This window comes from Cognatundibacterium rugosum (assembly GCF_014284365.1).
Classification (GTDB): Bacteria; Pseudomonadota; Gammaproteobacteria; order Burkholderiales; family Burkholderiaceae_D; genus Undibacterium; species Undibacterium rugosum.
Genome location: NZ_JACOGG010000004.1, coordinates 57,672 through 115,342 on the forward strand (window position 1 = coordinate 57,672; position 57,671 = coordinate 115,342).

The following is a 57,671-nucleotide window of genomic DNA, read 5'->3' on the forward strand; positions in this document are numbered from 1 at the left end:
TTAGACAGGCCATACACATAGTGATAAAAAAACAGAAAGATTACGCTGATGATACGTCCACGCAAAATCACCTCTGGACGGCCATGGAAATTAAAAACTGCCCCGGCATACACCGTATTCTGGTCAAAATACTTGAGCCGCCTGACCTTGGCCCAGGCCGAATACACACCGAGTGTGAGCAAGGTCAGGCACAGGTTAACGATCCAGATACGGAAGTATTCCTTACCGCTGCCAGTAAACCGGATGCGATCATCGGTAGCTAGGGCTAGTGCTGTGTCCGTCAAGCTGACGGTTGGATTGGATGATATGAAATCCTGACTTTCAGTGGCCGGTGCGCTTAGCGGGTCCACGGGTAATGCATGACTGCTCAACATAATACTTCCCAAATCAATTAAGACTTCAAGGCGGACAACACGATGATTGCAACATATAAAGGCGTCAGCATCGTAATGCTCACGATACCATGCGGGCTTAAGTGTCCACGCCCCCAAAAGCCAAGACCTGTGCTGCCATGCACCAGTTTGATTGCCATTTTTACATACAATTTACACAAATGCTACTGATGACGCAGTTCTGACCCAGTCAGCACGAACACGCACTAAGAAAAACTGCGCTAAGATGGCTGCCAGTCAACAACTCGGCAATACAGCCATACAGAGAGCAAGCGATCATGATCAATAAAAAATTCCTGTCCTTTGCCGTCCTGATCGGTGCCGCCTGTGCCGGACTCGGCATTTATGCGGGCAATGTCCACTCCACGCCAGACACACCGCAATCCGGCGCAGTCAGGCAATTGATGAGCAAATCCTTGCCGGACACCAGTGGCAAACCGCACGCATTGGCGCAATACAGCAATCAACTGCTGATCGTGAATTTTTGGGCGACCTGGTGTAAACCTTGCGTTCAAGAAATGCCAGAATTATCTGAATTGCAAAATGAACTCAAATCTAAAAAGGTGCAGATACTGGGTCTGGGCATAGACAGTCCATCCAATATCACCGAATTCACGCAGAAGTACCCTGTCAGCTACCCCATATTTGTCGCGGGTCTGGACGGTAGTGAGTTATCACGTCAACTCGGCAATCAGGCAGGCGGACTACCGTTTACAGTCATGCTGGATGCGCAGGGTAAGCTGGTCAAAACCTATCTGGGACGCTTGAAAATGCAGGAATTAAAAGCGGATATCGCCAAATATTCTGCGGAAAAATCAAAGTAAGTCGTTTTTTTCTTGCCAATCTGCAGTTATTGACGGCAAAATGCGGCCATCTTCGTCAAACTGAATGCGACTATGGCAAGCAAACTGCTGCTGCTGAATGGCCCCAATCTGAATTTGCTCGGCACCCGTGAACCTGCAACCTATGGTTCCACTACTCTCGCTGAAGTGGAAGCTGCCGCTATCGCGCAAGCGCAGGCGGCAGGTGCAGAACTGGTCTGCTTCCAAAGTAATCATGAAGGCGCACTGATAGATCGTATTCATGCTGCACGCGCGGAACAAATTGATGCCATTGTGGTCAATCCAGGTGGGCTCACACATACCAGCGTGGCCTTACGCGATGCATTGGCAGGCGTGGCGATTCCTTTCATAGAGCTGCATATTTCCAATGTGCATCAACGCGAAAGTTTCCGACATCACTCATTTTTATCCGCCATCGCTCAAGGTGTGATTTGCGGCCTGGGCACAGACGGGTACCGGTTAGCGATTGATTTTTTCCTCAAAAAGCGCTAACTTCCACCATCTCCGCGCTAACTTAGCTTAATTTTAAATAAAATATATTACAATTCACTGCGCGGAAGCATTGCAGAAACCGAGTAAACACTCTATATTGCGCGCTTACTTTTTTCAGAACTACTTTTTTCAAGGGGATTCCACATGGATTTAAGAAAACTCAAGACCCTGATCGACCTCGTAGCAGAATCGGATATCGCAGAACTCGAAGTAACGGAAGGTGAAGGCAAAGTCCGTATCGTTAAGTCCTCCGCCATGCCCCAGAATCAAGTTGTGATGATGCAGCCTCAGGCGCAACAAGCAGCGCCGCTTGCAGCCGCACCGGCAGCCAGTGCAGCACCTGTTGCAGCAGCACCTGCCATACCGGAAGGCCTGATCGTGAAATCGCCTATGGTCGGCACTTTCTACCGCTCTTCTGCTCCGGGCGCAGCGCCATTTGCGGATATTGGCAAGAGCGTAGCGAAAGGCGATACCCTGTGTATCATCGAAGCGATGAAGCTGCTGAATGAGATTGAAAGCGATTACGAAGGCACGATTAAGCAAATTCTGGTAGAGAATGGTCAGCCAGTCGAGTTCGGTCAGCCACTGTTTGTGATTGGCTAATCCTGGCCGGGATGCCCTGACAGGCACCGCAGCTGCAACCATAGCTACAGCAAAGTTAAATCATGTTTGAAAAAATTCTTATCGCCAATCGTGGTGAAATCGCATTGCGCATTCAGCGTGCGTGCCGCGAAATGGGCATTAAAACCGTGGTGGTGCATTCTGAAGCTGACCGCGAGGCCAAGTATGTGAAACTGGCGGATGAATCCGTCTGTATCGGCCCGGCGCCTTCCAATCTGAGCTATCTGAGCATGCCAGCCATCATCAGCGCTGCTGAAGTGACTGATGCCCAGGCTATCCATCCGGGCTATGGCTTTCTGTCTGAAAACGCGGACTTCGCAGAACGCGTAGAACAATCCGGTTTTGTTTTCATCGGCCCACGTGCCGAATCCATCCGTATGATGGGTGATAAAGTCTCTGCCAAGCATGCCATGATAGAAGCTGGCGTACCTTGCGTCCCTGGATCGGATGGTGCGTTACCGGATGATCCTAAGGTGATCGTCCAGACTGCACGTAAAGTCGGTTATCCGGTCATTATCAAAGCTGCCGGTGGTGGTGGTGGACGCGGTATGCGCGTGGTTCACACCGAAGCTGCACTGCTCAATGCCGTGACCATGACCAAGACCGAAGCCGGTGCCGCCTTCGGCAATCCTGAAGTCTATATGGAAAAATTCCTGGAAAATCCACGTCACGTGGAAATCCAGATTCTGGCCGACCAGCATGGCAATGCAGTCTGGCTCGGCGAACGCGACTGCTCTATGCAGCGCCGCCATCAAAAAGTCATTGAAGAAGCACCTGCACCCGGCATTCCGCGCGAGCTGATCGCTACAGTCGGTGAACGTTGTGCGGCTGCCTGCCGCAAGATAGGCTATCGCGGTGCAGGTACGTTTGAATTCTTATACGAAAACGGCGAATTCTATTTCATCGAAATGAATACCCGCGTTCAGGTTGAGCATCCGGTTACAGAAATGATTACCGGTATCGATATTGTTCAGGAACAAATCCGTATCGCGTTCAATGAGAAGCTGCGCTTCACGCAGGACCAGGTGCAGTTCCGCGGCCATGCGATCGAATGCCGTATCAATGCCGAAGATCCGTTTAAGTTCATCCCCTCGCCAGGCCGTATCACTTCCTGGCATACACCGGGCGGCCCTGGCATTCGTGTTGACTCGCATGCCTACGCAGGGTATTTTGTACCGCCTAACTATGATTCTATGATAGGCAAGGTAATTGCTTATGGTGAAACCCGTGATCAGGCGATCCGTCGCATGCAGATCGCTTTGTCAGAGATGGTGGTAGAAGGCATACAAACCAACATCCCTTTACATCGTGAGCTGATGATCGATGCACGCTTCATTGAAGGCGGTACCAACATTCACTATCTGGAACATAAGCTGGCGGGCATGCCAGTGCTGGATAAGAAGGTCAAATAATCCATCAACCAGTCTGCGCACCAGGCGATTTTGCGCAGATGGATGTTGACAGAAGTACACAGAGGCTGGCAACAGCCTCTGTGCGTTAGCAACAAGCAAAAATTGACAGAACAGCGCTTAGGCAAAACCGCGACGCTTACAATCTGCGCGCCAGTCAGGCGAAGCGTAGACTACACTCCGGAGCAATTTTGCGTAAGTTCTGAGAAAGAAACAAATTATGGGTTGGATAGAAATCGTCATCGAAGTGGCGCGTGAGCATGCAGAGTCCTTATCGGATGCATTGATGGAAACCGGTGCTTTATCAGTTTCCGTGGAAGATGCAGATGAAGGTACCGAAGCGGAAAAACCGTTGTTCGGTGAGCCTGGCATGGAGCCGGATGAAGCGGCCTGGGATCGCAGCCGCGTGGTTGCACTCGCCGATGTCGATATCGATCACGTCACACTGGTGGCAGAAGCTGCAGCCAGTATCGGTTTGCCAGCCACACCATCTTACACGACGCGTAGCGTTGAAGAGCAGGACTGGGTACGTCTGACCCAATCCCAGTTTGCACCTATCCATATTGGCAAAAACATCTGGGTCGTACCTAGCTGGCATGATGCGCCGGATGCAAATGCACTGGTACTCGAACTCGATCCTGGTCTCGCATTTGGTACCGGCAGTCATCCAACCACCCGTCTCTGCATGGAGTGGCTGGAAGCGCATGCACCGCAAGACTTATCGGTACTCGATTACGGTTGCGGCTCCGGCATTCTGGCTATGGTTGCTAAAAAGCTGGGCGCAGCGAAAGTCATCGGCGTCGATATTGATCCGCAAGCGATAGAATCTGCCGGCTTTAATGCTGAGCGCAATCATTGCGACATCGAATACGCGCTGCCAGAGCCTTTTTCTGTCGCCTATCCTGAATCTGAAAAATTCAATGTGGTCGTCGCTAATATCCTGTCCAGCCCCTTAAAGCTGATGGCACCGATGCTGGCCGGACGCGTCGCACCGGGTGGCGCACTGATACTGTCCGGGGTACTGGCACGTCAGGCAGAGGAAGTGGCGGCTGCTTATGCCCCGTTCATCCAGCTCAGCGTCTGGGCAGAACATGAAGGCTGGGTTGCCCTGGCCGGTCATTTACCCTCTTAAGCTATGGCATTAGCCACCCGTTGCCCCCATTGCCAGACGACCTTCCGGGTCGCGAATGACCAGTTAAAGCTACATGCCGGACTGGTGCGTTGTGGTGCCTGTCATCAGGCCTTCAATGGGGTGGAACACCTGGTGGCGCCAGATGCGGTCAAAGCGACACCAGGCGATCCGGCCGCGCAAAGTGGTAGCAATGCAGTAATGCCAATGTCGCTTGATGCACGACCCGCAACCCAAAGTACAGACCAGGCTGCAGCCGCTACTGAAATGCAGCATGGCAGCGATGAGGATGTGGCGGAAAAGCATATTTCCTCCTCAACAGTCGGCACGGTGACGCAAGCTGACAGCCCGCAGGTATGGAGCCACGCCAGCCGCGCGGAAACCAATGCGCCAGCTGACGAGGAAACGCTCGACGAATTCGCACTGGCACTGCGTGAACAACAAGAACTGGAACGACTGCAGCTTCAGACTGAATCCGCAACCCAGACAACCGAACTGCCAGTCGGCCAGGCTGCAACAGTGAATACAGACGCGCCGGCCGTCAGTGCGGCAGCGATAGATTTCGATCTGGGTGACGGCATGGAAAGTATGTTGCCGGACAGCCTGAGTTCAGAAGCCAGCATTGCCAGCGGCATAGAAGTGGAAACACGTGCGGCACTGGCCAGTGAGCCAGAGATTGACTGGTCGGTCGCAGAACATGGCAGTGAGGCCGGCTTACTGTCAGCACCCGTGCAACAGGATGGGCTGCTGACTGCCCCTTTACTGGCAGATCAGCCTGTTTCTGACTTCCCCTTGTCGGATGCGGAAATGCACGCGCTATCGGAAACAAACTTACCGATATCACTGACAGAAGCTGACGAACTGAATATCGACAATGCGGCGGTATCGCAAGCTGAGCTGACGGCAGACGACAAACCAGAATTTGTATTACAGGCAGAGCGCGCCCAAAAGCGCAAAAAAATCCTGACCATTGTGTATGCACTGCTATCGATCATCCTGCTGCCTGCACTGCTGGCGCAAGTGATCTACCTGAATCGCAACAGCATCGCAGCACAGTATCCTGAAACCAAGCCAGGTTTACAAAAAGCCTGCGCCGTATTGGCTTGCCAAATCAGCCTGCCTGCAAAAATTGATCAGATCACGATAGAAGCGAATGAATTGATTTCTCAGGATAGTGACAAGAACCTGTTTCAACTGACCGTACAATTACAAAATCACAGCACGATGCCTATGAGCTGGCCACACATAGAATTGATTTTGAATGATGCCAAGGATAAAACCGTCATTCAGAAAAGCTTTAGTCCAAAAGAGTATTTAAGCGAGGTGGACGAGCTTGGCAAAGGTATTGCTGCCGGTTCAGACAAGAATATCAAAATTTATTTTGAACTGCCTAAGCTCAAAGCATCTGGCTATCACGTTGGTGCGTTTTACCCCTGACCTGCCGTCCTCAACCGATACCACTGACAACGCTCCTTGTCACTATTCCGTCCCATACGGTAACAGGCTAGGGTCATATCACTGCAGTATGACCACGCTGATCAACGACGATGCCCTGTTGGGCTCCATATCGCAGCCTGGATATCTCCGCTATCGTGCCTCCACGATCGTGGCGGCCAGAATTAGTTTCAGACGTGATTTGCTGCAATATTTCACATACTGTTAAATATAGAAAAATCAGCAATTAATTAGTAAAAATATACTTATGCTGCGCTTGCGTTCGTTTTGACGCCTATTTTTCAGGGACTCAATATGAAATTAAGACATCTATACTCAGTTATATTTGCAGCATTCGGCGCATACCTCTTTACTACATCAGACGTGCTTGCGTCAGAGAACAGTACAGGTCTGTACGTCAATGGTTCTATCGGAAAATCGTTCTGGAATGTGGACTGCCCGGCTTCCTCCAACTGCAAATCCAATGATACCGGTTACAGATTACTCGCAGGCTATAGCTTCAATCCACATTGGGGCAGCGAACTGGCCTATTATTCCCTTGGCACCGTCCACGCCAATGCCTATGATCCAGTGTACGGCATGGTTCCTGCTGCGTCCCTGAAAGCGTCTGGGATCGAATTTGCGGGTGTGTATCGGGAAGATTTAGGCAGCCGGATCGCCCTGTTTGCGCGTCTTGGTGTTGGGCAAACAAAGACCGAAAGTAGCTATACGCCAGTCTCAAAATCATTGCCGCTCAGTTATTCGGCGAACCGGACGCAATTGGTGTACGGCTTAGGCATCACTTACGGATTGAGCGCGAATCTTGCTATTCGCGCTGACCTGGATGCGCGCCGCGTCAATGCGGGCAATGGCAACTCAGGTAATGTGACCAGTGCCACCATCGGCTTACAAGCCAACTTCTGAAACAGTACGGGATGCTGCCGTACCTATCACTGCCAGAAGCAGCGCACTGACGCAGGCCCCGGTACTTGCTACGGGGGCCTGTGCTGACGACATTAACTCAAACGACTGTAAGCCAATGCAAGCTGCGCCCCGCACAATGCATTATTTTTCACTAAGGCAATATTAGTGTGCAGACTGCGTCCAGCAGTCAGTTCTTTAATGCGTGCCAGCAAAAAGGGGGTGACCGCTTTACCGCCAATTCCCTGCTGCTGCGCTTCATCCAGTGCCTGGCGGGTAATCGCTTCAATCTCTGTGCCTGGCATTGCATCCGCCTCAGGAACGGGGTTCGCAATCACAACACCACCTTGCAGTCCTAGTGTCCATTTGGTACTCAGAAAAAGTGCCTGTTGTTGCGCCGTGTCTAAACGAAAATCGGCGCGGAAACCACTGTCGCGGGTAAAGAAGGCTGGAAATGCCTCTTGCCCGACACTGACCACAGGGACGCCATGGGTTTCCAGATATTCCAATGTGAGTCCCAGATCGAGGATGGATTTGGCACCCGCACATACAACCGCCACTGAAGTCTGCGCCAGCTCCTGCAAATCAGCGGAAATATCAAAACTGGTTTCAGCACCACGATGTACGCCGCCGATACCGCCGGTGACAAATACCTTGATATCTGCGAGTCCGGCACAGATCATGGTTGCAGCTACCGTGGTTGCACCCAGCTTACCGGTCGACAGTACGTAGGGCAAATCACGGCGACTGACCTTGATCGCATCACGCGACTGGCCCAGCAATTCCAGCTCTGCATCGGACAGGCCAATATGGATTTTGCCATTCATGATCGCGATCGTAGCCGGTACCGCGCCCTGATCACGAATGATTTGCTCCACTTCTTTGGCGGTCTGCACATTTTGCGGATAAGGCATACCGTGAGAAATAATGGTCGATTCCAGCGCGACCACTGGCTTGCCAGCCTCACGTGCAGCCTGAACTTCTGCTGAAAATACCAGGTAATTATGCATAGCTATCCTCTTGAAAAATGTTAGGGTGCAGTTGTCCGGATACGGTCCGGCCACTTTGCAAAGTCAGTGCTGCCAATTGCTGTCCGCGCTGGCAAGCGAGTTCTAATTGTGTAGCTTGCTGCAATAAGGAATAACACACACCGGCACTGAAGGCGTCGCCAGCTCCGGTCACATCCACGACCTCACACTGTGGCGCAGGTATCGCCGTCAGCAAATTGGTGTCAGGGCGGGTGCATAGGACACCGGCACTGCCCATGGTCACGATCACATCCTGCACGCCTTGTGTACGCAGCTTAGCAACTGCTTGCTGTATCGCCGCCTGATCAGGCAGTGCCTGTCCGGCACGTTGTTCCAGTTCGCCATGATTCAAAATCAACAGCCGCAAACCTTGCAATTGCGCCGGCAGGCGCTGCATTTTCGGTTGTGAGACCGCTATCAGAACCAGCGGAATATGTTGCTGCTGCGCATCCTGCAATAATAAACTCAAGCTGTCGGCCGGCAAATTCAGGTCAGCAATCACCATGGCGGCTGCGTTGCGCTGACGCTGGCGTGAGCGCAGAAAATGCGGATCCAGCCGCTCACATACATCCATCTGCGACAGAGCCAGTACCATCTCACCCTGCGGGTTAAGCACCGCCGTGTAACTGCCGCTGCTGAAGCCAGCCAGCGTCAGGCAAGCACTGACATCGATGCCCTGCTCTGCGCTATAGCTGAGTATCGCCTGACCGGCGGTATCGTCACCGACGATGCTGAGTAGCTGTACACGCTGACCACAACGGGCGAGATTTTCGGCCACATTGCGCGCCACACCACCAAAGCTTTCAAACTGGCTCACGGGATTCGAGGTAGCCATTTGCACATCGTTCAGAGTGCGTAGTTTGCGATCCAGATTCGCACCACCTATGCACACCACAGGCCGGTGATCCGGCAAGACATAGGCACGGCCCAATATCTTTCCCTCACGCATCAGCGCCGCCACATAGCCGGCAACGGCCGACCGCGACAATTGCAACTGATCAGCCAGCTCCTGCTGAGTGACCGCTGGATGCGCCTGTATCAGCCGCAACACATTTTCTTTTCGGGACATACTGTTCATTTCAGGAATCTCAGGTATTTGGCGGGCAAATAATATGGATGGCGGCCATAGATCAAGTAGTCAGTAGCATACTCACCACGCGCCCCACGCTCCGTCACGGGGACAGCAGCAATCAAACAATTGTTTGCAACTCTAAACAATTGTTTAGACACCGTCAATCGAAGTTCGGCACCCGAATCGGGCAAACCGTCATTTCATTCACCTGGCATGCATACGTACAGCGCATAGTACCGCCTGGCGGCTGACAGCCGGAGTACGTACAAATGGCTCATATAGCTCGTATCGCTCAAATAGCCTGGTCATTTTTCATTTTTTCTTCGCTATTCCTGAGCTGTTTTTTAAACGCTATTTGACAGCAAGAGCCAAGCCCTCCACAATCTCGCTCGCTGTCAGAAAAATGCCGATTAGAGCATCTATTCCAAGTGTGGCGGACTGAAAGCTGAACTACCGAAAATTCCGATCAGAAAACCGCTGACCTGAGCGCCTACTGAACACACTGAGGACACTGTCCGTCTGGAATGGCGACCTCTGGCAATTGCACAAAAAATCACCAGAAAACGCGAATCCGCTTGACTAGGCGTTTCGCCCATAGTTAAATACGAAATCGTTTGCGCAAACGATTGCGCAACCCTATTTATTTGAGAAAAACAGCATCATGAAGCCACAGATATGCGTTGTCGGCAGCGTTAATATGGATCTGGTCTTCCGCACACCGCGTATGCCTGCGGTGGGCGAGACTTTGCATGGACACGAATTCCGTCAGATTCCCGGCGGCAAAGGTGCGAATCAGGCGGTTGCTGCAGCCCGTCAGGGCGCGGATGTACGCTTTATCGGCGCAGTCGGCGATGATGGCTTCGGCGATTTTTCTCAGCAATCGCTGTCATCTGACGGCATCACCCTGACCCATCTGAGCCGCATTCCCGGTGTCGCCACAGGCGTGGCCGGTATTTTGGTCGAAGACAACGGCAGTAACAGCATCGTGCTGGCAGCTGGGGCCAATGCTTCACTGACCCCGGCACATATAGACGCAGCAGCCTCGGATATCCGCAACGCACAAATTCTGTTGTGCCAGTTAGAAACGCCGCTGGATACGGTGACCCATGCAATCGCAACCGCGCATGCCGCTGGGGTGAAGGTCATCCTCAATCCGGCACCAGCACAGGATCTGAGCCCGGCATTGCTGGCTCAGGTGGATTACCTGATCCTAAACGAAACTGAAGCTGCTCAGCTGAGCGGTGTCCTAGTGACTGACACTGTCAGTGCCCAGGCAGCCTCTGAAAAGCTGCTGGCTATGGGTGTCGGCCAGGTATTGCTGACCATGGGCGGTCATGGCGCGCAAATCACGCAAGCAGGTCAGAGCCAGTTTATTCCTGCAATACGGGTGGATGTAGTCGACACAACAGCGGCTGGTGATACCTTCGTCGGCGCGTTTGCAGTCGGCATCGCCAATGGCTTATCGCTGCTGGAAGCCAGTCAGGAAGCACAATATACGGCAGCACTGACTGTGACTAAGCTGGGTGCTCAGACTTCCATACCAAAACGGGCAGAAGTCGTGGCTTTCATGGCTGCCCGCACAGCATAAGTGACCGTCTCCATCCCGAAGAATGCGCGGGATTTGATAAAATTTTTATTCCATGGTGAGCCAGAGGTGTTCGCCATGTTAGGCTGGTAGAGATCTGACTATGGTTAAGCGTCTGCATCCCTCACACTACGACATCTGAATAAGGAAGCTCTCATGAAACTCAAACCTTTCTGCCTGACTCTGGCTAGTCTGTTCACTGCGGCCAGTGCCTATGCTGCAGATCCTAAGTTTGCAGTGATTTACGATGCAGGCGGCAAATTTGATAAGTCCTTCAACCAATCTGCTTCCGAAGGCGCAGAACGCTTCAAAAAAGAAACCAAAATCGGTTTCATGGAAGTACAGGTCGCAAGCGATACCCAGACTGAACAGGTGCTGCGCAATCTGGCGCGCAAAAAAGTGGATCTGATCGCAGCGATTGGTTTTGCGCAGGCGCAGGCAGTACAAAATATCGCCAAAGAATTCCCGGCGACTAAATTCGTATTAATCGATGGTGTCGCCAAAGGTGACAACGTGAGTTCTGTCCTGTTCAAAGAGCAGGAAGGCTCCTATCTGGTTGGCGTAGCGGCAGCACTCGCGAGCAAATCGAAAAAAGTCGGTTTTATCGGTGGCATGGACATCCCGCTGATCCGCAATTTCTCTTGCGGCTATGCGCAGGGTGCGAAAGCGACTGACGGCAAAATTGAAATTCTGCAAAACATGGTGGGCACCACCACTGCGGCCTGGAATGATCCGGCCAAAGGTGGCGAACTGGCGCGTGCTCAGTTTGAACGCGGTGTCGACGTGATTTTTGCCGCAGCCGGTGGCAGTGGCATGGGCACGCTGCAAGCAGTCAAAGAAAAAGGCAAGCTCGGCATCGGGGTAGACTCCAATCAAAACTACATGCATCCGGGCAATATGCTGACCTCCATGGTCAAACGCGTTGATCAGGTCATTTATGACAGCTTCATGCAAATGAAGAATGGCGACTGGAAAGGCGGCACCGTCTACAAAGGCCTGAAAGAAGGTGGCGTGGACTGGGCACTCGATAAAGATAACCGCAGTGTCGTCAGCGCCGACATGGAAAAACGCATCAACGCCGCTAAACAAGACATCATCAACGGCAAAGTGAAAGTCGTCGACTTCCGCGATGCCAATAAGTGCCCGGTCTGACCCATACAGCAATTCAGCGGGGCGCAGTAAAATGCGCCCTGCTTCATTGGTAAGATAATGAGCTCTGATCCATTTCACCACTTCCGCCGAACCTAACATCCTGAACGTATGCAGCCAGCTGTCGAATTTCAACACATCTCCAAACGCTTTGGCGCAGTACAAGCCAATCGCGATGTGAGCTTCTCCATTGCGCAAGGATCGATCCACGGCATCATCGGTGAAAATGGCGCAGGTAAGTCCACCCTCATGAGCATCCTGTATGGTTACTACCGTGCGGATGGTGGCAAATTGCTCATCAACGGTCAGCAACAGGATATCCGTAACAGTCATGAAGCAATCGGTTTGGGCATAGGCATGGTGCATCAGCACTTTATGCTGGTCGATAACATGACCGTGCTGGATAACGTGATGTTGGGCGGCGAAGGTGGCTTCCGTCTGCAAAAAAACCGTAAGCAGGTTGAGCAGCAATTGCGTGACATCTGTCAGCGCTATTCACTCGACGTCGATCCACTCGATAAGATAGAAGATTTATCCGTCGGCGTGCAGCAAAGGGTGGAAATCCTGAAGCAGATCTATCGCAGCGCGAACATCCTGATTCTGGATGAGCCGACCGCGGTATTGACGGTACAGGAAACCGCTTCCCTGTTCGAAGTATTACGCCTGTTCAAAGAGCAAGGCAAAACCATTATCCTGATTACCCACAAGCTGCAGGAAATTCTGGATATCACGGATGAAGTCACCGTGATGCGTGCCGGTACGGTGGTGGGTGCGGTACAGACAGCAGCAACCAATAAAGAACAACTGGCAGAGCTGATGGTGGGCCGCCCTATCGAGACTCAGCTGCCGCGTGCGCCGTATGCGCCGGGCGCAACGGTCCTCGATGTCAAAGGTCTCAACCTGATCAATGCCCAGCAAGTCAGTCTGCTCAAAGACATCAATTTCCAGATCCGCGCCGGTGAAATCGTCGCCATCGCCGGTGTTTCAGGCAATGGTCAGAGCGAATTACTCGAAATTCTGAGCGGTATGCGTCTGCCTACGACAGGCGACATCAGTATGCAAGGTAAGACTTTGCCCTATGCCGGACGCAAGGATGCGGATGGCTTGCCCGCCACTTTCCGTGAACTTGGTATCGCCCATGTACCGGAAGACAGGCTGCGCGACGCGGTAGTCAAAAACTTCTCGGTCATGATGAACAGCTTCCTCGGTTACCAGAAAAAACTGGGCAAAAGCTTGGGCTGGCTGGATTACAAATCGATTTTAAAAAATTGCCAGAATTTGCTGGCACAGTTTGATGTGCGTCCATCCGATCCGCACTTGCGTATCGCATTGCTATCCGGCGGTAATCAGCAAAAAGTCGTGATGGCACGTGAAATGGCTGCCAATCCACAACTGATTTTAGTCGGTCAGCCTACCCGTGGCGTCGATATCGGCACCATAGAAAGCCTGCATGCGCGCCTGCTCGCCATGCGCGATGCCGGGGTTGCGATTTTGCTGGTCTCGGTAGAGCTGGAAGAAGTACGCGCGCTGGCTGACCGCATTCTGGTGATGTCAGGCGGTTGCATTACCGGCGAGCTGAAAGTAGAAGAATTTGATGCTACCCGCATCGGCCTGTTAATGGGTGGCTTGCACAAACACTGATGCGGCTGTCCTACCCGGACAGTCAAGCGTCACCAGAGTAATTCTTTAAGACGATACGTATGAACCAAACCGATCTGCCTCGCTGGGCCACTGCCTTTGCCCTGCCCCTGTTGAATCTGCTGTCAGCCTTGCTGGTGGCCGCAGGTGTGATCTATCTGCTGGGTGAAAGCCCGCTGGAATCGCTGGGCATCCTGCTCAATGCGGCGGTGTTTAACCCAGAGGGTCTGGGCTACACCTTATTTTATGCGGCGACCTTTATCTTCACCGGTTTATCGGTATCGATAGCGATGCAGGCCGGTTTGTTTAACATCGGCAGTGAAGGCCAGATGTATATCGGTGGTCTGGGCCTGACACTGGTGGTGCTGGCACTGGATGCGAGTCTGCCGGGCTGGGCGCTGATCCCGCTGGCCATGCTGGGCAGCGCGGTATTCGGTGCGGCCTGGGCTTTTCTGCCGGGTTATCTGCAAGCCAAACGCGGCAGTCATGTGGTAGTGACCACCATCATGTTTAACTTTATCGCTGCCAGCCTGATGAACTATGTGATCGTGAGCTTCCTGATCCCGGCTGGCGAACAAAACACCGCCAGCCGCGTGTTTGCTGAAAGCGCCTGGCTGCCTAAACTCAATGGCATTTTACCGATCTTGGGTGAAACGCCGCTCAATATCAGCTTTATTCTGGCGCTGCTGGCACTGGTGATTTACGGTCTGGCTGTGTGGCGCACCACCTGGGGCTATCAGTTGCGCGCCACCGGACTAAATCAGCACGCGGCCCACTATGCCGGTATCTCAATTAGCAAAACCATCATCGTCACTATGATGATTTCCGGTGCACTGGCCGGTCTGGGCGCGGTTAACTCGGTGATGGGTTCCACCCACTATCTGAATCTGAATTTCCCGGCTGGTGCCGGTTTTATCGGCATTGCGATTGCCCTCATGGGGCGTCAGCATCCGGTCGGCATCCTGTTGTCCGCCATCCTGTTTGGCGCGCTGATCCAGGGTGGTTTCGATCTGTCGCTGGAAAAACCGACTATTCCGCCTGAAACCTTTATCTTTATCCAGGGCCTGATTATCCTGTTCTGTGGCGCCATGGAAAACCTGTATGCACCGGCTTTATCTGCCCTGCTCAAACGTAAGCCATCCTGAGGAAAAATGATGTTTGATGATTTTCAATTTTCCAGCATTCTGGTGTCTACCATCCGCAATGCCCCGGTCCTGATTTTCGCTGCCATGGCAGGTCTGTTTGCAGAGCGCAGCGGCGTGGTGGATCTGGCGCTGGAAGGCAAGATGCTGGCCTCGGCCTTTGTCTCAGCCGCAGTCGCCTACGTGACGCAAAACCCATGGCTGGGCATCCTGGCTGGGGTCGGCGTATCGGTCGCCATCGCGCTGTTGCAAGGCTTTGTCAGCATCACACAGAAAGGTAATCAACTGGTGGCCGGGATCGCGATCAATATCGCACTCAGCGGCCTGACTTTTGTGCTGGCTCAGTTCTTTTTTATGCAAGGTGGCCGTACCCCGGATCTGGGTGCAGCGCGCCTGTTTGACATCGTGCTGCCCGGTTCGGAAGCGCTGGCTTCAATACCGCTGCTGGGCTGGATCTATACCCGTCTGATCGGTGGTCACAGTGCGCTGGTGTATCTGGCATTTGCACTAATACCGCTGGTGCACTGGGTGCTGTACCACACCCGCTTTGGCCTGCGCCTGCGCGCGGTGGGTGAAAACCCTCATGCAGCAGACGCAGCAGGTGTCAATGTTGAACGCACCCGCTTTATGGCGATGCTGTGTGCCGGTTTGCTGTGCTCATTCTCGGGCGCGTATCTGTCCATCGTACAAAGCGGTTTTTTCCTGCGCGATATGTCGGCCGGTAATGGCTATCTGGCGCTGACGGCGCTGGTATTCGGTAACTGGCGTCCGCTGCAAACGGCGCTGGGCTGCCTGATGTTTGGTTTTTTCACTGCTCTGCAAGTCCAGATCGAAGGCGTGGTCTTCCCTGGCTTAGGAAAAGTGCCGGGATCATTGATACAGATGATCCCTTATGTAGTAACCGTCGTCGTTCTTGCAGGCCTGATGGCGAAATCCGTCGCGCCTAAGGCGATAGGCGTGCCGTTTGTAAAGTCAAGATAAAAGACTATAAAACCTGCTGGCAAACTGCATGGGGCTGCCCCATGCCGGCTGCCGGTGATTTATTTTTTAAATCGACAACGTTACGGCCTCCTTGAACCAGGTCAAACACAACAAATTGCTTCAAACTGGGTTCTGTTCAATGGCCAGTTGAAGCTATTTCCTGGAGTAAATCCATGCAAGCAAAACATAAAGTCATTTTCGATACGGATCCTGGTGTAGATGACGCAATGGCGCTGTATTTCGCGCTGGCCCATCCTGATATCGATGTAGTCGGTATCACCACTACCTTCGGCAATGTCTATGTCGAACAGGCGACCATCAACGCACTGTACCTGACCCGTATCGCGGGCCGTGCTATCCCGGTTGCGCAAGGCGTCAATGTACCGTTCGCCAAAGCAGCCGGTACGCCGCCAGACTTCATCCACGGCGCAGATGGCCTCGGCAATCTGCCATCCCGTATCGAAGTCGGTGGTCAGGCTGAAGTAGAAAGCGCAGCGGAATTCATCGTCAAGATGGCACGTCAGCATCCGGGCGAAATCACGTTGGTCGCAGTCGGCCCGCTGGGCAATCTGGGGCTGGCACTGAAAATGGAACCACAACTGCCTAAGCTGCTGAAAAAAGTCGTACTGATGGCGGGTGCGGTTGATGAGCCGGGCAATGTCTCACCGGTTGCTGAAGCCAACGTCTGGAATGATCCGGATGCAGCCGATCTGGTCTTCACAGCAGGCTGGGATCTGACCATGGTTGGTCTGGACGTTACGCACCGTGTGGTCTTGCCATCGAGCTTCTTTGCACGCCTCGCAGAACAACATCAACACATAGCGATGGATACCCTGTCGCACGCTGTGAATTTCTACGCCAACTTCTACCAAAGCATACGCCCTGACCTCGGACACGCTTGCTATGGTCATGACGTACTGGCCTTTGTCTGGCTGGTGGCACCGGAAATCTTTGAGACCCAGAGCGGTCGTGTGCGCGTTGCCAAAGAAGGCATAGGCAATGGTCAGACTATGATGGCGAAACTCGCTATCCCTTACCCGCAAGCAGGCTGGGAAGCCAGCAAACCGGAAACCCGCGTCTGCATGAAAGTGGATGCAGATGCCTGCGCTAAGCTGATCGACCAGACCCTGTCCGGCGACTGGCTGCAACCAGCGCTGGCGTAATCGGGAGAGAACAATGTTGATACAACCTGTTGACTACCGTGATCCGGATGCAGCGAAAAAATTCACCGAAAGCCTGCACAACACCGGCTTTGGCGTATTGACCAATCATCCCTTATCGCAAACCCTGCTTAACACCATTTATCAGGAATGGTACGAGTTCTTCCAGACTGATGCGAAGCACAAGTACAACTACGATACTGAAAAAATGGATGGCTATTTTTCGCCTAAAGTCTCTGAGACCGCCAAAGGCTTTGCCAAACGCGATCTGAAAGAGTTCTACCATGTGTACCCTTGGGGCCGTGTGCCATCGGAAGTATCGAACGCGGCACGCGAATACTACGAACAAGGCAATCAGCTGGCGACAGAATTGCTGCAATGGGTGGAAGACCATACCCCGGCAGACATCAAAGCCAAGTACTCCATGCCTTTGTCGGACATGATCACCGACAGTGACATGACCCTGCTGCGCGTATTGCACTATCCACCGCTGAATGGCGATGAAGAACCGGATGCAGTCCGTGCTGCGGCCCATGGCGACATCAACCTGCTGACCGTTTTGCCAGCAGCGACCCAGGCTGGCCTGCAGGTTTTGGGCAAGGACGACGCCTGGCATGATGTGCCATGCGACTTCGGTATGCTGATCGTCAACATCGGCGACATGCTCGATGAGGCCTCACAAGGCTATTACCCGTCGACCATTCACCGCGTGCTGAATCCGACTGGTGAAGAAGCGAAGAAGTCCCGTATTTCGCTGCCACTGTTCCTGCATCCACGTCCTGACGTCGTGCTGTCTGAACGTCACACGTCCGGCAGCTATCTGCAGGAACGTTTGCGTGAACTGGGCGTGAAAAAATAAGCAGAGACCCAGACAGAATGCGGCTGTTGGCAGCTTTTCGGGCTGACAGCCATATTCTGTGCCGACTTCTGTTTGCAGCAATTCAGCATTAAATACGCAGTAAGTAAGCAGTAAATAAGCAGTAAATAAGCAGCAAAGAATTCTGAAGGCATGCGAGGCATGCCTTTTTTTTCCTCAAGACGAAACACTGACAGACGAGTCAAAGACCGCTACGGAGAACTTCGACATGCAAGACCAGGAATTAATCGCCCTGGCCAATCAGGCCAGAGAAAAAGCTTATGCGCCGTATTCGCGTTTTTTAGTGGGCGCTGCCTTGCTGACCAAAGATGGCAAAGTTTTTCAGGGCTGTAATGTAGAAAACGCGTCTTATGGTCTGTGCAATTGCGCCGAACGCACTGCCTTGTTTTCAGCCATCGCCGCGGGCTACCGCCCACGTGAATTCGCAAAAATCGCCGTCACCGGCAATACCGAAGCCCCGATCGCCCCTTGCGGCGCCTGCCGCCAGGTGCTGCTGGAACTCGGCGGCCCTGAGCTGGACATCATCCTGACCAATCTCAAAGGCGACATCAAAACCACCACCGCCGGTGCGCAACTACCGGACGCCTTTTATCTGCAACGGGAATAAGCTGGGTGGTAGAGCGCTGCCACTGTTGAAAAAATCCAATGGAATATCAGAATGAGTATTAAAACTAAATTTTGAAAGCTTAGTATAAAATTATATTTTTTACACTTTCAATTTACGCATATGACACGTATTTATGCATTGCTTATTGTCTTTTTAAGCGCATTATTTTGCTTGCCTGAATGTCACGCTGCTCAACCTTTACCTGATAGTGAAACTACAGTAGTTCGAATTGTTGACGCTAGCACCCTATCGAAAGAAAAAATTTTTACTGGCACAAAAATCTGGATTGCAGAAAATTTCCGATCAGCTAAAGCTGTTCTCGAGTACGAAAGCAAAGATGACGGCATACTAATTGGTAATGGAAGTATGAACTTTCCGACTTCTGGTGCTATGGAACTTGCAATCAAAGGAGATTGGCTCGTTCAATTTACAATGAGGGTTGATATTAAAGAAGAGAAATTTCGACTATCTTTCATCAATATCACCATCTCTACTCCAGCAAAAGCCACTTCCGGCGGCGGAGTCTTACCTGCATATAGTGGACCTGTTTGGAATCAAGCCGATATGCAAAAGATCAAAGTAAAGCTCGAAGGATTTGGTGATTCAATTTTGAATTCCGTCACATCAAGTAAAGCTAAGATAGATTTTTAAGCTCAGGTAGAGAAAAGCTCACTTTTCACCGTATAAGCTATCAAACCCATCGCGCCACTAAATACCAATTCACCTTTAAGTGCAGGCGCATGAACAACAAGTGTGGGTAATTTTTGGAGCACTTAATCGATGAGTCACATATCGTTAATACCGAGCGGCGATGAATTTTAAACAGACTTGATATTGCTTTCAGTCCGCTCAGCATCAAATGGCGCAATAACTCTATCGCGCCATTCAATCTACACAGACAAAAATAAACCACATTCGGTCTTTGCTTCAATTCAAGTTATACACGAAATCATCCAAAGATTTAGCGACGCAGTTTTAATTTAGTAGTTTAGATTGAAGCTCTTTAATCGAAGGATGCTCGGGTGCAAGCTTGATTGCATTTTCTAAACTACGAATGGCTCGCTCTCGGTTTCCGCTTGTGTAATATTGTTTTGAACTTTTCACAAACCAATCAGCAGCGAGCAAATAAGAAGCATTCGTGCCAATACCATCTCGGTACATCTCTCCAAGTAAGCTCATAGCTGCAGGGAATTCTAGTAACCCGACATTTTTCTGATTTTCAGCAACGACTTTTAAATCGGCCAATGCCTGTGAGCAAATTGCAGCATCCCTGGTAACTCCCGATTGTTTTTTCATCATTTTACATATCTCATTGCGGTACCAAGCAAAGTAGTACATTGCTGGTGCCTGCTGCGCGTTCGACCTATTCATTAACTCTTGCAAATAACTTCCAAAGAGAGGGGTCTTTTCTACAGCTGCACCAAGCTCAACTATTTTCCCCATCAATTGATATGAACTCAGCTCCTCATATTGCGGTTGAGCTGCTATATAGGGAGCTGAGGTTAGCAAAAGAAGCCCGCTTAATTTAACTGCATTTTTTAAGCACGCTAAAGCTCGTGGAAACATCAATAGTTCACGCATTTTTTAAATGTAATTAATTTACGTATTGCGAATATATCCTCACCTCACCCTATTTGCAATTTTTATCATTAAGAGTAACTCTTGAACATTCTGCCAGCCGGTACAAAAACCGCTAATATGCAGCCTGATACTGCCCGGCCTGAATCACAGAGGGCGGTATCGCTGTAAGCACGCCTCTATTTCCGCCCCTAACCAGGAGACCCGCATGCATAATCAGAATGACAGAGCAGAATTTAACAGCCTGACTGGCGCCAGCGTAGACAGCACGGGTACGCAAAGCAAAGCGAGCAGCCAGCAGGAAAACAATCGACGTCAGTTTTTGCAAAGCGCGCTGGGCGTGGGCTTTGCGGCCGCGGCCTTACCGGTCTGTGCCCAGACCATGCTGCTTACACCAGCAACTGGCCTGAGTGAGCAAAGACTGCAGATAGATGTCGATGGCCAGGCAGTATCGGTGTATAGCGTACGGCCTGAGGGTAAGCAAAGTCTGCCTGTGATTTTGGTGGTGTCGGAAATTTTTGGAGTCCATGAGCACATCGCGGACGTGGCGCGCCGTTTTGCCCAACTCGGCTATCTGGCGCTGGCACCAGACCTGTTCGTGCGTCAGGGTGACGCGAGCAAATATGCGAGCGTGGCAGAGCTGATCAAAGAAGTCATCGCCAAAGTCCCCGATGCGCAAGTGATGCGCGACCTGGATGCGGTGCTGGCCTGGGCCGATAAACATGGCGGCGATCTGAAGCGGGTCGGCATCACTGGTTTTTGCTGGGGTGGCCGCATCACCTGGATGTATGCCGCACATAATCCTGCTATCAAAGCCGGGGTGGCCTGGTATGGTCGTCTGGTGGGTGAAGCGAATGCGCTGACGCCGCTGCATCCGGTCGACATTGCGGCCGCGCTCAAGGTGCCGGTGCTGGGTTTGTATGGTGCCAAAGATACCGGCATCAGCCTGGACTCCATCGTCAAAATGGAAGCAGCGCTGGCGAAAGGCAGCAGCCATTCTATATTCAAAGTGTATGAACATTCCGGCCATGCCTTCCATGCCGATTACCGTCCCAGCTATGTGGAAGCCGATGCCAAAGATGGCTGGAAAGCTTGCGTGGCGTGGCTAAAGGCGAATGGCGCGGGCTAAGCCAGACTCAGTCCATCCGTGAATGTACAAGTGCAGCGGCTTGCGGGCTGCTGCGGATTTGCTTAATTCGGCGGTCTGTGCTTTAATTTGCAACCTGGTTGCAAATTCCTCTGAGGTTTAAAATTCACTCCACCCTGTTATCCATTCTCTTCACCACAGCCTTAGCAGGGGTGCTGAGCATATCCGCCGCTGCGATTTTCTCATTCTCTCTGTTATCGAAAATGGTGGAAAGATTGGTCAGCCTGTCGGTCGGTATTATGCTGTCCACCTCTTTGCTGCATGCGCTACCGGAAGCCTTTGAATCCAAGGCCGATCCACGTACGCTGTTCGCTTGTCTGCTGGCCGGTTTGCTGGCGTTTTTCCTGCTGGAGAAAGCCGCGATACTGCGCCACTCGCACCATCATGAAGGCGATGGCCACCATCACGAACATGGGCATGATGCACATGAGGCAGGCAAATCCGGCTGGATGATTTTGGTCGGCAATGGCATGCATAACTTCACCGATGGCATCCTGATTGCAGCGGCTTTTCTGGCGAATCCTGAACTCGGTATCGTGACAGCGTTCGCGATTATCGCGCATGAAATTCCACAGGAAATCGGTGACTTTATCGTCTTGCTCAATGCCGGTTTCAGCCGCACCCGCGCCTATCTGTACAATCTGATGACCAGCATGATGGGCGTGGTCGGTGGTGTATCAGGCTATTTTTTACTGGAGCAGGCGGCCGACTTGCTGCCCTATGTGTTGGTGCTGGCTTCTTCAGGATTTATTTATATTGCCGTCAGCGATCTGATGCCTCAAATGCAGCGCCGCGCCACACTCAAAGAAACCGTGCCCCAGGTCTTGCTGGTCACGCTGGGCATCGTGCTGGTGTTGCTGGTGACGGGTCATCACTGAGACCAGACTGTGACTCAGCTCCCCACAAAAAAAGCACTGTGTATCAACAGTGCTTTTTTTGTACACGGACCAATGCCGTCTTAACGCTCAACCGGACGCGCAGGATCGGCGCACCATTCGCTCCAGGAGCCCGGATACAAAGCCGCACCGCGCAGGCCGGCGACTTCCAGTGCCAGCAGATTGTGGCAGGCAGTCACGCCTGAGCCGCATTGCATGATGGCGCGCGCCGGATCGCAGATCAGTTGCGCCCACTCCTGGCTTAATTGTGCGGCGGGTTTAAAGCTGCCGTCAGCTTGCAGATTATCTTTGAAGAAGCGGTTTTTGGCGCCAGGAATATGGCCACCGACCGGGTCCATGGTTTCATTTTCACCGCGGAAGCGATCCGGCGCACGCGCATCAATCACGATGCGTTCTGCACTCTCCAGATTGGCTAGCACCTGCGCCACGCTGACCTGGGTAACCAGGCTGGACTGTACCTGAATATTACCTGGAGCACGGCTCACTTGCTCTGTGCTGAGTGCATAACCAGCGGACTGCCAGGCCGGTATACCACCATCCAGCACGGCAACCCCAGCATGACCTATCCAGCGCAGCATCCACCACAGGCGCGCAGCAAACATGCCGCCATGGGCATCCACCGCCACCACTTGGGTATCTGCATTGACGCCCAGCTGACGCAGGCTGGCGGCAAAGTCTTCTGCATCCGGTAAAGGATGGCGGCCGCGGAATACGCCATCAGCGCCAGTTTTAGCAGCCGACAACACCTGATCCAGGTGCACAAACTGCGCACCAGGCAAATGTCCGGCAGCAAATGCGCGGGTGCCGGCATCAGCATCAGTCAAATCATGGCGGCAATCCAGAATGATGGTATTGCTCTGTGCTGCAGAGTCAATCAAAGCGGCCAGTTGGCCAGCACGGATTAAGCTGGTGTACATCGTTTCCCCTTAGATGAAGAATGAAGACATGATGCAGACGAGCGGCTTGCTGGCCTACTCAGTCGCAATCGGATCAGGTGCTACTCAGGTAGCACTTTAGCAGGACTATTGCGTGCATTGTAAAAACTGGCCAGACAACCACTGCACAGTATCACGACGATGCCGGCCCAACTGAGCCAGGACAAACTGTCATGCCAGATCAGCACATCCCAGATACTGGAAAAGACAATGCCCAGATATTGCAGATTTGCAGTCAGCAAGGTGTTACCCAAGCGGTAGGCACGTGTCATCGCCATTTGGGCGAGTGCCGCCGTAATGCCGATGGCCAGCAACAGCAAAGCACCCTGCCCTGTATGTGCATGCCAGCCCACACCGCCAGCCAATGCGCTCAGGCTCACCCCAAGAAACCCGGCGACCGCACAGGTCAGTGAAAAATAGAACACCACGCGGTATTCCGGCTCGCCAGCCACGCCCATTTGCCTGACCTGCAGATAGGCCAGAGCCGCCAGCATGCCGGACACCAGCGCAATCACGCCACCCAGCCACTGATCTGCATGGATCGTTGGTCTGAGCAGCAAAATGACACCGCCAAAACCCAGCAATATCGCCGCCACCAAACGCCAGTCCAGCTGTTGTTCACGCAGTCGCCAGGCACGTAAGAACAAGAAGGCGGCAATCCAGACTGCGGACATATAGTTCAGCGTAACCGCCATCGCCAGTGGCAAGCGACCTATCGCGTAAAACCACATCCACAGCGCAGCCACGCCGACCAGACCACGCCATAAATGACTGCCCGGCATGGTCGTACGCAGAGTGCCGCGCTGAACCCGTATCAGTGCTAACAGCAGCAGACTGCCGATCAGGCCTCGGTAAGACACAATTTCTGCAGTTGCATAGTGAGCAGAAGCGAGTTTGACGCAGACGCCCATCAGTGAAAACAACAGACTGGCGACCAGCATCCATAAAGATTGCATTTCTATTTCTCCGCTCACCTCGGGCGAGCTGCGCTTCACCGAGGCATTCAACAAATTCAGGCAACATGATTGCGGCACTCGGTCGCCACAAACGTTTGCTTCAGGATGAAAAAGAGGCGCATAGCAAATGCCAGCGCCTCTTCATTTTTGACCGCATACGACAACACGATGCGAAATCAGAATGTCATGTTACGACGATACCATTCGTGGAAATGCTGCATGCCATCTTCCATCGGTGACTGATAGGGTCCGACTTCATTTTCTCCGCGTTCCAGCAGGATCTTACGACCTGCATCCATGCGCATCCCGATTTCATCGTCTTCTATGCAGGTTTCCATATATGCTGCGCGCTCTGCTGCGATGAAATCACGTTCGAACAAAACGATTTCTTCAGGATAGTAAAACTCCACCACATTGCGGGTTTTACCCGTTGTAGTTGGCCACAGCGTGGACACCACCAGCACATGCGGATACCATTCGACCATGATATTCGGATACAGCGTGAGCCAGATCGCGCCGTATTTCGGCGCTTCACCATTGCGGAACTTCAGCAATTGCTCCTGCCACTGACGATAAACGGGTGAGCCGGATTTGAGCAGACCACTGTTCACGCCCACGGTTTGTACACTGTAGTCTTCACCGAATTCCCAGCGTAAATCATCGCAAGAGACGAAACTGCCCAGGCCAGGATGGAAAGGCTCAACGTGATAATCTTCCAGATACACCTCAATGAAGGTTTTCCAGTTGTATTCACATTCATGCACCTCCACATGATCCAGCATATAGCCGCTGAAATCGAGGTCCTTGGTCACACTCAGTTGCGCCATGCGCTCCATCACGTTATAACCATTTTGCTCGAACAGCAAACCATTCCAGTTCTGTAATGGAGTGCGTTTCAGATTCATACAAGGCGTATCTGAAAAGTGCGGCGCACCGATCAGCTCACCTTTGAGATCATAGGTCCAGCGATGTAAAGGACAGACGATATTATTCGTATTGCCGCGCCCATTGAACATCAATGCCTGGCGGTGACGGCAGACATTCGACATCAGCTCTATGCCCTGTGCATGACGCACCAGCATGCGGCCTTCATTTTCAGACTGTAAAGTAGCAAAGTCACCTACGTTAGGAACCATCAGTTCGTGGCCCACGTAGCGAGGACCTGCCTGGAACAAATCCTTGATTTCACGCTGCAAAAGCGTCTCATCAAAATAGACGTGTACCGGAAGTTGCGCGTCAGAACGCGCTAATGTAGACAAAGAAGCCAGATCGGACATCCCCACCCCCCAAATTAATTTGCACCAACCTAAGAGAGAAAGAATCCACAAAAACCTGTTTCCGACTGGTTTGCTGCCAGAGCGGAAATTCAAACGATCAAACGACTTGAAGAGGAAATTTTGGACAGAACCCGAGATTATACCTGAATCTTGCAACTTTGCCCCGCGCTGATGAAATTTCCTGAGCAAAATCAACTTCTTAGCATGCAGCCCCCAAGGCCGCTCTGCGTCATAAACAACATCGCAGATGTTTTAGGTAAAAACATCTAAATCATTCCCGGCAGAAAAACCAGCAGTCCGTTTTTCCTACCCGAGCAACCAGCCAGATCATAGGGAAATACCACGCCGGCAAAACCATGTCATGGTCTGTGCTTACAAGAAATACCACACCATAACATCGCACATGATGCTGGTTTCCCGCCGATTTATGCTGCATCGCAGCTTGTCGCTGACGAGCAGCAAACTTAGTCTGCAATCACGTTGTTCATACCGCCACAGGTCCGAATGCCCGCAGAGGCATGCGGTACAACGTTGCCTGGTTTCATTGGAGTCTGCTTTTGAATTCAATCTGGACCGACACAACATAGCTGGCACGAATCAGCCTGATGCATGACCCACAGTAAGGCCAGCAACAGCGCAAAGTCAGCTTGTTTGTCACAGTCCGCCAACTTTTGAAAGAGTCAAGATGAACAACACTATGATGAAGAAAATGCTCGCTTTCTTTCTCGCGTTGTCTGTATTACCGCAACAGACATGGGCAGCAGGTTATACGGAGACAAAATTTCCTATCGTGCTGGTGCACGGCCTGTTCGGATTTGACCAGATCGGTCCGGTCGATTACTGGTATGGCATTCCTGGCGCGTTACGCGCAGATGGTGCCAAAGTATATGTCACTCAGGTCGCTGCGGCGAACAGCACCGAAGTCCGCGGCGAACAATTACTCACGCAGGTCAAACAAATCCTGGCTGTCACCGGCGCCAGCAAAGTGAACCTGATCGGGCATAGCCACGGCGGCCCGACCATACGCTACGTCGCGTCGGTGCGCCCTGATCTGGTCGCTTCCGTCACCTCCGTCGGCGGTGTCAACCGTGGCTCTAAAGTGGCAGACGTGCTGCTCGGTGTTGCGCCTGATGGCAGTCTGCCCAATGCAGTGCTGGTGTCGGTGGCGAATGGATTGGGAACCCTGATCAGCTTCATCTCCGGCAAACCTGGCTTGCCACAAGATGCGCTGGCAGCGGCGAAATCCCTGAGCACAGCTGGCTCACTGCAATTCAACAGCCGGCATCCGGCTGGGGTGCCGACCAGCGCTTGCGGTGAAGGCGCATACGCTGTGAATGGAGTCGCCTATTACTCCTGGAGCGGTGCAAAAACCTTGACTAATCTGCTTGATGTGTCAGATCCGGCACTGGCACTGACTTCGCTCGCGTTCGCGGGAGCCAAGAACGACGGCCTGGTCGCCAGCTGCTCTACCCATCTGGGAAAGGTGATCCGTGACGACTATGCCATGAACCATCTGGACGAAGTCAATCAGGCGATCGGACTGGTCAACATTTTCGAAACCAATCCAGTCACGATTTACCGTCAACATGCGAACCGTCTGAAAAACAGCGGCCTGTAATTGACAGCGACACTCTGACGGAGCCGGCAGCATGAAAACACTGAGCAGGACACTTGGTTTAGCGGCGTTAGGCAGCGCCGCTTTTTTCGCTTTCTGGAACACTAAACTCACTGACCAACAGGACAGAGCTCAGCTAACGGCACCAGATACCCACTTGTCTTTCGTGCGCTCTATGGACGGAACACAAACCGATGGCAAGCTCGAAGAAGCGCGAGGCGAGCTGGTGGTCAATGCCGAATTACGATTGATGTTCGATTACTATCTGGCCGCTACCGGAGAAAAATCACTGGCTGAGATTCGTCAGGAAATCGAAAAAGTGCTGGATCAGCGCTTACCTCCGCATGCGGCTTCACAAGCTAAACAATTACTGAGCCGCTATCTGCAATATAAAACGGCCTTATTTGATAGTGAAAAACAGCTGGGACAGAACGTTCAATCAGCCACCATGATGGCGACAGCCATGCGCACACGCTGGCAGGCGATGCAAAATCTGCGACTGCAGTATTTCAGCGCCAAAGAAAGTCAGGCGATGTTTGGCTTCGATGACGCGTATGATCTGGATGCCATTGCGCGGCTAGAGATAGCGAATAACCGCGCACTGACGGAAGCTGAAAAGCAAATGCGTTTGCGCACGCTGGATGACAACTTACCAGCGGACCTGAAAGAAGCGAAAAACGCACCATTGCAAGTGATACGCCTGGAAGAACAGGCAAACGCGATGCGTCAACAAGGTGCCAGCGAAGATGATGTGTATCGTATGCGCGCCGCTACCATCAGCCCGGACGCGGCAAACCGCCTAGCACAAGTGGACCGCGAGGAAGCCGATTGGAAATCACGGATACAGCGTTATCTGAATGAACGCCGCAGCCTGATCAACATGGGAATGAACGAAGTACAGCTATCCCTATCCATACAAGAACTCAGAAATCGTTATTTCAGCAGCCAAGAACAATTACGCTTGCCGGCCTATGAAGAACAATAAAATGGATGCACAGATGCCTGGGGCGATCTCATTCCACTTTTGTGATCGCTGTGATCCACTTGTCTGCTGAAGTGTTTCTGAAGTGGCTGATATGGCAGAAAACAGCTCAGTTTGGCGTGAGAGTTGCACGGCAATCCGGCTCAGCGTCTGGCTCAGTGCCTGGCAAATCAGGTGCTGCAGCAGGAGTGGTTTCGTCGGGCTGCAAACTGCCAAGCGCCTCCATCAGAGCGCGGTCCACCACTTTGTCGAGTTCCAGCAAACGGGCTTTCTGTTCGCGGAAAGCTTGTTGTAACTGCTTGACCGGCAATGAAAAGTTTTGCTCTTTTTGACTGGAAGTGAAAATAAATAAGCTGCGCATGGGACTGACCCAGGCCAGTCTGACCTTGACCGGCGCTGCAGCTGGCTGCTGTAACTCAATCCAGACACCGCGCTCCAGACTATCGACCAACATCACCGCCGGATCTTCCTCCGCTACGGCTTGTTGCTCAGCCTGTTGCTGTGCTTTTTTCTCTGCCTCAGCCCGTTTCTCCAGCCTGCGCTCTGCCGCATGCTGTGCCGCCTCGACTGCAATTTCTAATTGCTTATCCGGCGACAGTTCCAACGGTGCCCGCACAATCGAGGCATGGCATTCGGCCAACTCTGCGAAAAAGCGTACGCGGTCAGCATCTTCCCATTTGATCAGACTGAGCCATTTATTCAGACGTGCCAAAATCGCTGGCAAACGGTTGAGTAACTCTTGTCTGTCCTGCAGGGTAATCTTAGGCTTCACACTCCAGATCAAATCATCCATGGTGCGAATTGCATCTTCCACCGCCTGCGGTTTTTCTTCTTTGACGCTGTAAGCCAGGGTCAACACCTTGGTCCAGCGGTTTTCCAGGAAGGTTTCGACAAAAGCGACCACTTCGCCACTACCGACGCGCACCGCCACAGTCTGGGTCGCAGTCATACTGGCTTGCTTGATTTTTTCTTTACGCAATGCAGTCTGTATCGGTGCCTGCAACGCCTGCTCACTGGCCTGCTCTTCCTTCGCAATGAAGGCTTCCAGATCATTCACGACTTCTTCAAACAGCGCAACTTCCTGATCGAACTCATCACTGACACGCTGCACATTACGCTGCATGGTCTGGAATAAGGGATCTTGTTGCGCCTGTTGTGCATTGACGGCCGGGCTATAGCGCGACAACAAATCGATCAGACGACGGGCCGGATGATGCTCGTTAAAGAAGAATTCCTTATCGAGCATCGCCGCTTTCAGCACAGGAATCTGCAAGACAGAAATCAGCTCTTTTACCTGTGCCGGAATAGTTTGATTGCGGAATACATTGTCAAACACCTGCGACAATAAATCCAGCGTCTGCTTTTCGACACCGGTAGCAAACATGTCCGGTACCTGCTCGCGCATTTGTGACAGACGCAGCACATCTTTGGCTTCCGACATCAGTTGGCGGAATTGCAGACTTTTTTGAAATTCGGATAGCTGCTGTAAAGTCGCACCGGAGACGCCCGCAGCCCCCCCCGTCATGCCGCTGTACGCGTTCCCGCTCTGCACCGCGTTCTGCGCTGCGCCTTGCGCAAAGTACTGGCGTAATTTTCCTTCGGTTGCAGTGGCTGCAACGGCCTCGTCCTGATCATCCAGCTTTTTCTGACGCTGGCGACGAATGCGATACGACTCCTGCAGATCTGGCAACACACCTTTAGCGACCAGTGCCTGATTTAATTCCGCCAGAATAGGTTCGAGGTCAAACAGGATATCGGGGCGCAATAAAGACAGCACCAGTTCATGGGTTCCGGTCTCAGGATCGAACTGACACCAGGCCTGATGCAGCGTGGTGAGCAATAATTCGGGACGAAACGGGTTTTGCGCAATACTTAAGGCTTCTTTTTGCATCAAGTGTGCAATACGCATATTGAGCGCCGCATACTGCTCCGCATTATCGAGCTCTATGCTGCGACTGACACGGCTCAGTGCCAGTTTTTTATCCATCTCTTCATAAGATACCAGGCTCAGGTCCGGCTCCATCATGAGCTTCTTTTCCGGTTGCGCCACACGCTGCGGCAACAATAGCTGATCAATATCTGCACGCAAGGCTTTTTCTATGTCAGCCGCAACCAGATAATAAAAAGCATAGGCATTTTTTTTCAGCAGTTGCCCGGCATGAAAACTCAGATTCGCTTCGCGCGAATCCTGACTAGTCTCGGACAAGGCCAGAAAGGCTGCCGATAAGCGCACCGACATTGTCTCAATTTGCGCTCCCACCAGATGTGCCACGATAGGCACCAATGCACGCAGCAGCTCACCAGCGGGCGGATTAACGCCAGCTAAAGATCCGGTATGCTGATGCTGAGTAGGCATGATTAGGAATGCAAATTGAACTGGTGATGTTGTCTGCCCTACCCGGCGGGCATGAAAAACCTTGCCTGGATAAGAAATAATTGAAACTCAGAGGTGAAAATCCATGTTTTTTTGATAAAATCCACTGGATACCATGCTGTATGACACCTGCATCTGACCGAACTATATACACTTAATTTCCACATGGAAATGTTTGAAACGCAATTCCACTTCTTTTTTCAGTGTAATTCGGTTTTCCCCAACATTAGCATTTCCGATTTGAAACTGTGGTTTCAAATTGTAAGCAAATGCACTTTGAATTTGCATGGTTTTCGTACTGACAGCAGCAGCTTTGCTCTAAAATAGACGGTTAATTAAATTTTGTGTCATAAGACGCCGTTTTCAACATCTTCATCATTCTATGCCCAAGAAAAATCCAGACTCTCACGCCTCTGCGGCCAGCCAGCCAGCCAGCTTTGAAGCTGCGATGGCGGAACTGAGTCAGCTGGTACAGCAGATGGAAAACGGCAATCTGCCGTTAGAGGCCTCTGTGACCGCCTACCAGCGAGGTTCAGAATTAATCCGGTTCTGTGCCAGTCAGCTCGAAAAAGTTGAACAACAAGTCAAAGTCCTGGAGGCGGGCGTACTCAAACCTTTTAATGTCGATCACGACGAGGAACTTGCATGAGCCAGGATTTCCAGACTTGGATGAAACACACCCAGCACACTTGCGAGCAGGCTTTAGATGAACTGATCCCTGGCACAGACGCCACACCACAGCAATTGCACGAAGCCATGCGCTATACCGCGTTAGATGGCGGCAAACGCGTGCGTCCTTTGCTGGTGTATGCAGCAGGGCAGTTGTTTGATGCCCCCCCTGAATTACTCAAACGTGCTGCAGCGGCAGTGGAAATGATACATGTCTACTCGCTGGTGCATGATGATATGCCGTGCATGGATGACGATGATCTGCGCCGTGGCAAACCCACTGTACACATCCGTTACAACGAAGCGACTGCCTTACTGGTCGGTGATGCATTGCAGGCGCAGGCCTTCATCACCTTGTCCGAAGGCCCCGGCGATGCCGCGAACAAACTGGCTATGGTAAAGGTACTGGCTCAGGCTTCCGGTTCGCTCGGTATGTGCGGTGGTCAGGCCATCGATCTGGCCAGCGTAGGACTGGCTCTCAGCCGCGAACAACTTGAACAGATGCACAGACTGAAAACTGGCGCGCTGCTGCGTGCATCGGTCATGCTGGGCGCTATCTGTGGCAAATTACCCGATGCGACAGAAACAGAAGCGTTGCATGCGTATGCGGGTGCCATCGGTCTCGCCTTTCAGGTAGTGGACGATATTCTGGATGCGACTGCGGACTCAGCCACCCTGGGTAAAACCGCAGGAAAAGATGCTGCCGATAACAAGCCGACTTATGTGAGCCTGCTTGGTCTGGATGCCTCACGTCAACTGGCTGGCCAATTGTGCCGTGACGCTCATAAGGCCCTGTTGCCCTTTGGTGAGAAGGCACACTACTTGCATGATCTGGCCGATCTGATCGTACAAAGACAAGCGTAAACCGCGACCCACTATGACTAGCTTATTACAACAAATTCAATCTCCGGCGGATCTGCGCCAAGTTCCGCGTCACCAGCTCAATCCCTTGGCAGATGAGCTGCGCCAGCATGTGCTGGAATCCGTATCGAAAACCGGCGGCCATTTGTCGTCCAATCTGGGTACGGTAGAGCTGACGATCGCTTTGCATTATGTGTTCAATACCCCGGAAGACAGACTGGTGTGGGACGTGGGCCATCAGACCTATCCGCATAAAATCCTGACTGGCCGTCGCGATCAGATGCCGACCTTGCGTCAGTATGGTGGCATCTCAGGCTTCCCTCGCCGCGATGAGAGTGAATACGATACTTTCGGCACGGCACACTCCTCCACCTCGATCTCTGCCGCGCTGGGTATGGCGCTGGCCGCACGCACCAAAGGCGAAAGCCGCCACTCGGTCGCGATTATCGGCGATGGTTCCATGACAGCCGGTATGGCTTTCGAAGCCCTGAATAATGCAGGCGTGTATGACGACATTAACCTGCTGGTGATACTGAACGATAATGATATGTCGATCTCGCCGCCGGTAGGTGCATTGAACCGCTATCTGGCGCGTCTGATGTCGGGCAAATTCTATGCAGCGGCACGCAATGTCGGCAAATCAGTCTTGCCATCACCGATGCTGGAACTGGCTAAAAAGTTTGAAGAACACGCCAAAGGCATGCTGGTTCCGGCCACTATGTTCGAAGAATTTGGCTTTAACTACATCGGTCCTATTGATGGTCATGATCTGGATTCCCTGATTCCTACCCTGCAAAACATCAAAAACCTGAAGGGCCCGCAATTCCTGCACGTGGTCACCAAAAAAGGGAATGGTTATAAGCTGGCGGAAGCCGATCCTGTGTTGTATCACGGCCCGGGTAAATTCAATCCGGCAGAAGGCATCAAACCGTCCACCTCCGGCAAACTGACTTATACCCAGGTCTTCGGACAATGGCTGTGCGATATGGCGGCCGCTGATAAAAAGCTGGTGGGTATTACACCGGCCATGCGTGAAGGTTCAGGCATGGTGGAATTTGAAAAGCAATTTCCTAAGCGCTATTACGACGTCGGCATCGCGGAACAGCACTCTGTCACATTTGCAGCTGGTCTGGCTTGCGAAGGCCTGAAGCCGGTCGTTGCGATTTACTCGACTTTCCTGCAACGTGCTTACGATCAGTTAATCCACGACGTCGCTTTGCAAAATCTGGACGTAACATTCGCGCTGGACCGCGCCGGACTGGTGGGTGCGGATGGCGCCACCCATGCTGGCAATTACGATCTGGCCTATCTGCGCTGCATTCCGAATATGGTGGTGATGGCGGCATCGGATGAAAATGAATGTCGTCAAATGCTGAGCACGGGCTATCACTATCCAGGTCCGGCAGCGGTGCGTTATCCGCGCGGTGCCGGTATCGGTGCGCAGGTCACGCCAGATTTGCAAACCCTGGAAATCGGTAAAGGCGAGATCAAACGTGAAGGCAAAGAAGTCGCCATACTCGCATTTGGCTCTATGGTGCATCCTGCGCTGCAGGCGGGTACTGCCCTCAATGCCAGCGTTGCCAATATGCGCTTTATCAAACCATTGGATGTGGACTTAGTACGCAAACTGGCACAACAGCACAAAGCACTGGTCTGTGTAGAAGAAGGCTGTACCATGGGTGGCGCCGGTTCTGCAGTGGCTGAAGCACTGGCAGCGGAGGGCATCTCTGTTCCTTTGCTGATCCTGGGCTTACCGGACAAGTTCATTGATCACGGTGATCATGCACAGTTGCTGTCGCAATGCGGACTGGATGCCAAAGGGATAGAAAACGCGATACGTCAGCGTTTTCCTGAACTGACACTCAACAACACACAGTAAATCCGTCAACTGACTGATGAATTGAGAATACAAACAAAAACGGCAATCTGAAGATTGCCGTTTATTTATGCTGCCTACGCAATATCTATACGTTCATACCTGTGCTGTCAGGCTGCCACCCATTCACGCTGACTTTGTTCTGCATACGTGACGGGCGCATTTTTTTCATCATCAAAACTGACGATTTCATACGCATCCGGTTGCGATAACAGCACGCGCAATAGCTGATTATTCAAACCATGACCAGATTTATGGGCGGTATAGCTGGCCAAAAATGGATGCCCGATCAGGTATAAATCACCGATCGCATCCAGGATTTTATGGCGTACAAACTCATCATCGAAACGTAAGCCATCGGCATTCAGGATGCGGTATTCATCCATCACGATCGCATTTTCCATCGAGCCACCACGCGCCAGTCCTATGCCACGCAGCATTTCCACATCTTGCATAAAGCCGAAAGTACGCGCTCTGGCCACATCTTTCACGAACGAGACTTTTTCAAAATCGACCACGGCAGTCTGTACCGTGCCATCGACCGCCGGATGATTGAACTCGATAAAAAAGTGTAGCTTGAAGCCATCAAACGGTTCCAGACGCGCCCATTTCTCATTGGCGCCTGAACCTTCACGAATTTCGACCGGCTTCAACACACGGATAAATTTTTTGGCAGCATCCTGTTGCTGCAATCCGGCTTGCTGTAATAAATACACGAAAGACGAGGCGGAGCCATCCATGATAGGGATTTCTTCTGCGCTCACATCGATGTACAGATTATCTACACCCAGACCGGCACAGGCAGACAGCAGATGTTCAACCGTAGAGACGCGCTGCCCGTTATTGGTCAGCGTGGAAGCCATACGGGTATCACCAACGGTAGTCGCAGATGCAGGAAATACCAGCGGCGGCTGCAGATCGATGCGGGTGAAAATGATGCCGGTATTGACAGGTGCGGGACGCAGCACCAGTTCGACTTTGGTACCGGAATGCAGTCCGACACCGACGGTCCTGACAGTTTGTTGGATAGTGGTTTGCTTTAACATAGGCGTATTATAGCGATTCAGGACAATTCATATCGCCAGCGATGAAAAAGCGCTAAATTATTCACAGTAATGTGGCGTGTGCCGGACAGTGACGCTCAGGTTTGAGCACAATCACCTGACCTCTTTGCAAAAAAAATGCCCGGCACAAGCCAGGCATTTTCATCACGATTGTAAACGATCAGCCTAACTGAGCCAGCAGTGTTTCTGCATTCGATACTTCAAACTTACCACCAGCTTCTACGTTGAGCTGCTTTACCACGCCATCCACGGCGAGCAGGGAGTAGCGCTGGGAACGGGTGCCCATACCAAACTGGCTGAAGTCTGCATCCAGACCCAGTGCTTTGGAAAATGCAGCATTGCCATCTGCCATCATACGGATAATACCGGTCGCTTTTTGGTCGCGGCCCCAGGCACCCATCACGAAAGCATCATTCACGGAAACACACCAGATTTCATCCACGCCCTTCGCTTTCAATGCAGCGGCATGCTCAATATAGCCAGGTACATGTTTTGCCGAGCATGTCGGTGTATAAGCGCCAGGCAAACCGAAAATCGCGATGGTTTTACCTTTGACCAGATCAGCTACCTGGAAAGTGTTTGGGCCCAGTGTGCAGCCCTCGCCTTCCACTTCTATGAATTCCGCCAGACTTGCTGCTGGGAGTTGATCGCCGATCTTAATCGTCATGATGTTTCCTTTCAAAATAGGTAAGTTGAAACGTATTGATCTACATCAGAAAAACTGCATTTTTCTGATCAGGCTGAAGTATGCATCAAGGCACGAAGTTTTGCTGAGCAGTGCATTTCCTGCTCAACGCGAAGATAAAAAAACCTCGCCGCAGCGAGGTTTTTTCAGACAGAGCAGCACTGACCAATCAACATCATCAGTCAGCCTGTTTGCGCAGGAAAGCTGGAATGTCATAGGTTTCCATGCCATTTTTTTCCAGAGCGCGCACTGTGTCTGACGCAGATTCACGGCGCCATACGGCAGGTTTGCTGAGCCCGTCAAACGCTGGCACTGCATTCACCATACCGTTGGAAACGGTGGTCGTTGTCATTGCTGCAGCCGACATCACTGTTTCGTTATTGGTACCGGTACGCAGTACAGGAGTTTGCACCAGCTGGATATTTTTCTTACCACGACCCAAGCCGGTTGCAACCACAGTCACGCGGATATCGTCACCCATCGCGTCATCGTAAGCGATACCCTGAGCGATAGATGCATCCGGTGCAGCAAACGCGCGTACAGCAGCCATGACTTCCTTGATCTCTTTACCTTTGAGACCACGGCTGGCAGTGACATTCACCAGGACACCACGTGCACCGGACAGATCAATACCATCGAGCAGAGGCGAAGCCACTGCCTGTTCCGCCGCGATACGGGCACGATCAACGCCGGAAGCTGTTGCGGTACCCATCATTGCTTTGCCCTGCTCACCCATAATGGTTTTGACGTCGTTGAAATCGACATTAATGTGACCTGGTACATTAATGATTTCAGCGATACCTGCAACCGCATTGTTGAGCACGTCATCAGCATGTTGCAGCCATTCGATCATGCTATCGTCTTCATAAATCTCTTCGAGCTTCTCGTTGAGAATAATGATGAGCGAATCCACATGCTGGGTCAGTGCATCCAAACCTTCATCCGCGATGTCCATGCACTTCTTACCTTCGTAAGAGAATGGCTTGGACACAACCGCAACGGTCAGTGCACCTAACTCTTTCGCGACTTGCGCGACAACAGGAGCTGCACCGGTACCGGTGCCGCCGCCCATACCGGCAGCGATAAACACCATGTGCGCGCCGCGCAGCGCATCTTCGATGCGCGCACGCGATTCTTCTGCCAGCTGACGGCCGACTTCCGGTTTCATCCCGGCACCCAGACCGGTATCACCGATCTGTATCACATTGTGCGCTTTCGATGCGAGCAAAGCCTGCGCATCTGTATTTGCCGCGATAAATTCAACGCCGGACACACCTTTGTTGATCATATGCTGAACCGCATTACCGCCTGCACCACCCACGCCGACAACCTTAATTACGGTGCCTTGTGTGGCGTTATCAACCATATCGAACTCCATCATGACTCCTCCAGGTAGGCAGTTATCAGTCGCTAATGATCACGGATGAGACGACTAGCGACTAATAACTGTATATCAGACCATTATAAAATGACTACACCAAATGTGGTACAAAAAGCTGCTTAAAAATTCCCCAAAAACCACTCTTTCATGCGTTGCCACACCGCTTTGGCAGAACCTTCCTGCCGTATCACGAGATGACCGCGCAAATACTGCTTCTTCGCTTCCAACAACAACCCTAAAACGGTGGCATAACGCGGGCTGCGCACCACATCAGCCAGCTGACCGGTGTAAGCTGGCATCCCCAACCGGGTAGGCTTGAGGAAGATGTCTTCTGCCATCTCCACCATACCCGGCATGGCTGCAGATCCGCCAGTGAGCACGATGCCCGACGACAGCACATCTTCATAACCGGATTCACGTACTACCTGATGCACCAGTGCGAACAATTCCTCCACACGTGGTTCGATCACAGCAGCCAGCGCCTGACGCGATAAGGAACGTGGTCCACGGTCACCCAGACCCGGTACATCCAGCGTATCGGCAGGATCCGCCAAAACCTGTTTGGCGACACCAAAGCGAACTTTGATTTCTTCCGCTTCAGAAGTTGGTGTACGCAATGCCATCGCAATATCATTCGTGATCTGGTCGCCAGCGATAGGAATCACGGCGGTATGTCGTATTGCGCCTTCACTGAACACCGCGACATCCGTAGTGCCACCACCGATATCAATCAGCACTACACCCAGTTCTTTTTCATCGCGGGTCAGCACCGCTTCAGCCGAAGCCATCGGCTGCAAAATCAAATCAGAAACTTCCAGACCACAACGGCGCACGCACTTCACGATATTCTGTACTGCCGATACAGCACCGGTCACGATATGTACTTTGACCTCAAGACGGATACCGCTCATACCAATAGGCTCGCGCACATCATCCTGATTGTCGACGATGAATTCCTGTGGCAGGGTATGCAGCAACTGCTGATCGGTCGGGATGTTGACCGCCTTAGCGGTTTCTATCACACGCGACACGTCAGCTGCGGTGACTTCCTTATCCTTAATCGCCACCATACCGCTGGAGTTGAAGCTACGGATATGGCTACCGGCGATACCGGTATAGACGCGACTGATTTTGCAGTCCGCCATCAACTCTGCTTCTTCCAGCGCGCGCTGTATCGATTCAACCGTTGCCTCGATATTGACCACGACACCTTTTTTCAGGCCTTTAGATTCATGCTGACCCAGGCCTATCACTTCATGACGGCCATCAGCCATCACCTCGGCAACTACGGCCACGATCTTGGATGTCCCGATATCGAGACCAACGATCAGATTTTTAGCGTCTTTTGTCATGTCTTTCCACTTGCTTTTATTTGCTTTTTTGAACCCACAGCGCTATGACTGGACTTTAAAGCCAGACCATTCGGGTAACGCATATCCACGCTTTCTATACTATCCTGCAAACTGGCGATTAACTGTGGATAAACCGTCATTAAGCGGTCCACCCGATTTTTCAGCGTATCGCCATCCTGCACCCGGCCTAACTCCACATTCATGCCATTATTGAGTTTCACACTCCATGCATAACGTCCTGAATACGTCACGCCATCTGGTTCCAAACCGATTTTCTGAAACCAGTTTTTGAACTGCATATACTGCGACAATACTTCTTTTTCACTGCCGTCCGGCCCTGCAAAAGCGATCAGATCAGCGTCTTCTTCTGCTTCCGCCAAATTTGCTGTAAACACATCGCCCTTCACTGATAACAGCTTACCCTGATCGCCCCAGGTGCCCAGCGCCACATGTTCGTCCAGTGAAATCACCAACCGGTTCGGCCATTCTCTTTGTACTGCGGCTTTCCTGACCCAAGGCACGCTTTCAAATGCAGCGCGTACTGAGTCCAGGTTGGCCGTAAAAAAATTCCCGCGTAGCTTAGGAATCGCATTATTGCGTATCGTGAGTGTATTCACGTGGCGCAGGCCGGCGTGATTGACGCCTTCCACCTTGATTGTGGTCAGCGTAAACATAGGCCTGTGGATCACCCACCATACGCCTGAGGCGATCAGCGCGAGCAATACCAAACCAAACAAGGCATTGGCGGTATTGTTCATCAGTCTGACGTCATGCCACATAAAATTTACACTCCGCTCCGCATACCTGCTCAGGACTTCTCACCTGAAATTTTAAGGCGTGCCGTCTTCAATATCTCTACACATAAATCTTCGTAACTCATACCCACTGCTTTGGCCGCCATCGGCACCAGAGAATGTCCGGTCATGCCTGGAGAGGTGTTAATCTCCAGCAGGAAGGGACGCTGATCCGATTCACGCACCAGCACATCAATACGTGCCCAGCCCTCACAATCAAGTGCACGATAGGCATCCACAGCCATTTTCTGGATAGTCGCCGTCAGCTCCGCAGGCAAGGGAGCCGGGCACTGATACTTGGTATCGTCCGTGAAATATTTGTTTTGATAATCGTAATTACCTTCCGGTGCCACGATTTCTATCACCGGCAAGGCATAAGCCTGTTCGCCACGACCCAGGATCGCGACCGTGAATTCACGGCCTTCAATAAATTCTTCTGCCAGCACCACTTCATCAAATTGCGCGGCGAGAGTATAAGCCTGTTGTATGTCAGCAGTATGATTGACTTTGGTGATACCGATGGTCGAACCTTCATGCGGCGGCTTCAGTATCATGGGCAAGCCCAGATTCTGAGCTAATGTCTGCAAATCCGACTGGGCATTCAGCACTGCATAGCCCGGCGTACTGATGCCGTGGGTTTGCCAGATGCGCTTAGTGAAGATCTTATCCATCCCTATCGCACAGGCCATGACGCCGCTACCGGTGTAAGGAATATTGCATTGTTCGAGCACGCCCTGCAGGCTGCCATCTTCACCGTAGCGGCCATGCAGCGCGATGAACACGCGATCAAATTTTTCCGCCTGCAGTTCTGCCACGCTGCGCTCTGCCGGGTCAAAAGGATGCGCATCTACGCCCTTGCTGCGCAGAGCAGCTAATACGCCGTTACCGGACATCAGCGAGACTTCGCGCTCAGCAGAACGACCGCCGAACAGTACACCTACTTTACCCAAGGATTGCATATCAAAATCACTCATTTTCGTATCTCGGTTTTCTGTATTCTGTATTCAGTTTTCGACTAATGATAGTTACTGATTGTGCGCTAATTTTCCCGGTATGCCACTGATCGATCCGGCACCCATCACGATCAGCACATCACCGTCCTGCAAAACATGCAGTAAGCCATCCGGCATATCCTGGATAGACTCAATAAACACAGGTTCTACCTTACCCATCACACGCAAGGCGCGGGTCAGTGCGCGGCCATCCGCTGCCTGAATCGCTGTTTCACCGGCCGCATAAACTTCGGCCAACACCACCGCGTCAGCAGTGGAAATCACACGCACGAAGTCTTCAAACAAATCACGGGTCCGGGTATAACGGTGCGGTTGAAATGCCAGCACCAGACGACGATCCGGATACGCACCGCGTGCAGCTGCCAGCGTGGCCGCCATTTCCACCGGATGATGTCCATAATCATCAACCAGCGCAAAGCTGCCGCCTTTCGCCAGCGGGATTTCGCCGTAGCGGGTAAAGCGACGGCCCACACCGTTAAATTCACTCAAGGCTTTCTGGGTCGCACTGTCTTCCACCCCGACTTCACGTGCAATCGCAATGGCGGCGCAGGCATTCTGCACATTGTGCATACCAGGCTGATTCAGGCTGACCTGCATATCAGCATAGCCTTGCTGAACCACGGTGAAATGCATCTTGCCGCCACCCGCACGCGCATTGATTGCACGTACATCAGCCTCTTCATGAAAGCCATAGCTGACGATGGGCTTGGAAATCTGCGGCATGATTTCACGTACATTGGCATCATCCAGACATAGCACCGCCACCCCATAAAAAGGCAGCCGCTGGGTAAACTCCACAAAAGCCTGTTTCAAACGGCCAAAGTCGTGGCCATAAGTTTCCATATGATCCGCATCGATATTGGTGATCACTTCGATCACTGGCAGCAGATTAAGGAAAGACGCATCCGATTCATCGGCTTCCGCTACGATGAAATCACCGCTGCCAAGTTTGGCATTTGCACCTGCACTATTGAGGCGGCCACCGATCACAAAGGTTGGATCTAAACCACCTTGTGCCAGCACGCTGGCAACCAGACTGGTGGTCGTGGTTTTACCATGAGTACCGGCAATCGCAATACCGCTTTTCAAACGCATCAGTTCTGCCAGCATCATGGCACGTGGCACGATAGGAATGTGACGCGTACGCGCAGCAAGGACCTCTGGATTGTCGGCTTTGACTGCCGTTGATGTGACAATCGCGTCAGCTCCGGCTATGTGTTCTTCAGCATGGCCCAGTTTCACGTCGGCACCCAGCTCTGCCAGCCGCTGCGATGCCGCATTGGTGCTGAGGTCGGAGCCGGAAATGGTATATCCAAGATTCAGTAAGACCTCGGCGATCCCGCTCATACCGGAACCGCCGATACCGACAAAATGAATATGCTTGACTTTGTGTTTCATGCTAATGCTTCCAAAATAGTGGCGATCTGTTGCGTCGCCGCGCGTTGTCCCAACTGATAAGCCGTTTCTGCCATACGCAGGCAATCAGCTCGGCTCAGAGTAGACAACTGTGTTGCCAAAGTATCGGCCGTAAGCCCGCTTTGGCTAATAAAAATTGCGGCCTGTTGTTGCGCCATCCATTCCGCGTTCTGCTTCTGATGCGAAGTGCTGGATGCCATGAAAGGCACCAGAATACTTGCGACACCTGCAGCTGTTAATTCAGAGACTGTAATCGCGCCGGCACGACAAATCACCAGATCGGCATCGGCATAACGGCGTGGCATATCATCGATAAAATCAAGCACCTCGGCCTCCACCCCGGCTTGCTGATACTGTGTACGCAAAGCGGTGATATGCTGTTTACCGGACTGATGCGTGACGACCGGACGTTGTTCCGGTGCCAGTAACGCCAACGCTTGAGGCAAGGTTTCATTGAGTACTTTTGCACCCAGACTGCCACCCACGATCAGAATACGTAATGGGCCCTGACGCTGCGCATAACGTTGCGCCGGTGCTGGCAATTCACAAATTTCACGCCGGATAGGATTACCGGTCAGGCGCAATTTTCCATCCATCTGTGCAGCGCCGGACATTCCTGCTGCCGGTAAGCCAAACAATAAATGCTGTGCCAATGGCTGCAACACTTTATTTGATAACAGCAAAGCGGCATCCGCATTCATCAAGACCAGCGGCACACCACGGCAGGCTGCCATGACGCCGCCGGGCACGGTCACATAACCGCCCATGCCTAATACCACATCCGGTTTGCGCTGACCGATCAGACGATAGCAAGCGAAGAAACTGCTGATCAGTTTCCATGCACCGCTCAGGCTATGACGCAGACCTTTGCCACGCAAGCCACGGAAATCCAGCGTATCCATAGCGATGCCATGTTGCGGCACAATCTGATTTTCCATCCCAGCCTGGGTGCCCAGCCAGCTTACCTGCCAGCCGCGTTCACGCATGAAATCGGCAATCGCCAGTCCAGGGAAAATATGGCCGCCGGTACCAGCCGCCATAATCATCAATGTTTTCTGAGTATTGCCCGCGTTGCGCTTGATCATAAGCGGCCTCCGCGCATCAGTACCCTGTTTTCAAAATCGACCCGTAACAAAATCGCCAGTCCTACACAGTTAATCATCACACCTGAACCACCATAACTCATTAACGGCAAAGTCAGTCCTTTGGTTGGCAGCAAGCCCAGGTTCACCCCCATATTAATGAAGGTCTGTACGCCTATCCATAAACCGATACCCTTGGCAGTCAGGCCGGCAAAAGTCTGATCCAGCGCGATCGCCTGACGGCCGATTTCAAAGGCGCGTTTGACCAAAAAATAAAACAGCAGGATCACGGCAGTCACACCGAAGAAGCCTAACTCCTCACCGATCACCGCCAGCAGAAAATCGGTATGCGCTTCCGGCAGATAATGCAGTTTCTCTACGCTGGCACCGAGACCGACACCAAAAATTTCTCCACGGCCAAAAGCGATCAGAGAGTGCGTGAGCTGGTAAGCCTTACCGAGCGCATGATCTTCCTGGAAAGGGCTCAGGTAAGCAAAAATCCGCTCCCTGCGCCACGGCGACAACACAATCACCATGGTGAAAATACCGACCAGCATCGCTGCAATACCGCCGAACCAGACTCCATTAATCCCACCCAAAAATAAGATGCCCATCGCGATCACCGCGATCACCATGAAGGCCCCCATATCCGGTTCTGCCAGCAGCAATAATCCGACCACTGCGACCGCCGCCATCATAGGCAGAAAGCCCTTGGTCAGTTTATGCATGTATTCCTGCTTCCTGACCGTGTAATCAGCCGCATACAACACCATGAACATTTTCATGAATTCCGACGGCTGCAGGTTGAGCACCTTCAGAGAAATCCAGCGTTTCGCACCATTGACCCCCTTACCCAGACCCGGCACCAGCACGATGACCAGTAAAATCAGGGTGGCAACAAACAAATACGGCGCCAGTTTTTGCCAGGTAGCAACCGGAATCCGAAAGGCAAAAGCACCAGCCACAACAGAAATCAAAATAAACATCGCCTGCCGCAGCAGGAAGTGGTTGTTCTTGTAATTCGCGTATTTCGGCGAATCCGGTAAAGCAATCGAGGCGGAATACACCATGACCATACCGAATAACATCAGTATCATGGTGACCCACACCAGCAGCTCATCGTAGTTCATCATTTTGGAACGATGCACCAGCTGCGTCTCCGGCCCGGGAGCCGAAAACGGAAGTAATTTCTGCAATGGAAGCAATAATTGCTTCATCAGCAGACCTCCCCGCGTTCCAGCGCGATCTCACGCACGCTGGCAATGAACACTTCAGCACGGTGTGCATAATTACGGAACATGTCCAGACTGGCGCATGCTGGCGATAACAACACGATGTCGCCTTCCTGTGCCATCACAGCGGCCGCTGCAGTAGCGGCTTCCAGTGTGGCATGGTCTTGCAGCTCCACACCGGACTCTGTCAATACCTGACGTAACACGTCTTTGTCTTTACCGATCAGCAGTACCGCTTTGGTGTAGCGACTGACCGGATCGCTTAAAGGAGAAAAATCCTGCCCCTTACCATCACCACCGGCGATCAACACAATGCGTCGGGCACCCGCGCCTAATTGTTGCCCCAGTCCGGTTAAGGCAGCGACGGTAGCACCAACATTGGTGCCCTTACTGTCATCGACGTAATCGACGCCTGCCACCGTCGCGACGGTCTCTACCCGATGCGGTTCACCTTTGTAGTCACGCAGCGCATGCAGTAAAGGCGCCAGCGGCAAACCGATGCCACGGCATAGTGCCAGCGCAGCCAGCGCATTGCTGGCATTATGCTGGCCACGGATCTGCAAGGCATCGACCGGCATTAAGCGCGTCAAAATCACGGGAATTTCTTCCGCTTCTTTTTTCTTGCGACGACTGCTCACGACCGGTATATCTTCAGCCGGATTCGCGGTAACCAGCCAGGTCATACCATGTTCATGTAACAGACCAAGATCATGCAGATAATCAGGTGCGGAACAACCGAAACTCACCACCGCAGCACCGCTCTTAGCCATGATCATGACTTGCGCATCATCGCGATTGAGTACCTGTATGGTGCCTTCGCCAAATATTCTGGCCTTGTCCTGACTATATGCCGTCAGGCTGCCATGCCAGTCCAGATGATCCTGGCTGATATTTAATACCGTTGCCACATCCGGTTTCAGGCTATAGGTGCTGTGCAACTGGAAGCTGGATAATTCCAGCACCCAGACCTGCGGTAACGTCTGCTGCTCCACACATTCGAGCAAGACGTCCAGTACCGCCGGGCTGATATTGCCCGCAATCCGGGTTTGCAAGCCTGCGCGTTCACACAATAGACCAACCATGCTGGTCACTGTGGTCTTACCATTGGTGCCGGTGATCGCAATCACTTTGGGTTGGTAAGCAGTTTGTTCACGCAACGCCTGCAAAGCCTGTGCGAAGATTTCCATCTCGCCCCAGACCGGGATTTGACGTTCCTGCGCCAGCGGCAGCAAGCTGGCTAATTCTTTACCGGGTGCCAGACCAGGACTGACAGCAATCAGCGTGATCCCATCCAGCAACGAAGGCTGAAACTCACCGGGCACGAACTCCACCGCGTCAGACAGCGCCTGCAGCGCAGGCAAACGCTCAGGCTGGCTACGTGTATCTGCCACACGCAGGGTGGCACCGGCACGCAACAACCAGCGCGCCATTGCCAGACCGGACTCACCGAGTCCCAGAACCAGTACGTGTTGATCAGAATAATTCATACCCGGCTACATCCACTTTTTCTCAATAACGATACAAAAAAACGACCCGCTTTGCGCATTGGATTAACGCAGTTTCAGCGACGACAAACCGATCAGCACCAACAACATGGTAATGATCCAGAAGCGCACCACCACCTGCGTTTCCTTCCAGCCTTTCTTCTCAAAATGATGATGCAGTGGCGCCATCAGGAATAAGCGGCGACCAGCGCCATAGCGCTTTTTGGTGAACTTAAAATACGAAACCTGCAAGATAATGGACAGGGTTTCAGCAACAAAAATACCGCCCATGATGAACAGCACGATTTCCTGTCTGACGATCACAGCGATCGTTCCCAAAGCACCGCCCAGCGCCAGCGCGCCAACGTCACCCATGAATACCTGCGCCGGATGGGCGTTAAACCACAGAAAGGCCAAACCGGCACCTGCCATCGCGCCACAGAAAATCAGCAACTCACCGGCACCCGGAATATAGGGAATCAACAGGTATTTGGAATACACCACGTGACCGGATAAATACGCAAACAAGCCCAGCGCCACACCGACCATGATGATAGGCATAATCGCCAGACCATCCAGACCATCGGTGAAGTTCACTGCATTTGAGGTGCCCACAATCACGCAATAGGTCAGGAAAATAAAGCCCCAGACGCCCAGCGGATAACTGATCGATTTAAAGAAAGGCACGATCAGATCGGCCTTAGGTGGCAGGTACATGCTGAAACCTGACTGTACCCAGGCGTAAATCAACTCCAGAATTTTAGAGCCGCTTGGCGCAGATACCGAAAACGCGAGGTAAAACGCAGCTGCAATACCAATCACCGATTGCCAGAAATACTTTTCACGCGAACGCATGCCTTCCGGATCTTTGTGCACCACCTTACGGTAATCATCGACCCAGCCGATCGCGCCATATCCCAAAGTCACGATCAGCACGATCCAGACAAAACGGTTACTCAGATCGGCCCACAACAAGGTAGAAATCCCTATCGACAGCAAAATCAAAGCGCCGCCCATGGTCGGCGTACCGGATTTGACCAGATGCGTTTCCATTCCATAGCCGCGCACCGCCTGGCCAACTTTCATGCGGGTCAGCATACGTATCACCGCCGGTCCGGCAAAAATGCCGATCGACAGTGCAGTCATGGTGGCGAATACCGCGCGAAAGGTGATGAATCCAAAGACGCGTAGCAATCCCAGATCTGACTTAAAATATTCTGCTAACCAAAGCAACATGCTAAAAACTTTCTTTTGTTATTGGTGTGTTGATACAAATTCGGTCTGGCTCGCCAGATATTGCACGACCCTTTCCATTTTCATGAAGCGTGAGCCTTTCACCAGCACAGTGCAGTCTGCTGTGAGTGCGGCTGCCAGCGCGCTTTGCAGCCCCTCTACGTTGGCAAAATGTTGCGCACCTGCGCCATAAGCACTGACCGCATGCGCCACCAGCTCGCCCAGCAAGTACAGATGGGTGATGCCGGACTCGCGTGCATACGCACCGATCTCGGCATGAAACTGCGGCCCGTTCACGCCCACTTCGCCCATATCACCGAGCACCAGTATGCGTGGTCCGGCCGACTGGCGCAGCACATCGATTGCAGCGCGCACCGAATCCGGATTGGCGTTATACGTGTCATCGATCAGCAGCGCGCCATTGCACAGGGTTTGCGCCTGCAGTCTGCCTTTGACAGGCGCAAATGCTTCCAGCCCCTGCACAATTTGTGCATCTGCTATCCCTATCGCCAGACAGCAGGCAGCAGCAGCCAAGGCATTCAGCACATTGTGTTCACCGGCCGCATGCAAACGTATACTGAGGCTGCGCCCCAGAAAACTGGCCGTCAACAAACTGCCAAATTGTTGCGGCACATAGCAGGCACTGACTTCCGCCTCTGCCTGCAAACCAAAACGCAGAATACGGCGCTGACCGGACTCTTTCGCATACGCGGTCCACAAGGCGCTGTACTCATCTGCATACGGGAATACCGCCACGCCATCCTGAGGCAAGGCAAGGATGGCTGAACCATTTTCTTCTGCCACGGCCTGCACCGTCTGCATAAATTCCTGATGTTCTCGTTGTGCGTTATTGACCAGCACGACACCGGGTTGTGCAACTGAAGCCAGCAAGGCAATTTCACCGGGATGATTCATGCCCATTTCTATCACCGCAGCACGATGTTGCGATGTCAGTCCGAGCAAGGTTAGCGGCACGCCGATTTCATTATTCAGATTGCCGCTGGTCGACAGGCGGGCAGTTTCACCAAACGCAGTCGCCAAAATCGAGGCGATCATCTCTTTCACGGTGGTCTTACCATTACTGCCAGTGACACCGATTACAGGCAAAGTAAATTGCTGACGCCAGTAACGCCCGGTTTCTGCCAGTGCCAGCTTGGTATCCGGCACGATGATGGCAGGCAGTGCAAAATTGGCCGGCACGCGTTCAGCGATAACGGCAGCAGCACTGGAGCTGGCAACCTGCTCAAGAAAATCATGCGCATCAAAATTGTCGCCGCGCAGCGCCACGAATAAATTACCTGGCGCAATACGGCGGCTGTCAGTCGTCACACCGCTTAGGCTGACATCGGCAGTCAGGTTGGTATGGAAGCGAGCCTGGCTGAGTGCGGGCAATAAGTGCTGTAGCGTGGTTTGCATTAGGAAGTCCTCTTCATGCTGGTAGCGACCGTGGCCAGCGCCAGCGAGGCGTGCTCCTGATCAGAAAATGGCCATTTTTTTCCCTGAATATCCTGATAGGTTTCGTGGCCTTTACCAGCGAGCAGAATGACATCGTGGTCGCTCGCATGTTTGATTGCATACAAAATGGCAGATGCGCGGTCTTCGATCACATGCGCCTGACGGCGCATACCCGCCACAATCTGAGCGATGATGGCGGATGGATCTTCGGTGCGCGGATTATCACTGGTCACTACAACATGCTGTGCGGTTTCTGCGACCAGTCCCATCTGCGGACGCTTGCCCGGATCCCGGTCACCGCCGCAACCAAAGACACACCAGAGCTGGCCTGCGCGTTCAGTCGCTACCGGCAGCAAAGTTTCCAGTGTTTTTTGCAAAGCATCCGGTGTGTGTGCGTAATCGATCACGACCATGGCGTGGCCAGGCGAACCGAGTAATTGCATACGACCAGGAACCGGCTCCAGCTTTTCGATTACTGCCACTGCTTTGGCGAATGGAATGCCCTTAGCCAGCAGTACGGCAATCACACCGAGTACATTGCTGATATTGAAGCGGCCAATCAATTGTGTCTTGACCTGGGCATGACCAAATGGGGAATCGAGATGAAAGCTGGTACCGGCATGGCTAGTCTTCAAATGTGTAGCCAGCAGTGTTGCGCTGCCATCTTCTGCATTTTTTTCCAGGCTATAACTCAGCACATTCACTGCAGGATGCTGCTCACGTACATGCTGCAGCATTTGCATTCCAAATGCGTCATCCAGATTCACGATCGCATTTTTCAGGCCTGACCAGTCAAACAAACGCTGCTTCGCCGCTGCGTAGTTCTGCATATCGCCGTGATAATCGAGATGGTCACGGGTCAGATTAGTCAGCAAGGCAGTATCAAAATGCATGGCATTCAAACGCCCCTGATCCAGTCCTATCGACGACACCTCAATTGCCAGTGCCTGCGCCCCCTGATCGCGCAAGCCACCTAAGGCCCGCTGTAGTTGTATCGCATCCGGTGTAGTGAAGCCAGTTTCCTGCAAATGCGCGACGCTGCCCTGCTGATACAGTCCCACGCCCAGCGTGCCGATGACAGCGGTATCGCATTTAAGCTGAGACAAAGCCTTTGCTATCCATTGCGTACATGAAGTCTTGCCATTGGTGCCAGTGACGCCCACAGTATGCATAGACTGGTCAGGATGCGCGTACCAGGCAGCCGCCAGCTCTGCGACATGGCTGTGTAAATCCGGTACCGCCAGATGCGGCACGGCCCAGTCAGCTTGCCAGCTAAAATCTGCGGCTTCATAGACGATAGCCGCTGCACCCTGCTCTATGGCTTGCGCGATGAAATGACGGCCATCACCCTGATGGGTCAGCAGCGCGAAAAATACGTCACCCGCCAGTATCTGTCGGGAATTCGAACACAGCTGCGCACCTGTCGCATGCGTTCTGAGCCAGTTTAAAATTTCGTTCATGGAGACATCGGTGTTGATCATTACATGCTCTCCTGTACACTGGTATCAGGAATAATCCTGGTCACTGAAGAGTCAGGAGGAACATTCATAGAGCGCAAAACATTGGCCGTGATGGTAGCAAATACCGGTGCGGCGACTACACCGCCGTAATAGCCACCGACAGTCGGCTCATCGATCATTACTGCGACAATCACACGTGGATTAGAAACCGGTGCAAAGCCAACGAAATCACCTACGTATTTTTTGACGTAATGACCGCCTTCAAGTTTATGTGCGGTACCGGTTTTACCGGCCACCCGATAGCCAGCGATACGAGCCTGGGGTGCAGTCCCGCCCGGTTCAGTCACCGATTCCATCATCAGACGCATTTGCTGCGCGGTTTTTTCGGAAATCACACGCTGACCACGCGGCATTTCTGTCGTTTTTTCAAAGGTCAAGGGAATCAGATCGCCATTGCGTGCAAAGATGGTGTAAGCACGCGCCATCTGGATCAGCGATACCGACACACCATGGCCATAGCTCATCGTCGCCTGTTCGATAGGACGCCAGTTTTTGTGGTTACGTAAGCGACCTGCGACTGCACCGGGGAAACCGATTTTCGGCTGCTGACCAAAGCCAACGGTGGTAAATAGCTCCCACATTTCTTTAGGCGGCATTTGCAACGCCATTTTGACAGTGCCGATGTTTGAAGATTTCTGTATCACCTGAGATACTGTCAGCGAGCCTTGTTTATGCGCATCGTGTATCGTTTCCGGACCGATTTTCATCACGCCAGGTGCAGTTTCTATGATAGTGTCCGGCGTCACACGTCCGGTTTCCAGCGCCCATGCGACCGGAAACGGCTTCATGGTCGAACCGGGTTCAAAGGTATCGGTCAGTACCCGGTTACGCAATTGTGCACCGGTCAGTACTGAACGGTCATTCGGGTTATAAGTAGGCAGGTTCACCAGCGCCAGCACTTCGCCAGTCTGTACATCAATCACAACCGCACCACCGGCCTTGGCTTTATGTTTTTCGACCGCCTGCTTCAGATGGGTGAAAGCGATATACTGAATTTTGCTATCTATCGACAGGGTCAGTTCCTTGCCATCATGGGGTTCACGAATCGCCTGTATATCTTCCACGATACGACCCAGACGGTCTTTGATTACGCGGCGGCTGCCCGGCTTACCTGCCAGATTTTTTTCTGAAGCCAGCTCTATCCCTTCCTGCCCGATATCTTCTACGCTGGTAAAGCCAACCACATGTGCCATTACCTCACCTTCGGGGTAATAGCGTTTATATTCTTTACGTGCTTCGATACCAGGGATGCCCAAAGCCAGAATTTTTTCCGCCACTGGCATTTCAACCTGACGCTTCAGGTACACCAGCTGACGGTCAGAATCGAGCTTCTTACGCAAGTCGGGCTCGCTCATTTCCAACAGGATGGCCAGCTGGCTTAATTTGTCTGCGGGTGCAGCACGCACATCTTCCGGATCGGCCCAAATTGCACGCACTGGCACAGAAGACGCCAGCACCTGACCATTTCTGTCCGTGATTTTGCCGCGCGTGGCAGGCAATTCTATGTTGCGGGTATAACGGCTGGCTCCCTGCTTTTGCAAAAAGTCTGTGCTTTTCACTTGCAGGAATAAAGCACGTGCGATCAACGCAAAAAACGCGCTGAACAACAGGAACAGCACCAGGCGCGAACGCCAGGTCGGCAGCTTCACTTCCAGTAAAGGATTTGACGCATAAGCGACACCGCGCGAGGCGGCCGTGCGGGACATGTTGCGGCTGCGGCTCATTTGACTTCCACCGCTTTCAAATACTGCGTGCGATCGGGTGTGATCGGCAGCATATTCAGTTCACTGGCAGCTGTGGCCTGGATGCGCGAATGCTTACCCAGCGTAGACTGATCCAGTTTGAGCTGGGTCCATTGCAATTCATACTGGCGACTCAAGGTCTGTTCGCGCTCGAGCTCAATAAACAGGCGACGCGCCTGATACTGCGCATTGATCAGCAGTAGTGCACAACTGATCAGCATGGTTGCGAGCACGATATTGAGCCTGTTCATTGCAAGCCCCCATCCGGCAGACGCTCTGCCACACGTAAAATCGCGGAGCGCGAACGCGGATTCACTGCGATTTCTTGTTCAGATGGCTTGATACGCTCCACCAGACGCATTTTGGGTTGAGGCAGTTCCGTCTGACGTATAGGCAGGCGGCGGTCAGGTTGCTCGACCTTGACCTTAGAGGCAAAGAATTGCTTGACGATGCGGTCTTCCAGCGAATGGAAGCTGATCACCGACATACGCGCCTGCGGTGCCAGCGCTGCATAGGCGGCATCCAGACCTACTTCGAGATCTTCGAGCTCTTTATTGATGTAAATCCGTATAGCCTGAAAGGTGCGAGTTGCCGGGTCCTTACCCTTCTCGCGAGTTTTGACGGCGTGTGCGACCAGTTGTGCAAGTTGTCGGGTTCCAGTAATGGGATCCGTTTTCCGGCAAGCAACAATCGCCTTTGCAATCTGAAAAGCAAACCGTTCTTCCCCATAATTCTTAATCACCTCCCTGATTTTTTCCTCGTCTTCATGCGCCAGCCATTCTGCTGCTGAGATACCACGGGTGGTATCCATGCGCATATCGAGTGGACCATCGGCCCGAAAACTGAATCCACGTGCGGCATCATCCACCTGCGGCGAAGAAATGCCGAGGTCAAGTAACACACCGTCTACGTGCTGTATTTGTAATTGCGCCAGCGCTTCTGTGATGGTCGCAAAACTGTTGTGTACGATCGTAAAACGCGGATCGCGTATTTCTGCGGCATTGGCGATAGCCTGAGTATCTTTATCAAACGCGATCAGACGACCGCGTTCCGATAATTTTTCCAGGATCAGGCGGCTATGCCCGCCACGGCCAAAAGTGCCGTCGATGTAGGTACCATGCGCACGCTCGCCACTCAGATCGAGGGCATCCACCGCCTCGTGCAAAAGCACGGTGGTGTGCGTGAATTCTGTCGCCTGCTGATTGGTCATTGCTCGCGATCAGAAAGTGAAATTGTTTAAAACATCCGGGGCACCTGCCGCTTTCGCATTGGCTTCATTCTCAGCCAGACGACCGGCATCCCAGATTTCGAAATGGCTACCCATGCCTAACAGCATGATGTCGCGCTGTATGCCCACTGCATTACGCAACTCGGGTGCCAGCAGGATGCGTCCTGCACTATCCATGTCGACATCAAAGGCATTCCCGAGAAAAATGCGCTTCCAGTCACGCGCCTGAATCGGCCAGGCAGCGATTTGTTCACGGTGGGATTCCCAGGTAGGGCGCGGAAACAGCAACAGACAACCGTCGGGATGACGGGTCAGGGTGATTTGCCCCTGATAGCGTTCGCTCAGGGCATCACGATAGCGCGCAGGAATACTCATCCTGCCTTTCGCATCGAGATTGAGTGCGGATGGACCCTGAAACACGCTATTTACCTTTTGTCTGAACTTGTACGCGGAAGTGGTTTGGTGAAGATATAAGAATGCTGGGATTTTTTCCCACAAAATTACACTTTTTCACACTAATGCCCACTTTAGAGGATGCATGAGACATGGTCAAGCAAAATTACAGACAAAAAAAAGCAATTTCTTTAATGAAGTCAATGACTTAGCACGCGACGCCGAATATTTCTAAAATAAAATTCTTAGATAAATGAATGACTTACATCGCTTTGTGCATGTGAGACCTCAGAAATAAACACAAAATGCCGGAATTTTCCGGCATTGATTTTTTACAATTTGGAAGAATTTAAGCGATCTTAGCGACCGCTTCCTGCTTTTTACAGGCGTGAAAAGCGGTCACAGCGGTGCTTGTGACCTGCTCTGCGTCAGATGGCATCGATCGCGATAGGCTGACCGCTGCTGACCTGCCTTTGCAGCAGCGTCTGGAACTCTTTGGCAGTAATCGCTTTGCTGAAGTAAAAGCCCTGATATTCATCACAGGCGAAGTTGAGCAGGGTATCAAGCTGCATGCGTGCATCCACCCCTTCCGCAATAACCTTCAGGCCCAGCGTATGTGCCATCGCGACGATGGCCAGTACGATGGCCGTGTCATTCGGATCATCGGGAATATCTTTAATGAAAGACCGGTCTACTTTGACGCTATCGACCGGGAAGCGCTTCAGATAAGCCAGCGAAGAATAACCGGTACCGAAGTCATCAATCGACAAGGTAAAACCGGCATCCTTAAAGCCATCCATCAGCTTGATCGCCTGCTCCCGGTTGTGCATCACCATGCTTTCAGTGATTTCAAATTCCAGAGCATTGGCCGGTACGCGCCAGAAATCGACCACACTTTTCACTTCTTCCAGCAAGCCCATGTCATTGAACTGTGAACCGGACAAATTAATCGCAACACGGCCAAACTGCGGATCGGCCTGTCTGAAATTGAGCACATCACGGCAGGCAATATCCAGCACCAGCATACCTAGTCGTGGAATCAGACCGGCTTCTTCTGCCAGCATGATGAAGTCATTCGGATACAGGATACCGCGTTCAGGATGGTTCCAGCGTACCAGCGCTTCGGCACCGACGATCATGCCAGTGTCGACCGCGATCTTAGGCTGGTAATACACCACGAACTCACGTCGCTCCAGTGCTTTGCGCAAGCGCGCCTCAAAGGCCAGCCGCTCCACGGTGTGCGTATTCATTTCCGAGGCATAGAACTGGTAATTATCTTTACCCTTATTCTTGGCGCGGTACATCGCGATATCGGCATTTTTCAATAGGGTTTGCGCATCTTTTCCGTCCGCCGGGAAAGTCGCGATACCGATACTGGCGCTGAGCTGGCATTCCTGACCGTCGATTTCAAATGGCTGCGACGCTTCGTACAGCAGCTTGTCGGCGATATCACCGAGATCACGCGGCTCATGGAACTGATCGATCAACAGTATGAATTCATCACCGCCGATGCGCGCCACGATGTCCGATTCACGCAGGGTATGACGGAAACGCTGAGCCACGCTGCGTAACACCTTGTCACCCTCGTCATGTCCGAAGGTATCATTGATATTTTTAAAGCGATCCAGATCGAGGAACAGTACCGCCAGCCGGCTGCGGTTACGCTCCGCCAGCGCCAGTGCCTTAGCCAGATGCTGGTTATACAAAAAGCGATTGGGCAAGCCAGTCAGTTCATCGTAATGCGCGAGCTGCAGGATTTTTTTCTCAGAACGACGGCCTTCTATCGCGATACTGGCGATTTCTATCATGATCCCGATCAGGCCCATGTCCTCATCATTGAGTGCAGGCTTACTCGAGAACAGCAGACAAAACGATCCTAATACCTGCCCATGTTTATCCATCAGCGGCCAGGCGGTTGCCGCCGTCAAATGACGGATCGCCTCCAGCTGATTCACAAATTGCATGCTGGGTGCAGTCAGCAAGTCATCGCTCTGGACCGGACAAGCGACCAGCACGGCTTCGCTCCAGATGCCATTCCCATGCGTGACCGGCAAACCCGATAACTGGTCCAGCAGCACGTCGGGAAAACGCTTGCCGACACCCTGCACAAACGTACGCTGATCATCCGACAATAACTGTATCCCGGTAATCCATTGCGGACGCATTTCTTGCACGAAGTCACAGACCGCATTCAATATATAGATAGGATCTTCATTACCACCTATCAGTTGCAGCAAGCGGTTCTGACCTTCCAACAAGCGCTCTGTGCTCTTGCGTGAATTGATATCACGCTCCATACAAAATACCAGCATCTCGCCATTGAGTTCGACCCGGCTTAAGCTGACTTCATTGTAAAACGGCTCACCATTACGGTTCATGACCCATTCAAAGCGCTGCGGAATACCGGCAAATGCACGGTCTACCAGCAGTCTGACCAGCTCACTGCTATCTGTTTGAGTGAAGCCTGCCACGGATTGTGCCGGCTGAGAAAAACAGCCGACCCGTTTGCCAATAATTTGCGATTCATTATTCAGTCCCAATAACGTGACTGCAGCCGGATTGCAATCGACATACAGGTAATCGCGACTGATCAGCATGATGGCATCCTGCGCGCCCGAAAACAGCAGACGGTAACGGCTTTCACTCGCATCAAACCTGGCTTTGGATTCCTGTAAACGTCTGAGCTGAATCAGCAACAATATCGCCAGCACCAGGATAAACAGCACCGTGGTGGCGGTAAACATCACCCTTTGGCGTACCCGGCCGTTCCAGTCGGTCAGAATATCGTCGATATTCCTTGCATACACCAGCGTCAGTGGCATACCTGTAATCTTACGATAGGTGTACAGGTAATCACCACTACCGCCCATCAGCGGGCCACTCTGCAATGAACCCTCGGTATTGGTATCCGTAATCGCCGTCATCACATCGTGTTGGCTAATAGGCGTGTCCAGATAGGTTTTATCGAAAGGTGCCCGGGCCAACACATTGCCGCTGCTGTCATGCAGGGAAATCGCCGCTGCACTGCCGCGTGCGACCAGCTCATAAAAGTCCTGGAAATAGGCCAGCCGGATATCAACCTCAAGTATCGCCAATAGCTGTCCGTCATCGTTATAGACATTGCGTGCAATCGGCAAAATCCACAAGTCCGTCTCATCCAGCCTCAGAGCAGAGCCAATTGCCAGCGCCCGTTCTTTTGGTTTTTTCAATAAGGTAGCGATATGGGTCTGGCTATGACTGCGGGGATTTTTTTCGATTGCTACCTGCTCAGCCGGACGGCTCGCAATCTGTCGCAGGCCAGCGCTGCTATAGACAGATACTGCGTAGATAAACTGGGTATCCTGATGCTGGGTGTGCAGAACTTTTTGCAAGCGCGCATCCTGGTCAGGACTGCCGGGGTTTTGACGGATTTCTGTGCTGATCAGCTCCATTTCACGCAGGGCTTCACTCAATGCCCGGCCCGCATGTTCTTCCAGGATGCGCACGGTGAAATAACTATTCTGCTGTGCATCGGCCAACGTCAGGCTATGGTCTTCGCGCACCGACCACCAGCTTTGCGCAATGATGACGAACAACACCAACACGATACAGACGACGAAGGCCATCAAAGGCACATCGCGCACTTTTTTAATCCCTGTTGTCTCCATGCGTTTCGTTTTTATGTGTTGTAGGACTTACGCAAAACCGCTCCAGCGGCGCTATGGCTCCTTGCCAGGACAATTTTGCGTAAGTCCTCAGTTGTAATCAGTAACTCTTTACGCCGAAGTTTGTCACCAGACACGGCAGACCTGATGCAGCACCCGCCGCGCTCCCTACTGCGACGTATGGCTGCGCTGCCAGCTGGAAATCGGGTAAGTGTAACACCAGTGTTTTTGATTTTGCCTGAAACTTTGGAGTGAAACGTCGATTTATCTCATCCTGAGTGCGGCCAGATATAAAATAAACCGGAAACAATATGGATCAGGCTGCTTTGACCATGGTGTGCGGCCCACCAGCTCTAAGCTGTGGCGCACGGTATTGAGAAGTGAATTAGAAGTAAAGCAGGCCGGTAGGCCGGATTCTGTTACGGTCACGCATATTGCTATACGCGACTATGACAATCATTCCTCTAGGCGACGGATTGCTCCGCCGCTCAAGCTTTCTACCCGCACGCTCCGCGAGCCACATCAACGCGTGCCTATTTGAAATTGCTCCGGGTGGAGGTTACCGCGTTTCACCGTAACTCAATACGCTCGTCTCTGTGGCCCTATTCCTCGTCTTATATCGCAAGCTGAGCCTGCGACTTTCAACGTACGGCCGTTAGCCGTCACCCTGCTCTGTGGAGTCCGGACCTTCCTCCCGTCGCCACATTGCTATGGCAACCAGCGATTGTCTGGCCTGCTTCGGGCGCTATTGTAACCGAAAGCAGGCAATCCCGCCCTGATTATCCGCGCCGCGCCGGGATAGCGCCGCCATCCCGGCTAAGACCAGTTAGCCGCCGCTGTTGTGATTTCCCTACGCCCGCACAGATCTGAAAACACTGATTTCCAAATAGAAGACCTATATTCCATGCGGCTTTCCAAGCCAAAATGACCTGTCAGCCAGTCTGTATCAGGGCGATGGATTCCATTCCAAATATGGCGCAGTTTCTGGTAGCGTACGGTTTCCTTTGATAAAACACAGGCTTACCCAAACTTGCTGCGGCAGTTCAGGTAAGACCAACAACGATAAAAAATAGAATGAAGACATTACGCTCTGGTGGTCAGTTGGTGGTGGACGCATTACGCGTGCACGGAGTTGAGACAATTTTTGGTGTGCCCGGCGAGAGTTATCTGCCAGTGCTGGATGCGCTGCATGACAGCACGATACGCTTCATCATCAACCGCCAGGAAGGCGGCGCGGCATTTATGGCCGATGCCTATGGCAAGATGACCGGCAAGCCCGGTATCTGCTTCGTCACGCGCGGGCCGGGT

At 52.4% G+C, this 57,671-nt stretch carries 51 protein-coding genes and 1 other RNA gene (2 of these 52 cut by a window edge); 24 read left to right on the forward strand and 28 right to left on the reverse strand.

Features of this window, described 5'->3' with window-relative positions; all coding sequences use genetic code 11:
* Window positions 1-374, reverse strand: the beginning of a protein-coding gene (locus H8K47_RS04945) for a YjgN family protein (RefSeq protein WP_186880320.1). Its footprint begins 832 nt before the window's first position; 374 of the gene's 1,206 nt are visible here — the first part of the coding sequence; it begins with the start codon at window positions 372-374; its stop codon lies off the left edge, out of view.
* 17 nt (window positions 375-391) lie between these two features.
* The gene (locus H8K47_RS04950; RefSeq protein WP_186880321.1) at window positions 392-532 is read right to left on the reverse strand and encodes a hypothetical protein; all 141 of its coding nucleotides are present in this window, start codon (window positions 530-532) and stop codon (window positions 392-394) included.
* Between the two features lie 138 nt (window positions 533-670).
* Between H8K47_RS04950 and H8K47_RS04955 the strand changes: the two genes are divergently transcribed.
* From H8K47_RS04955 to H8K47_RS04985, 7 genes are all read left to right on the forward strand, one after another.
* A complete protein-coding gene (locus tag H8K47_RS04955; protein WP_186880322.1) occupies window positions 671-1,216 on the forward strand; it encodes a TlpA disulfide reductase family protein in 546 nt (181 codons plus the stop codon).
* Between the two features lie 72 nt (window positions 1,217-1,288).
* Window positions 1,289-1,726 (forward strand): type II 3-dehydroquinate dehydratase, encoded by a 438-nt coding sequence (aroQ, locus tag H8K47_RS04960; RefSeq protein WP_186880323.1) that lies wholly within the window; start codon window positions 1,289-1,291, stop codon window positions 1,724-1,726.
* Window positions 1,727-1,870: 144 nt separating this feature from the next.
* A complete protein-coding gene (accB, locus tag H8K47_RS04965; RefSeq protein ID WP_186880324.1) occupies window positions 1,871-2,329 on the forward strand; it encodes an acetyl-CoA carboxylase biotin carboxyl carrier protein in 459 nt (152 codons plus the stop codon).
* A gap of 62 nt (window positions 2,330-2,391) precedes the next feature.
* A complete protein-coding gene (gene accC / locus H8K47_RS04970; RefSeq protein ID WP_186880325.1) occupies window positions 2,392-3,759 on the forward strand; it encodes an acetyl-CoA carboxylase biotin carboxylase subunit in 1,368 nt (455 codons plus the stop codon).
* A 217-nt stretch (window positions 3,760-3,976) separates the two neighbouring features.
* A complete protein-coding gene (gene prmA, locus H8K47_RS04975) occupies window positions 3,977-4,888 on the forward strand; it encodes a 50S ribosomal protein L11 methyltransferase (protein ID WP_186880326.1) in 912 nt (303 codons plus the stop codon).
* A 3-nt stretch (window positions 4,889-4,891) separates the two neighbouring features.
* Window positions 4,892-6,322, forward strand: a complete 1,431-nt coding sequence (locus H8K47_RS04980) for a DUF3426 domain-containing protein (RefSeq protein ID WP_186880327.1) — start codon at window positions 4,892-4,894, stop codon at window positions 6,320-6,322.
* A 312-nt stretch (window positions 6,323-6,634) separates the two neighbouring features.
* Window positions 6,635-7,243: an outer membrane beta-barrel protein gene (locus H8K47_RS04985; protein WP_186880328.1), complete on the forward strand. Its 609-nt coding sequence runs from the start codon at window positions 6,635-6,637 to the stop codon at window positions 7,241-7,243.
* 92 nt (window positions 7,244-7,335) lie between these two features.
* On the opposite strand, the gene H8K47_RS04990 is transcribed toward H8K47_RS04985, so the two are convergent.
* Window positions 7,336-8,250, reverse strand: coding sequence for a pseudouridine-5'-phosphate glycosidase (locus H8K47_RS04990; RefSeq protein ID WP_186880329.1), 915 nt, complete (start codon window positions 8,248-8,250; stop codon window positions 7,336-7,338).
* Window positions 8,243-9,337, reverse strand: a complete 1,095-nt coding sequence (locus tag H8K47_RS04995) for a carbohydrate kinase (RefSeq protein ID WP_230410152.1) — start codon at window positions 9,335-9,337, stop codon at window positions 8,243-8,245. Before H8K47_RS04995 ends, H8K47_RS04990 begins: the two co-directional genes overlap by 8 nt.
* A 664-nt stretch (window positions 9,338-10,001) precedes the next feature.
* Here H8K47_RS04995 and rbsK point away from each other — a divergent pair.
* The 9 genes from rbsK to H8K47_RS05040 all read left to right on the forward strand — a co-directional run bounded on the left by rbsK (window position 10,002) and on the right by H8K47_RS05040 (window position 19,130).
* Window positions 10,002-10,928 (forward strand): ribokinase, encoded by a 927-nt coding sequence (gene rbsK, locus H8K47_RS05000; RefSeq protein WP_186880331.1) that lies wholly within the window; start codon window positions 10,002-10,004, stop codon window positions 10,926-10,928.
* Window positions 10,929-11,081: 153 nt separating this feature from the next.
* A complete protein-coding gene (locus tag H8K47_RS05005) occupies window positions 11,082-12,077 on the forward strand; it encodes a BMP family lipoprotein (RefSeq protein ID WP_186880332.1) in 996 nt (331 codons plus the stop codon).
* 108 nt (window positions 12,078-12,185) lie between these two features.
* A complete protein-coding gene (locus H8K47_RS05010; protein WP_186880333.1) occupies window positions 12,186-13,715 on the forward strand; it encodes an ABC transporter ATP-binding protein in 1,530 nt (509 codons plus the stop codon).
* A gap of 59 nt (window positions 13,716-13,774) precedes the next feature.
* On the forward strand, window positions 13,775-14,857 hold the full coding sequence (locus H8K47_RS05015; RefSeq protein WP_186880334.1) for an ABC transporter permease: 1,083 nt from the start codon (window positions 13,775-13,777) through the stop codon (window positions 14,855-14,857).
* A gap of 6 nt (window positions 14,858-14,863) precedes the next feature.
* Window positions 14,864-15,835 carry an ABC transporter permease gene (locus tag H8K47_RS05020; protein WP_186880335.1) on the forward strand — a complete coding sequence of 324 codons (972 nt, stop codon included), beginning with the start codon at window positions 14,864-14,866 and terminating at the stop codon, window positions 15,833-15,835.
* A 173-nt stretch (window positions 15,836-16,008) separates the two neighbouring features.
* Window positions 16,009-16,998, forward strand: a complete 990-nt coding sequence (locus H8K47_RS05025; protein WP_186880336.1) for a nucleoside hydrolase — start codon at window positions 16,009-16,011, stop codon at window positions 16,996-16,998.
* Between the two features lie 13 nt (window positions 16,999-17,011).
* Window positions 17,012-17,854 (forward strand): isopenicillin N synthase family dioxygenase, encoded by an 843-nt coding sequence (locus H8K47_RS05030; RefSeq protein ID WP_186880337.1) that lies wholly within the window; start codon window positions 17,012-17,014, stop codon window positions 17,852-17,854.
* Window positions 17,855-17,996: 142 nt separating this feature from the next.
* Window positions 17,997-18,479 carry a cytidine deaminase gene (locus tag H8K47_RS05035; RefSeq protein ID WP_186880465.1) on the forward strand — a complete coding sequence of 161 codons (483 nt, stop codon included), beginning with the start codon at window positions 17,997-17,999 and terminating at the stop codon, window positions 18,477-18,479.
* 120 nt (window positions 18,480-18,599) lie between these two features.
* Window positions 18,600-19,130 (forward strand): DUF4468 domain-containing protein, encoded by a 531-nt coding sequence (locus tag H8K47_RS05040; protein ID WP_186880338.1) that lies wholly within the window; start codon window positions 18,600-18,602, stop codon window positions 19,128-19,130.
* Window positions 19,131-19,454: 324 nt separating this feature from the next.
* Here H8K47_RS05040 and H8K47_RS05045 read toward each other — a convergent pair whose 3' ends face one another.
* The gene (locus H8K47_RS05045; protein ID WP_186880339.1) at window positions 19,455-20,060 is read right to left on the reverse strand and encodes an SEL1-like repeat protein; all 606 of its coding nucleotides are present in this window, start codon (window positions 20,058-20,060) and stop codon (window positions 19,455-19,457) included.
* Between the two features lie 205 nt (window positions 20,061-20,265).
* On the opposite strand from H8K47_RS05045, the gene H8K47_RS05050 reads away from it, so the two are divergent.
* Both H8K47_RS05050 and H8K47_RS05055 read left to right on the forward strand, forming a co-directional pair.
* A complete protein-coding gene (locus H8K47_RS05050; protein ID WP_186880340.1) occupies window positions 20,266-21,186 on the forward strand; it encodes a dienelactone hydrolase family protein in 921 nt (306 codons plus the stop codon).
* Between the two features lie 143 nt (window positions 21,187-21,329).
* Window positions 21,330-22,082 carry a ZIP family metal transporter gene (locus H8K47_RS05055; RefSeq protein WP_408057827.1) on the forward strand — a complete coding sequence of 251 codons (753 nt, stop codon included), beginning with the start codon at window positions 21,330-21,332 and terminating at the stop codon, window positions 22,080-22,082.
* A gap of 80 nt (window positions 22,083-22,162) precedes the next feature.
* Here H8K47_RS05055 and H8K47_RS05060 read toward each other — a convergent pair whose 3' ends face one another.
* The 3 genes from H8K47_RS05060 to H8K47_RS05070 form a co-directional block, all read right to left on the reverse strand.
* A complete protein-coding gene (locus H8K47_RS05060) occupies window positions 22,163-23,017 on the reverse strand; it encodes a sulfurtransferase (RefSeq protein WP_186880341.1) in 855 nt (284 codons plus the stop codon).
* 80 nt (window positions 23,018-23,097) lie between these two features.
* Window positions 23,098-23,991 (reverse strand): DMT family transporter, encoded by an 894-nt coding sequence (locus tag H8K47_RS05065; protein WP_186880342.1) that lies wholly within the window; start codon window positions 23,989-23,991, stop codon window positions 23,098-23,100.
* 176 nt (window positions 23,992-24,167) lie between these two features.
* Complete coding sequence (locus tag H8K47_RS05070; RefSeq protein WP_186880343.1) at window positions 24,168-25,268, reverse strand: aromatic ring-hydroxylating oxygenase subunit alpha; 1,101 nt, start codon at window positions 25,266-25,268, stop codon at window positions 24,168-24,170.
* 685 nt (window positions 25,269-25,953) lie between these two features.
* Here H8K47_RS05070 and H8K47_RS05075 point away from each other — a divergent pair.
* Together H8K47_RS05075 and H8K47_RS05080 are read left to right on the forward strand one after the other, a co-directional pair.
* Entirely contained in the window at window positions 25,954-26,886 is a 933-nt protein-coding gene (locus H8K47_RS05075; protein WP_186880344.1) for an esterase/lipase family protein, read from the forward strand.
* Between the two features lie 31 nt (window positions 26,887-26,917).
* The gene (locus H8K47_RS05080; RefSeq protein WP_186880345.1) at window positions 26,918-27,868 is read left to right on the forward strand and encodes a lipase secretion chaperone; all 951 of its coding nucleotides are present in this window, start codon (window positions 26,918-26,920) and stop codon (window positions 27,866-27,868) included.
* 106 nt (window positions 27,869-27,974) lie between these two features.
* Here the strand turns inward: H8K47_RS05080 and H8K47_RS05085 are convergent, their stop codons facing one another.
* On the reverse strand, window positions 27,975-30,221 hold the full coding sequence (locus H8K47_RS05085) for a DUF1631 family protein (RefSeq protein ID WP_186880346.1): 2,247 nt from the start codon (window positions 30,219-30,221) through the stop codon (window positions 27,975-27,977).
* 400 nt (window positions 30,222-30,621) lie between these two features.
* On the opposite strand from H8K47_RS05085, the gene H8K47_RS05090 reads away from it, so the two are divergent.
* From H8K47_RS05090 to dxs, 3 genes are read left to right on the forward strand one after another with little or no spacing between them, the layout of a single operon-like run.
* Window positions 30,622-30,888, forward strand: a complete 267-nt coding sequence (locus H8K47_RS05090; protein WP_186880347.1) for an exodeoxyribonuclease VII small subunit — start codon at window positions 30,622-30,624, stop codon at window positions 30,886-30,888.
* On the forward strand, window positions 30,885-31,772 hold the full coding sequence (locus H8K47_RS05095) for a polyprenyl synthetase family protein (RefSeq protein WP_186880348.1): 888 nt from the start codon (window positions 30,885-30,887) through the stop codon (window positions 31,770-31,772). The genes H8K47_RS05090 and H8K47_RS05095 overlap by 4 nt, the downstream gene beginning before the upstream one ends.
* A 13-nt stretch (window positions 31,773-31,785) precedes the next feature.
* On the forward strand, window positions 31,786-33,648 hold the full coding sequence (gene dxs / locus H8K47_RS05100) for a 1-deoxy-D-xylulose-5-phosphate synthase (protein ID WP_186880349.1): 1,863 nt from the start codon (window positions 31,786-31,788) through the stop codon (window positions 33,646-33,648).
* Window positions 33,649-33,755: 107 nt separating this feature from the next.
* Here dxs and lpxC read toward each other — a convergent pair whose 3' ends face one another.
* The 19 genes from lpxC to rnpB form a co-directional block, all read right to left on the reverse strand.
* Window positions 33,756-34,691 (reverse strand): UDP-3-O-acyl-N-acetylglucosamine deacetylase, encoded by a 936-nt coding sequence (lpxC, locus tag H8K47_RS05105; protein ID WP_186880350.1) that lies wholly within the window; start codon window positions 34,689-34,691, stop codon window positions 33,756-33,758.
* A 178-nt stretch (window positions 34,692-34,869) separates the two neighbouring features.
* Window positions 34,870-35,376: a peroxiredoxin gene (locus H8K47_RS05110; protein WP_186880351.1), complete on the reverse strand. Its 507-nt coding sequence runs from the start codon at window positions 35,374-35,376 to the stop codon at window positions 34,870-34,872.
* 196 nt (window positions 35,377-35,572) lie between these two features.
* Window positions 35,573-36,772: a cell division protein FtsZ gene (ftsZ, locus tag H8K47_RS05115; protein WP_186880467.1), complete on the reverse strand. Its 1,200-nt coding sequence runs from the start codon at window positions 36,770-36,772 to the stop codon at window positions 35,573-35,575.
* 122 nt (window positions 36,773-36,894) lie between these two features.
* On the reverse strand, window positions 36,895-38,127 hold the full coding sequence (gene ftsA, locus H8K47_RS05120) for a cell division protein FtsA (protein ID WP_186880352.1): 1,233 nt from the start codon (window positions 38,125-38,127) through the stop codon (window positions 36,895-36,897).
* Window positions 38,124-38,906 (reverse strand): cell division protein FtsQ/DivIB, encoded by a 783-nt coding sequence (locus tag H8K47_RS05125; RefSeq protein ID WP_186880353.1) that lies wholly within the window; start codon window positions 38,904-38,906, stop codon window positions 38,124-38,126. Before H8K47_RS05125 ends, ftsA begins: the two co-directional genes overlap by 4 nt.
* Window positions 38,907-38,935: 29 nt before the next feature.
* Window positions 38,936-39,895, reverse strand: coding sequence for a D-alanine--D-alanine ligase (locus H8K47_RS05130; RefSeq protein WP_230405128.1), 960 nt, complete (start codon window positions 39,893-39,895; stop codon window positions 38,936-38,938).
* 51 nt (window positions 39,896-39,946) lie between these two features.
* Entirely contained in the window at window positions 39,947-41,332 is a 1,386-nt protein-coding gene (gene murC / locus H8K47_RS05135; RefSeq protein WP_186880354.1) for a UDP-N-acetylmuramate--L-alanine ligase, read from the reverse strand.
* On the reverse strand, window positions 41,329-42,435 hold the full coding sequence (murG, locus tag H8K47_RS05140; protein WP_186880355.1) for an undecaprenyldiphospho-muramoylpentapeptide beta-N-acetylglucosaminyltransferase: 1,107 nt from the start codon (window positions 42,433-42,435) through the stop codon (window positions 41,329-41,331). Before murG ends, murC begins: the two co-directional genes overlap by 4 nt.
* The gene (ftsW, locus tag H8K47_RS05145) at window positions 42,432-43,565 is read right to left on the reverse strand and encodes a putative lipid II flippase FtsW (protein WP_408057828.1); all 1,134 of its coding nucleotides are present in this window, start codon (window positions 43,563-43,565) and stop codon (window positions 42,432-42,434) included. Before ftsW ends, murG begins: the two co-directional genes overlap by 4 nt.
* An 83-nt stretch (window positions 43,566-43,648) precedes the next feature.
* On the reverse strand, window positions 43,649-45,151 hold the full coding sequence (murD, locus tag H8K47_RS05150; RefSeq protein WP_186880357.1) for a UDP-N-acetylmuramoyl-L-alanine--D-glutamate ligase: 1,503 nt from the start codon (window positions 45,149-45,151) through the stop codon (window positions 43,649-43,651).
* 63 nt (window positions 45,152-45,214) lie between these two features.
* Window positions 45,215-46,384 carry a phospho-N-acetylmuramoyl-pentapeptide-transferase gene (gene mraY / locus H8K47_RS05155; RefSeq protein ID WP_186880358.1) on the reverse strand — a complete coding sequence of 390 codons (1,170 nt, stop codon included), beginning with the start codon at window positions 46,382-46,384 and terminating at the stop codon, window positions 45,215-45,217.
* Between the two features lie 18 nt (window positions 46,385-46,402).
* A complete protein-coding gene (locus tag H8K47_RS05160; RefSeq protein WP_186880359.1) occupies window positions 46,403-47,797 on the reverse strand; it encodes a UDP-N-acetylmuramoyl-tripeptide--D-alanyl-D-alanine ligase in 1,395 nt (464 codons plus the stop codon).
* Window positions 47,797-49,317, reverse strand: a complete 1,521-nt coding sequence (locus H8K47_RS05165) for a UDP-N-acetylmuramoyl-L-alanyl-D-glutamate--2,6-diaminopimelate ligase (RefSeq protein ID WP_186880360.1) — start codon at window positions 49,315-49,317, stop codon at window positions 47,797-47,799. Before H8K47_RS05165 ends, H8K47_RS05160 begins: the two co-directional genes overlap by 1 nt.
* Entirely contained in the window at window positions 49,317-51,080 is a 1,764-nt protein-coding gene (locus H8K47_RS05170) for a peptidoglycan D,D-transpeptidase FtsI family protein (RefSeq protein WP_186880361.1), read from the reverse strand. The genes H8K47_RS05165 and H8K47_RS05170 overlap by 1 nt, the downstream gene beginning before the upstream one ends.
* Window positions 51,077-51,349 carry a cell division protein FtsL gene (gene ftsL / locus H8K47_RS05175; protein ID WP_186880362.1) on the reverse strand — a complete coding sequence of 91 codons (273 nt, stop codon included), beginning with the start codon at window positions 51,347-51,349 and terminating at the stop codon, window positions 51,077-51,079. The genes H8K47_RS05170 and ftsL overlap by 4 nt, the downstream gene beginning before the upstream one ends.
* Window positions 51,346-52,308 carry a 16S rRNA (cytosine(1402)-N(4))-methyltransferase RsmH gene (rsmH, locus tag H8K47_RS05180; protein ID WP_186880363.1) on the reverse strand — a complete coding sequence of 321 codons (963 nt, stop codon included), beginning with the start codon at window positions 52,306-52,308 and terminating at the stop codon, window positions 51,346-51,348. The genes ftsL and rsmH overlap by 4 nt, the downstream gene beginning before the upstream one ends.
* A gap of 9 nt (window positions 52,309-52,317) precedes the next feature.
* Entirely contained in the window at window positions 52,318-52,746 is a 429-nt protein-coding gene (mraZ, locus tag H8K47_RS05185) for a division/cell wall cluster transcriptional repressor MraZ (RefSeq protein ID WP_162020737.1), read from the reverse strand.
* A gap of 401 nt (window positions 52,747-53,147) precedes the next feature.
* Window positions 53,148-56,366, reverse strand: a complete 3,219-nt coding sequence (locus H8K47_RS05190) for an EAL domain-containing protein (RefSeq protein WP_186880364.1) — start codon at window positions 56,364-56,366, stop codon at window positions 53,148-53,150.
* A gap of 386 nt (window positions 56,367-56,752) precedes the next feature.
* An RNA gene (gene rnpB / locus H8K47_RS05195) (RNase P RNA component class A) lies at window positions 56,753-57,103 on the reverse strand.
* A gap of 334 nt (window positions 57,104-57,437) precedes the next feature.
* Between rnpB and H8K47_RS05200 the strand changes: the two genes are divergently transcribed.
* Window positions 57,438-57,671, forward strand: the beginning of a protein-coding gene (locus H8K47_RS05200; protein ID WP_186880365.1) for a thiamine pyrophosphate-binding protein. Its footprint extends 1,473 nt past the window's final position; 234 of the gene's 1,707 nt are visible here — the first part of the coding sequence; the start codon lies at window positions 57,438-57,440; its stop codon lies beyond the right edge, outside the window.

What these genes read in the sequence shown, in the direction of transcription:
- H8K47_RS04950 (WP_186880321.1), bottom strand. Translation starts at nt 532, where the DNA reads ATGGCAATCAAACTGGTGCATGGCAGCACAGGTCTTGGCTTTTGGGGG.
- H8K47_RS04955 (WP_186880322.1), top strand. Translation starts at nt 671, where the DNA reads ATGATCAATAAAAAATTCCTGTCCTTTGCCGTCCTGATCGGTGCCGCC.
- aroQ (WP_186880323.1), top strand. Translation starts at nt 1,289, where the DNA reads ATGGCAAGCAAACTGCTGCTGCTGAATGGCCCCAATCTGAATTTGCTC.
- accB (WP_186880324.1), top strand. Translation starts at nt 1,871, where the DNA reads ATGGATTTAAGAAAACTCAAGACCCTGATCGACCTCGTAGCAGAATCG.
- accC (WP_186880325.1), top strand. Translation starts at nt 2,392, where the DNA reads ATGTTTGAAAAAATTCTTATCGCCAATCGTGGTGAAATCGCATTGCGC.
- prmA (WP_186880326.1), top strand. Translation starts at nt 3,977, where the DNA reads ATGGGTTGGATAGAAATCGTCATCGAAGTGGCGCGTGAGCATGCAGAG.
- H8K47_RS04980 (WP_186880327.1), top strand. Translation starts at nt 4,892, where the DNA reads ATGGCATTAGCCACCCGTTGCCCCCATTGCCAGACGACCTTCCGGGTC.
- H8K47_RS04985 (WP_186880328.1), top strand. Translation starts at nt 6,635, where the DNA reads ATGAAATTAAGACATCTATACTCAGTTATATTTGCAGCATTCGGCGCA.
- H8K47_RS04990 (WP_186880329.1), bottom strand. Translation starts at nt 8,250, where the DNA reads ATGCATAATTACCTGGTATTTTCAGCAGAAGTTCAGGCTGCACGTGAG.
- H8K47_RS04995 (WP_230410152.1), bottom strand. Translation starts at nt 9,337, where the DNA reads ATGTCCCGAAAAGAAAATGTGTTGCGGCTGATACAGGCGCATCCAGCG.
- rbsK (WP_186880331.1), top strand. Translation starts at nt 10,002, where the DNA reads ATGAAGCCACAGATATGCGTTGTCGGCAGCGTTAATATGGATCTGGTC.
- H8K47_RS05005 (WP_186880332.1), top strand. Translation starts at nt 11,082, where the DNA reads ATGAAACTCAAACCTTTCTGCCTGACTCTGGCTAGTCTGTTCACTGCG.
- H8K47_RS05010 (WP_186880333.1), top strand. Translation starts at nt 12,186, where the DNA reads ATGCAGCCAGCTGTCGAATTTCAACACATCTCCAAACGCTTTGGCGCA.
- H8K47_RS05015 (WP_186880334.1), top strand. Translation starts at nt 13,775, where the DNA reads ATGAACCAAACCGATCTGCCTCGCTGGGCCACTGCCTTTGCCCTGCCC.
- H8K47_RS05020 (WP_186880335.1), top strand. Translation starts at nt 14,864, where the DNA reads ATGATGTTTGATGATTTTCAATTTTCCAGCATTCTGGTGTCTACCATC.
- H8K47_RS05025 (WP_186880336.1), top strand. Translation starts at nt 16,009, where the DNA reads ATGCAAGCAAAACATAAAGTCATTTTCGATACGGATCCTGGTGTAGAT.
- H8K47_RS05030 (WP_186880337.1), top strand. Translation starts at nt 17,012, where the DNA reads ATGTTGATACAACCTGTTGACTACCGTGATCCGGATGCAGCGAAAAAA.
- H8K47_RS05040 (WP_186880338.1), top strand. Translation starts at nt 18,600, where the DNA reads ATGACACGTATTTATGCATTGCTTATTGTCTTTTTAAGCGCATTATTT.
- H8K47_RS05045 (WP_186880339.1), bottom strand. Translation starts at nt 20,060, where the DNA reads ATGCGTGAACTATTGATGTTTCCACGAGCTTTAGCGTGCTTAAAAAAT.
- H8K47_RS05050 (WP_186880340.1), top strand. Translation starts at nt 20,266, where the DNA reads ATGCATAATCAGAATGACAGAGCAGAATTTAACAGCCTGACTGGCGCC.
- H8K47_RS05060 (WP_186880341.1), bottom strand. Translation starts at nt 23,017, where the DNA reads ATGTACACCAGCTTAATCCGTGCTGGCCAACTGGCCGCTTTGATTGAC.
- H8K47_RS05065 (WP_186880342.1), bottom strand. Translation starts at nt 23,991, where the DNA reads ATGCAATCTTTATGGATGCTGGTCGCCAGTCTGTTGTTTTCACTGATG.
- H8K47_RS05070 (WP_186880343.1), bottom strand. Translation starts at nt 25,268, where the DNA reads ATGTCCGATCTGGCTTCTTTGTCTACATTAGCGCGTTCTGACGCGCAA.
- H8K47_RS05075 (WP_186880344.1), top strand. Translation starts at nt 25,954, where the DNA reads ATGAACAACACTATGATGAAGAAAATGCTCGCTTTCTTTCTCGCGTTG.
- H8K47_RS05080 (WP_186880345.1), top strand. Translation starts at nt 26,918, where the DNA reads ATGAAAACACTGAGCAGGACACTTGGTTTAGCGGCGTTAGGCAGCGCC.
- H8K47_RS05085 (WP_186880346.1), bottom strand. Translation starts at nt 30,221, where the DNA reads ATGCCTACTCAGCATCAGCATACCGGATCTTTAGCTGGCGTTAATCCG.
- H8K47_RS05090 (WP_186880347.1), top strand. Translation starts at nt 30,622, where the DNA reads ATGCCCAAGAAAAATCCAGACTCTCACGCCTCTGCGGCCAGCCAGCCA.
- H8K47_RS05095 (WP_186880348.1), top strand. Translation starts at nt 30,885, where the DNA reads ATGAGCCAGGATTTCCAGACTTGGATGAAACACACCCAGCACACTTGC.
- dxs (WP_186880349.1), top strand. Translation starts at nt 31,786, where the DNA reads ATGACTAGCTTATTACAACAAATTCAATCTCCGGCGGATCTGCGCCAA.
- lpxC (WP_186880350.1), bottom strand. Translation starts at nt 34,691, where the DNA reads ATGTTAAAGCAAACCACTATCCAACAAACTGTCAGGACCGTCGGTGTC.
- H8K47_RS05110 (WP_186880351.1), bottom strand. Translation starts at nt 35,376, where the DNA reads ATGACGATTAAGATCGGCGATCAACTCCCAGCAGCAAGTCTGGCGGAA.
- ftsZ (WP_186880467.1), bottom strand. Translation starts at nt 36,772, where the DNA reads ATGGAGTTCGATATGGTTGATAACGCCACACAAGGCACCGTAATTAAG.
- ftsA (WP_186880352.1), bottom strand. Translation starts at nt 38,127, where the DNA reads ATGACAAAAGACGCTAAAAATCTGATCGTTGGTCTCGATATCGGGACA.
- H8K47_RS05125 (WP_186880353.1), bottom strand. Translation starts at nt 38,906, where the DNA reads ATGTGGCATGACGTCAGACTGATGAACAATACCGCCAATGCCTTGTTT.
- H8K47_RS05130 (WP_230405128.1), bottom strand. Translation starts at nt 39,895, where the DNA reads ATGAGTGATTTTGATATGCAATCCTTGGGTAAAGTAGGTGTACTGTTC.
- murC (WP_186880354.1), bottom strand. Translation starts at nt 41,332, where the DNA reads ATGAAACACAAAGTCAAGCATATTCATTTTGTCGGTATCGGCGGTTCC.
- murG (WP_186880355.1), bottom strand. Translation starts at nt 42,435, where the DNA reads ATGATCAAGCGCAACGCGGGCAATACTCAGAAAACATTGATGATTATG.
- ftsW (WP_408057828.1), bottom strand. Translation starts at nt 43,565, where the DNA reads ATGATGAACTACGATGAGCTGCTGGTGTGGGTCACCATGATACTGATG.
- murD (WP_186880357.1), bottom strand. Translation starts at nt 45,151, where the DNA reads ATGAATTATTCTGATCAACACGTACTGGTTCTGGGACTCGGTGAGTCC.
- mraY (WP_186880358.1), bottom strand. Translation starts at nt 46,384, where the DNA reads ATGTTGCTTTGGTTAGCAGAATATTTTAAGTCAGATCTGGGATTGCTA.
- H8K47_RS05160 (WP_186880359.1), bottom strand. Translation starts at nt 47,797, where the DNA reads ATGCAAACCACGCTACAGCACTTATTGCCCGCACTCAGCCAGGCTCGC.
- H8K47_RS05165 (WP_186880360.1), bottom strand. Translation starts at nt 49,317, where the DNA reads ATGATCAACACCGATGTCTCCATGAACGAAATTTTAAACTGGCTCAGA.
- H8K47_RS05170 (WP_186880361.1), bottom strand. Translation starts at nt 51,080, where the DNA reads ATGAGCCGCAGCCGCAACATGTCCCGCACGGCCGCCTCGCGCGGTGTC.
- ftsL (WP_186880362.1), bottom strand. Translation starts at nt 51,349, where the DNA reads ATGAACAGGCTCAATATCGTGCTCGCAACCATGCTGATCAGTTGTGCA.
- rsmH (WP_186880363.1), bottom strand. Translation starts at nt 52,308, where the DNA reads ATGACCAATCAGCAGGCGACAGAATTCACGCACACCACCGTGCTTTTG.
- H8K47_RS05190 (WP_186880364.1), bottom strand. Translation starts at nt 56,366, where the DNA reads ATGGAGACAACAGGGATTAAAAAAGTGCGCGATGTGCCTTTGATGGCC.